The 57671-nt window shown below is 62.6% G+C and carries 36 protein-coding genes and 1 pseudogene (1 of these 37 running past the window's edge); 15 read left to right on the top strand and 22 right to left on the bottom strand.

Annotated features, from left to right (window positions below):
* Nucleotides 1-472: the end of a 5-demethoxyubiquinol-8 5-hydroxylase UbiM gene (gene ubiM / locus RBB39_RS09620; protein ID WP_071211158.1), read on the top strand. Its footprint begins 791 nt before the window's first position; only the last 472 of its 1263 coding nucleotides appear in the window; its start codon lies off the left edge, out of view; the stop codon is at nucleotides 470-472.
* A gap of 66 nt (nucleotides 473-538) precedes the next feature.
* Here ubiM and aspS read toward each other — a convergent pair whose 3' ends face one another.
* On the bottom strand, nucleotides 539-2317 hold the full coding sequence (gene aspS / locus RBB39_RS09615) for an aspartate--tRNA ligase (RefSeq protein ID WP_045994968.1): 1779 nt from the start codon (nucleotides 2315-2317) through the stop codon (nucleotides 539-541).
* A gap of 45 nt (nucleotides 2318-2362) precedes the next feature.
* Entirely contained in the window at nucleotides 2363-2635 is a 273-nt protein-coding gene (locus tag RBB39_RS09610; RefSeq protein WP_045994967.1) for an FmdB family zinc ribbon protein, read from the bottom strand.
* A 239-nt stretch (nucleotides 2636-2874) separates the two neighbouring features.
* On the opposite strand from RBB39_RS09610, the gene RBB39_RS09605 reads away from it, so the two are divergent.
* The 3 genes from RBB39_RS09605 (at nucleotide 2875) to RBB39_RS09595 (ending at nucleotide 6100) form a co-directional block, all read left to right on the top strand.
* Nucleotides 2875-3819, top strand: coding sequence for a D-2-hydroxyacid dehydrogenase (locus RBB39_RS09605; RefSeq protein ID WP_045994966.1), 945 nt, complete (start codon nucleotides 2875-2877; stop codon nucleotides 3817-3819).
* Nucleotides 3820-4218: 399 nt separating this feature from the next.
* On the top strand, nucleotides 4219-5130 hold the full coding sequence (locus tag RBB39_RS09600; RefSeq protein WP_045994965.1) for a ribokinase: 912 nt from the start codon (nucleotides 4219-4221) through the stop codon (nucleotides 5128-5130).
* Nucleotides 5131-5158: 28 nt separating this feature from the next.
* On the top strand, nucleotides 5159-6100 hold the full coding sequence (locus tag RBB39_RS09595) for a nucleoside hydrolase (RefSeq protein WP_045994964.1): 942 nt from the start codon (nucleotides 5159-5161) through the stop codon (nucleotides 6098-6100).
* Between the two features lie 144 nt (nucleotides 6101-6244).
* On the opposite strand, the gene yccX is transcribed toward RBB39_RS09595, so the two are convergent.
* On the bottom strand, nucleotides 6245-6526 hold the full coding sequence (gene yccX / locus RBB39_RS09590; RefSeq protein ID WP_197037157.1) for an acylphosphatase: 282 nt from the start codon (nucleotides 6524-6526) through the stop codon (nucleotides 6245-6247).
* Between the two features lie 231 nt (nucleotides 6527-6757).
* Nucleotides 6758-7654 (bottom strand): annotated as a pseudogene (locus RBB39_RS09585) (YihY/virulence factor BrkB family protein); the annotation flags it as partial.
* A gap of 245 nt (nucleotides 7655-7899) precedes the next feature.
* On the opposite strand from RBB39_RS09585, the gene RBB39_RS09580 reads away from it, so the two are divergent.
* Nucleotides 7900-8991, top strand: coding sequence for a bifunctional nicotinamide-nucleotide adenylyltransferase/Nudix hydroxylase (locus RBB39_RS09580; RefSeq protein ID WP_045994963.1), 1092 nt, complete (start codon nucleotides 7900-7902; stop codon nucleotides 8989-8991).
* 94 nt (nucleotides 8992-9085) lie between these two features.
* On the opposite strand, the gene RBB39_RS09575 is transcribed toward RBB39_RS09580, so the two are convergent.
* On the bottom strand, nucleotides 9086-21400 hold the full coding sequence (locus RBB39_RS09575) for an Ig-like domain-containing protein (RefSeq protein WP_306169054.1): 12315 nt from the start codon (nucleotides 21398-21400) through the stop codon (nucleotides 9086-9088).
* A gap of 231 nt (nucleotides 21401-21631) precedes the next feature.
* Between RBB39_RS09575 and RBB39_RS09570 the strand changes: the two genes are divergently transcribed.
* A complete protein-coding gene (locus RBB39_RS09570; RefSeq protein WP_185696455.1) occupies nucleotides 21632-22444 on the top strand; it encodes a hypothetical protein in 813 nt (270 codons plus the stop codon).
* 777 nt (nucleotides 22445-23221) lie between these two features.
* Here RBB39_RS09570 and RBB39_RS09565 read toward each other — a convergent pair.
* The 10 genes from RBB39_RS09565 to RBB39_RS09520 all read right to left on the bottom strand — a co-directional run bounded on the left by RBB39_RS09565 (nucleotide 23222) and on the right by RBB39_RS09520 (nucleotide 37387).
* Nucleotides 23222-25345 carry a site-2 protease family protein gene (locus RBB39_RS09565; RefSeq protein WP_124804726.1) on the bottom strand — a complete coding sequence of 708 codons (2124 nt, stop codon included), beginning with the start codon at nucleotides 25343-25345 and terminating at the stop codon, nucleotides 23222-23224.
* 15 nt (nucleotides 25346-25360) lie between these two features.
* A complete protein-coding gene (locus RBB39_RS09560; RefSeq protein WP_052704566.1) occupies nucleotides 25361-26770 on the bottom strand; it encodes an efflux RND transporter periplasmic adaptor subunit in 1410 nt (469 codons plus the stop codon).
* On the bottom strand, nucleotides 26767-27573 hold the full coding sequence (locus RBB39_RS09555) for an efflux RND transporter periplasmic adaptor subunit (RefSeq protein ID WP_045995191.1): 807 nt from the start codon (nucleotides 27571-27573) through the stop codon (nucleotides 26767-26769). Before RBB39_RS09555 ends, RBB39_RS09560 begins: the two co-directional genes overlap by 4 nt.
* An 11-nt stretch (nucleotides 27574-27584) precedes the next feature.
* Nucleotides 27585-29144 (bottom strand): TolC family protein, encoded by a 1560-nt coding sequence (locus RBB39_RS09550; RefSeq protein ID WP_083970689.1) that lies wholly within the window; start codon nucleotides 29142-29144, stop codon nucleotides 27585-27587.
* Between the two features lie 730 nt (nucleotides 29145-29874).
* Nucleotides 29875-30792 (bottom strand): LysR substrate-binding domain-containing protein, encoded by a 918-nt coding sequence (locus tag RBB39_RS09545; protein ID WP_108133590.1) that lies wholly within the window; start codon nucleotides 30790-30792, stop codon nucleotides 29875-29877.
* Nucleotides 30793-31051: 259 nt separating this feature from the next.
* Nucleotides 31052-32485 (bottom strand): cardiolipin synthase, encoded by a 1434-nt coding sequence (gene cls, locus RBB39_RS09540; RefSeq protein ID WP_045992513.1) that lies wholly within the window; start codon nucleotides 32483-32485, stop codon nucleotides 31052-31054.
* Nucleotides 32486-32799: 314 nt separating this feature from the next.
* Complete coding sequence (locus RBB39_RS09535) at nucleotides 32800-34305, bottom strand: fumarate hydratase (RefSeq protein WP_045991456.1); 1506 nt, start codon at nucleotides 34303-34305, stop codon at nucleotides 32800-32802.
* Nucleotides 34306-34662: 357 nt separating this feature from the next.
* Complete coding sequence (gene uvrB / locus RBB39_RS09530) at nucleotides 34663-36693, bottom strand: excinuclease ABC subunit UvrB (RefSeq protein ID WP_045991457.1); 2031 nt, start codon at nucleotides 36691-36693, stop codon at nucleotides 34663-34665.
* Between the two features lie 77 nt (nucleotides 36694-36770).
* On the bottom strand, nucleotides 36771-37190 hold the full coding sequence (locus RBB39_RS09525; protein ID WP_045991618.1) for an OsmC family protein: 420 nt from the start codon (nucleotides 37188-37190) through the stop codon (nucleotides 36771-36773).
* Nucleotides 37190-37387 carry a hypothetical protein gene (locus tag RBB39_RS09520; protein WP_045991458.1) on the bottom strand — a complete coding sequence of 66 codons (198 nt, stop codon included), beginning with the start codon at nucleotides 37385-37387 and terminating at the stop codon, nucleotides 37190-37192. Before RBB39_RS09520 ends, RBB39_RS09525 begins: the two co-directional genes overlap by 1 nt.
* Nucleotides 37388-37577: 190 nt before the next feature.
* Between RBB39_RS09520 and RBB39_RS09515 the strand changes: the two genes are divergently transcribed.
* Nucleotides 37578-38606: a folate-binding protein YgfZ gene (locus RBB39_RS09515; RefSeq protein ID WP_083970211.1), complete on the top strand. Its 1029-nt coding sequence runs from the start codon at nucleotides 37578-37580 to the stop codon at nucleotides 38604-38606.
* Nucleotides 38607-38660: 54 nt separating this feature from the next.
* Here the strand turns inward: RBB39_RS09515 and RBB39_RS09510 are convergent, their stop codons facing one another.
* On the bottom strand, nucleotides 38661-39440 hold the full coding sequence (locus RBB39_RS09510) for a TatD family hydrolase (RefSeq protein ID WP_124804725.1): 780 nt from the start codon (nucleotides 39438-39440) through the stop codon (nucleotides 38661-38663).
* A 76-nt stretch (nucleotides 39441-39516) separates the two neighbouring features.
* Nucleotides 39517-41106, bottom strand: coding sequence for a peptide chain release factor 3 (locus RBB39_RS09505; RefSeq protein WP_045991460.1), 1590 nt, complete (start codon nucleotides 41104-41106; stop codon nucleotides 39517-39519).
* Between the two features lie 311 nt (nucleotides 41107-41417).
* Here RBB39_RS09505 and RBB39_RS09500 point away from each other — a divergent pair, with 311 nt between their 5' ends.
* Nucleotides 41418-42971, top strand: a complete 1554-nt coding sequence (locus tag RBB39_RS09500; protein ID WP_052704238.1) for an alkaline phosphatase — start codon at nucleotides 41418-41420, stop codon at nucleotides 42969-42971.
* Nucleotides 42972-43116: 145 nt separating this feature from the next.
* Here RBB39_RS09500 and RBB39_RS09495 read toward each other — a convergent pair whose 3' ends face one another.
* Both RBB39_RS09495 and RBB39_RS09490 read right to left on the bottom strand, forming a co-directional pair.
* The gene (locus RBB39_RS09495) at nucleotides 43117-46269 is read right to left on the bottom strand and encodes an efflux RND transporter permease subunit (RefSeq protein WP_260425376.1); all 3153 of its coding nucleotides are present in this window, start codon (nucleotides 46267-46269) and stop codon (nucleotides 43117-43119) included.
* The gene (locus RBB39_RS09490; protein WP_045991462.1) at nucleotides 46266-47549 is read right to left on the bottom strand and encodes an efflux RND transporter periplasmic adaptor subunit; all 1284 of its coding nucleotides are present in this window, start codon (nucleotides 47547-47549) and stop codon (nucleotides 46266-46268) included. Before RBB39_RS09490 ends, RBB39_RS09495 begins: the two co-directional genes overlap by 4 nt.
* 316 nt (nucleotides 47550-47865) lie before the next feature.
* Between RBB39_RS09490 and RBB39_RS09485 the strand changes: the two genes are divergently transcribed.
* Entirely contained in the window at nucleotides 47866-49125 is a 1260-nt protein-coding gene (locus tag RBB39_RS09485) for an ATP-binding protein (RefSeq protein ID WP_045991463.1), read from the top strand.
* A gap of 21 nt (nucleotides 49126-49146) precedes the next feature.
* The gene (locus RBB39_RS09480) at nucleotides 49147-49686 is read left to right on the top strand and encodes a response regulator transcription factor (protein ID WP_045991464.1); all 540 of its coding nucleotides are present in this window, start codon (nucleotides 49147-49149) and stop codon (nucleotides 49684-49686) included.
* 345 nt (nucleotides 49687-50031) lie between these two features.
* Here RBB39_RS09480 and RBB39_RS09475 read toward each other — a convergent pair whose 3' ends face one another.
* Nucleotides 50032-50799, bottom strand: coding sequence for a 3-hydroxybutyrate dehydrogenase (locus tag RBB39_RS09475; protein WP_371931868.1), 768 nt, complete (start codon nucleotides 50797-50799; stop codon nucleotides 50032-50034).
* A 658-nt stretch (nucleotides 50800-51457) separates the two neighbouring features.
* Here RBB39_RS09475 and RBB39_RS09470 point away from each other — a divergent pair.
* Entirely contained in the window at nucleotides 51458-51913 is a 456-nt protein-coding gene (locus RBB39_RS09470) for a hypothetical protein (RefSeq protein WP_124804723.1), read from the top strand.
* Nucleotides 51910-53151, top strand: coding sequence for a TRAP transporter large permease subunit (locus RBB39_RS09465; protein ID WP_083970212.1), 1242 nt, complete (start codon nucleotides 51910-51912; stop codon nucleotides 53149-53151). The genes RBB39_RS09470 and RBB39_RS09465 overlap by 4 nt, the downstream gene beginning before the upstream one ends.
* A gap of 141 nt (nucleotides 53152-53292) precedes the next feature.
* Here RBB39_RS09465 and hybE read toward each other — a convergent pair whose 3' ends face one another.
* Nucleotides 53293-53712, bottom strand: coding sequence for a [NiFe]-hydrogenase assembly chaperone HybE (gene hybE / locus RBB39_RS09460; protein WP_045991466.1), 420 nt, complete (start codon nucleotides 53710-53712; stop codon nucleotides 53293-53295).
* A gap of 121 nt (nucleotides 53713-53833) precedes the next feature.
* Here hybE and RBB39_RS09455 point away from each other — a divergent pair, with 121 nt between their 5' ends.
* From RBB39_RS09455 to RBB39_RS09445, 3 genes are all read left to right on the top strand, one after another.
* Complete coding sequence (locus RBB39_RS09455) at nucleotides 53834-54664, top strand: inositol monophosphatase family protein (protein WP_045991467.1); 831 nt, start codon at nucleotides 53834-53836, stop codon at nucleotides 54662-54664.
* A 187-nt stretch (nucleotides 54665-54851) separates the two neighbouring features.
* The gene (locus tag RBB39_RS09450; protein ID WP_045991468.1) at nucleotides 54852-55115 is read left to right on the top strand and encodes a GrxA family glutaredoxin; all 264 of its coding nucleotides are present in this window, start codon (nucleotides 54852-54854) and stop codon (nucleotides 55113-55115) included.
* A gap of 237 nt (nucleotides 55116-55352) precedes the next feature.
* A complete protein-coding gene (locus RBB39_RS09445) occupies nucleotides 55353-56111 on the top strand; it encodes a DUF1338 family protein (RefSeq protein WP_045991469.1) in 759 nt (252 codons plus the stop codon).
* Between the two features lie 14 nt (nucleotides 56112-56125).
* Here the strand turns inward: RBB39_RS09445 and RBB39_RS09440 are convergent, their stop codons facing one another.
* Nucleotides 56126-57418: an MFS transporter gene (locus RBB39_RS09440; protein WP_045991470.1), complete on the bottom strand. Its 1293-nt coding sequence runs from the start codon at nucleotides 57416-57418 to the stop codon at nucleotides 56126-56128.
* Nucleotides 57419-57671 lie beyond the last annotated feature (253 nt).

Raw genomic sequence — 57671 nt, 5'->3', positions numbered from 1 at the left:
GGTAAGCGCCTACGCAGAGCGCTTCGTGGCCGAACGCTTTGCCCTGGTCGGTGACGCCGCGGTGGGCATGCATCCGGTGACGGCACACGGCTTCAACTTTGGCGCCCAGAGTCAGCACCGCCTGGCCCGCCGGCTGATCCGCGCCCACCAACTCGGACAGGACATCGCCGACCCGCAACTGCTGAAGCGCTACGAGCGCGAGCATCGGCTGGCCACCTGGCCGCTGTATCAAGCCACCCAGGCCATCGTCGGCCTCTATACCGATGACGGAGTGCCGGCACGAATGGTCCGTCACCTGGGGCTGCGCCTGGGTGACCGACTGGCACCGGCGCGTAGAATGATCGGACAGCACCTGACCGAGCCTCATGGTGGCTCACCGCTCACGCCTCTATCGCCTCTCACCACCCTTCCGTCGCTGGCCCGTCGCGCGGCGTCTTCCTTGCCGTCACCACTGTCCAGGCTGCTGGGCTGATTTCCCATCAACGAAAAACCCCCGCCGATGGGCGGGGGTTTGTCGGTACAGCGCGATAGCCTAGCGTTATTCGCCGGCTTCGGGCTTGGCCTTCTGACGCAGGCGGATACTCAGATCCTTGAGCTGGTCGTTGCTGACCTCGCCAGGGGCGTCGGTCATCAGACAGGCTGCACTCTGGGTCTTGGGGAAGGCGATGACCTCACGGATGGTACGAGCGCCGGTCATCAGCATGACCAGGCGATCGAGACCGAAGGCCAGACCACCGTGGGGCGGCGCACCGTAGTGCAGCGCGTCCAGCAGGAAGCCGAACTTCTCGCGGGCTTCTTCTTCGCCGATACCCAGGATCTCGAATACCACGCTCTGCATGGCCTGATCGTGGATACGGATCGAGCCGCCACCCAGCTCCGTCCCGTTGAGCACCATGTCATAGGCACGCGACAGGGCCTCGGCCGGGTTGGCCTTGAGCTCCTCGGGGCTGCACGCCGGCGAGGTGAAGGGGTGATGCAGCGGGCTCAGACGACCGTTGTCGTCGGCCTCGAACATCGGGAAGTCGACGACCCACAGCGGCGCCCAGGGCTGGGTGTAGAGATCGAGATCCTCACCCAGCTTGACCCGCAGAGCCCCCAGCGCCTCGTTGACGATGCGCGCCTTGTCGGCACCAAAGAAGATGATGTCACCGTCTTCGGCACCCACACGATCCAGCAGGGTCTCGATCACGCCTTCCATGAACTTGACGATCGGCGACTGCAGGCCCTCGATGCCCTTGGCACGCTCGTTGACCTTGATCCAGGCAAGGCCCCGCGCGCCGTAGATACCGACGAACTTGGTGTACTCGTCGATTTCCTTGCGCGACAGCTTGGCGCCACCGCTCACCTTGAGCGCGGCGACACGGCCGTCATCAGCGTTGGCCGGACCGGAGAAGACCTTGAAGTCCACCTCCTTCATCAGGTCATCGACGTCGGTCAGCTCCAGCGGGATGCGCAGGTCCGGCTTGTCGGAGCCGAAACGGTGCATCGCCTCATGCCAGGTCATGCGCGGGAACTCGCCCAGATCCACGTCGAGCACGTCCTTGAACAGGCCCTGCACCATGGACTCGGTGATGCGCATGATGTCGGCCTCTTCGACGAAGGAGGCCTCGAGGTCGATCTGGGTAAATTCCGGCTGACGATCGGCACGCAGGTCCTCGTCACGGAAGCACTTGGCGATCTGGTAGTAGCGATCGAAGCCCGCCACCATCAGCAGCTGCTTGAACAGCTGAGGCGACTGCGGCAGCGCAAAGAAGCTGCCGGCGTGGGTCCGGCTCGGCACCAGATAGTCACGTGCACCTTCCGGGGTCGCCCGGGTCAGCACCGGCGTCTCGATATCGAGGAAGCCCTCGCCTTCGAGGAAGGCCCGCACGCTATGGGAGATACGAGAGCGCAGACGCAGCTTCTCGATCATCTCCGGGCGACGAAGGTCGATGTAGCGGTGCTTGAGGCGAATTTCCTCACCCACCTTGCCGTGCTCGTCGAGCTGGAACGGCGGCGTGGCGGCGGTGTTGAGCACCTCCACTTCCTTGGCCAGCACCTCGATCAGGCCGGTCGGCATGTTCGGGTTCTGGGTTCCCTCGGGACGCATGCGCACTCGGCCCTGGATGCGCAGCACGTACTCGCTGCGGGCGCGGTCGGCATTGGCGAAGGCCTCGGCGGTATCGGGGTCGACCACGACCTGGGCGATACCGTCACGATCGCGAAGGTCGAGGAAGATCACCCCACCGTGGTCACGGCGGCGGTGTACCCAGCCGCACAGGCTGACCGTCTGGTCCACCAGGGTTTCGTTGAGCTGGCCGCAATAATGGCTGCGCATGTTGGTTCCTGTCATGTTGCGTGAAGGTAAAGGCAATTCGTTGGATCAGGCAGCGGCGCCGTCACCGGAAGCGGAGCCACCACCGGAGGAGGCACCGCCTCCGCCACTGTCACCCGCCAGATTCTTCTTGGTGCCACCGGTCTTGAAGTCGGTCTCGTACCAGCCGCCACCCGCAAGACGGAAGCCAGCCGCCGAGACCAGGCGGTTCAGTTCGGGAGCTTCGCAGGCCGGGCAGTCGGTCAAGGGAGCGGCGCTCATGCGCTGTAGCTTCTCCAGCCGATGGCCACAGGCCTTGCACTGATATTCGTAGATGGGCATGGTTCTAGGTCTCCGTTCGCATTGTTCCTGCGGGGCGGGAAGCCGGCGTCTGATCTGCCTGACACACCCTCGATCACGCCGCTTCCGATCCCGACATGCGATATAGGGCCGGCCAACAGCAATTCCAAGCCCAAATCAAAGGGGCGCATTATAGCGTGCTGAGCGCCTCAAGGCCCAGCCCTGTGCACCGATCTTCGCCACCAGACTCACCACAACCACCAAACACAACAGGAGAAGCGATGAAAGCTGTATTACTGGACGCCGACAGCCTGGGTTCCGACATCGACCTTGCACCGCTGCGCGAGCAGCTCGAGAGCCTCGAGGTTCACCCCACCAGCACCCCCGCCGAGGCGCGTGAACGGCTGGCCGGCGCTGACGTCGCCATCGTCAACAAGGTGGTGCTGGATGCCGATACCCTGAACGCCCTGCCCTCCTTGCGGCATATCTGCGTACTGGCCACCGGCACCAACAATATCGACATGGAGGTGGCGAAAGAGCGTGGCATCCGCGTCGACAACGTCAACGCCTACGGAACCGCCAGTGTCGCCCAGCATACCCTGATGCTGATCCTCGCTCTGGCCACTCGCCTGCCCCAGTACCAGCGCGACGTGGCCGAAGGCCGTTGGGGAAAGAGCCCGTTCTTCTGTCTGATGGACCACCCGACCCTGCAACTCGAAGGCAAGCATCTGGTGCTGGTGGGACAGGGTGAACTGGGCTCCAAGGTGGCCGCCCTGGCCGAGGCATTCGGCATGCGGGTGAGCTTCAGCGCGCGTCCAGGCAACGAGGCCAATGACCGGCGCCCGGCACTGGCCGAGCTGCTGCCCGAGGCCGACGTGGTCAGCCTGCATTGCCCATTGACCGAACACAGTCGTCATCTGCTCAACGCCGACAACCTCAAGACCATCAAGAAAGGCGCCCTGCTGGTGAATTGCGCCAGGGGTGGTGTGATCGATGAAGAAGCCGCTCTGGCCGCCCTGCGCGAAGGGCAATTGGGAGGCCTTGCCGTCGATGTCCTTCCCGCGGAGCCGCCTCGTGATGGCCACGCCCTGATCGACGCAGTCAACGAGTCGCCGCGCCTGAACCTGCTGGTCACCCCGCACAGCGCCTGGATCACCCCTGAAGCGCGACAGAACATCGTCAAGCTGACCGTCGATAACCTGCGGAACGCTGCGCAAGAGAACTGACGCCGTCCATGGCGGGCACAGCAGACCGTGCCCGCCTGACACCAGGCCATTCTTGCCAACCTGCCCCTTGCCTGCCCCTTGGTGAGCTCTCTCCAGGCTTTCGCCCCGCTGATGCCGCGCTTATGCAACGTTATCGCCACGCTGATGCAACGTTATTGCGCCCCTGATCGGCATGTTCGGGCGAGTTTAGCGAACGCGACGCTTCCCAACGGCCTGTCCTCATCGCCCATGACTAACATATCGATGTAACTGGCACGTTCGGGTCTTGCTAAACCAAAATAACGGTATAATTGTTGGAAACAAGGTAACAGCCGTGTTGTCGATGGCGGTTCCACCCTTGCGTCGGCCCGGCATCACTCCGATACTTCGCGCTGAGCCCACCCCCTCATCGGACACCCCATGCTGTACAACTACGGGTCGATCAATCTCGACCATGTCTATCGCGTTCCCCATCTCGTTCGCCCGGGGGAAACCCTGGCGAGTCATGAGCACCGAGTCGGCCTTGGAGGCAAGGGAGCCAACCAGTCGCTCGCGCTGGCCAAGGCCGGTGGTCAGGTGGCTCACTGGGGAAGCCTGAATGCCCAGGATGGCTGGGCCCGCCAGCAGCTTGCCGATGCCGGGGTCGACGTCAATGGTATTGCCGAGGTGGCCGCCCCCTCCGGCCACGCCATCATCCAGGTCGACGACGGCGCAGAGAACGCCATCCTGCTGTTCCCCGGAGCCAACCACCACCACGCGGCCGACGACCTTTCCAGGCTGATGGAGGGCACTCAGGCCGGCGACTGGCTGCTGCTGCAGAATGAATGCAGCGCCCTGGCCGACGCCATCCGGCTCGGACATGAAAAGGGACTGAACATCGCCTTCAACCCGGCGCCGATGAGCGACGCCGTGCTAGACCTGCCACTCGACCGGTGCGATCTCCTTTTCGTCAATCGGGGCGAGGCCACCTGGCTGGCCGGTGTTGCAGAGGATACCGATGCCGACGCCTTGCTCACCGCCCTTTCCGAGCGCCTGCCCAGCACCCGACTGGTGCTGACGCTCGGAGGCGAAGGCGCCTGGCATCAGCACGGCGGACAACGCCAGTTCCAGGCGGCGAGTCGGGTCGAGGCGGTTGACACCACCGCCGCCGGGGACACCTTCATCGGCTACTACCTGGCCGCGATGCAGGAACAAAAGACCGTGGCGGATTGCCTGGCGCTGGCCTCCACCGCCGCCGCCCTCGGCGTTCAGCGCCAGGGCGCGGCTGCCAGCATTCCGACCCGCGACGAGGTCGACACAGCGCTGGCGAGCGGCCAGCACGCCATCCGTTGAGACCTTCAGGCCAATCACAGGAGCTTCCGTGAGCACCCCGATCATCTTCGATACCGACCCGGGCGTCGACGACGCCCAGGCCATCGCCATCGCCCTGCGCCATCCCGACATTGAGCTGCTCGGCATGACCACCACCTTCGGCAACGTCGACATCGAGACGGCGACCCACAATGCCCTGCTGCTCGGCGAGATCGCGGGCCAGCCAGTGCCAGTGGCCCAGGGCTCGGCCTGCCCCATGGTCAAACCTCGTCATCCGGCACCCAAGCATATCCATGGCGACAACGGCCTGGGCAATATCACCCTGCCCGAGGTCAAGGGACAGGCCGATGCTCGCAGCGCCGCCCAGTTTATCGTCGACACCGTGCGCCAGCGTCCGGGCGAGGTCAGCCTGGTGGCGGTCGGCCCGCTGGGCAACCTTGCCGCAGCGCTGCAGCTGGACCCCGAGATCACCCGCCTGGTCAAGCAGGTGGTCATCATGGGCGGCTCCATTCGCGAAGGCGGCAACGTCACCCCGGTGGCAGAAGCCAACATCTTCAACGATGCCCACGCCGCGCAGCGCGTACTGACCGCCGACTGGCCGCTGACCCTGGTGGGGCTCGACGTGACCCATCGCTGCATCCTGACGCCGGAACACATGGCCCGCATCGAGGCAGGCCAGGGCGAGCTCGGCAAGATTCTGGCCGGCAGCTACGACTTCTATCGCGCCTTCTATCGTGAAGCCCTCGGCATCGACGGCTGCTGCCCCCATGACAGTGTGGCCCTGGCCTGGCTACTGCGCCCGGACCTGTTCGAGACCACCCGCGGCCACCTGGGTGTGGTTACCGAAGGGCCGGCCGAGGGGCAGACCATCCTCGCGCCCGAAGGCAGAGGCTTTATCGCCGACCGCTGGTCACAGACACCCGTGGTCAACGTCTGCATGGGGGTAGACGGCAAGGCCGTCAGCGACTGGATCGCGGACACCCTGGCCTGAACGACTCAAGCCAGCAAAAAGCCCCGGGCGGGCACGACGGATAATGTCGAGGGACAGTGTCGTGCCCGCCCGGGGCTCTTCTATCGCTGGATCCTTGAGGTCATGGCGCCAGCGGCGACGACCACGGGCGCTCTACACCGGGCTCTAGCCCGTCGTGAAATCCCTCGGCGGCTTATCCAGCGTTACCTCACGGGTGGTGACCTGGGTCACTTCGGCCTGCTCGGGCCCATATTCAAGCCAGTCGGCGACCCGTTCCACCGCGTCACGAGGTCCACACAGCAACACCTCGACACTGCCGTCCGGCAGGTTGCGCGCATACCCCGCAAGCCCCTCTGCCTCGGCTTGCTGCCTGGTGGCAAAGCGATAGCTCACGCCCTGTACTCGCCCTTCCACCAGGGCCTCCAGGCATAGGGTGTCATCGGACATCGTGGCTGCCTCCTGCTGCTCGTCCATTGGTTCCTCTCTGGCGACATCGGCCCCTTGAACCGTATCATCGACGCTGACCTCGTCATCTTCGTTGGCCTGACGGCTCTCCACCGTGCCAGCAGTCTCCGCTCCCCCTGCCTCCAGCTCCGCCTCATGCTGACGCTCGCGAGCCTCCTGCTCGAATTCCCGTTCTTCTTCGGCGCTCAACTGGGCACGCACGCTCTGCTGATCGAGCAGTTCCTGCTTGACCAGCACGGCGCTGTTGCGCGGGATGATGGGCTTGTGCCGGGCGAGTAGATGGACCTTGGTAAAGGCAGCACCAAACAGCAGGATCAGCGAGGAGTAGTAGACCCACAGCAACACCACCACCACCGACCCCGCCGCACCGTAGGTCGAGGCAGTCGCGTTGTAGGCCAGATAGAGCGCGATACCGGTACGCCCTATCGAGAACAGCAAGGCCGTGACAACCGCACCGACGATGACGTCGCGCCAGCGCAGCACCACGTCGGGCAACACCTTGAAGATGGTGGCAAAGAGCGCGGCGATCACGCCGATCGACACCAGCAGCTCCACCCCTCGTGTCAGCAGGCTGACGTAGGGCAGCACATCATCGGCGGCTTTCAGCGCCGCCCTGACGAACACCCCGAGCCCCACTGACACCAGCAGGATAAAGCCGATCGCCAGCACGATCGTCAGTGACAGCATGCGATTCTTGACGAAGATCCACAGGCTGTTGCTGCTGGGGCGTGCCGCGACGCCCCAGATGGTGTTCAGCGAAAACTGCATCTGGCCGAACACCGTAGTGGCACCAACCGCCAGGGCGGCAAAACCCAGCAGCGTCGGCAACAGCCCGGACTCCTGGATCCGCGACTGGGCGACGGCATGCTCGATGGCGGTGGCCGCTTCGGGGCCCATGGTGCCCTGCAACTGGGCGAAGATTTGCCCCTGTGCCGCCTCCTCGCCCAGCACCACACCGATCACCGTCACCGCGATGATTACCGTCGGCGCCAGCGAAAACAGGGTATAGAACGCCAGCGAGCCGGCGTAGCTGAAGGCGTTGCGCTCCAGCCACAACGCCACCGAGCGACGCAGCACTCCCCACCAGAAGGCGAAAAACTGAATGATCATGGCGTTCCCTCGTCATTATCGTTGCCCTCAGCATACCTAACACCGACGGTATACGCAGGAACATGCGCCAACGCGACGCCCTGATGCTGCCAGTTCATCACGACCGGATCGTCGTGACGGGGTGATCGAGCCTCCTTCATCTAGCCTCATTTATCCAGCTCGGGAGCCTGTCTGTTTGCACCGGTCTGTTTGCGCCTTCCAGTCGTCGCCACCATAATGGCGGCGACGTTTTCCAGGAGCCCTCCATGCCCACCGATCTGGCCACCTCTCCGCCGCAGACCGAGTTCGACTGCCTGGTGTTCATCGGACGCTTTCAGCCCCCGCACCTCGGCCATCTGGCGGTGATTCGGGCGGCCCTCAAGCAGGCCAGACAGGTCATCGTGCTGGTAGGCTCCGCGTGGCAGGCGCGCTCACTGCGCAACCCCTGGCGTTTCGACGAACGCCGCCAGATGCTGCGCAGCGCCTTCGACGAAGACGACAACGCTCGCCTCGAAATCGTGCCGCTGCTGGATGCGCTCTACAACGATGATGTCTGGGTGCACGACGTCCAGCGCAAGGTGCGCGATCTGGCCCACCCCGAGAGCGCACGGTTACCACGTATCGGGCTGATCGGCGCCAGCCGCGGTCAGTCGAGCTACTACCTGTCACTCTTCCCCCAGTGGGAGTCGGTGAGCGTACCGCTGGTCGAAGCGATCTCCGCCAGCCAGATTCGAGAACGGCTATTTCGCTCCGAGGGCTCGGCGGTAGAGTATCTCTCCACCAACGCAAGCCACGATCTTCCACCGGGCGTGGTGGAACATATCCGCCGCTTCATGAGCGGCAAGCCCTACCGCCAGCTCGGGGAAGAACAGCAACTGCTCGATCAGTACCGCTCGGCCTGGGCCCAGGCGCCCTACCCGCCGATCTTCGTCACCGTCTGTGCGGTTGTGGTGCAGTCGGGCCATGTGCTGCTGGTGCGGCGCACCTCGGCGCCCGGCAAGGGACTCTATGCCCTGCCCGGGGGCTTTATCAGCGCCCAGGAACGACTGATGGACGCCTGTCTGCGCGAGCTGCGCGAGCGCATTCGGCTGAAGGTGCCGGAGCCGGTGCTCAAGGGATCACTACGCGGTCAACGGCTATTCGACGAGCCGCACCGAAGCTGGCGTGGGCGAACCCTGGCCGAAGCCTTCTACTTTGCCCTGCGACCGGATCAGAACCTGCCGAGGCTGAAACCCGTCAAGGGTGGCGACCATGCGCGCTGGGTACCCCTGGCGGAACTCGAGCCGGAAAGCCTGTTCGAGGATCACTTCTTCATCATCCAGAACTTTCTCGGGCTGCCTGCCGATCGACGCTCCTGAGGCACGCGGCAAGATCCAACGGCGGTAACAACATGGCGGACAAGGGAAGCCCCCTGTCCGCCAAGTTTCCTGCCGGTGCCGACCCGGCTAACCGTCAATCGTGCTCGGTCAGCAGCGCCAGCGCCTCAAGCAGATTCGGGTCCAGGTCATTCGACCGGTGATGGGCCCTACTGAGCTGCTCGCTGAAGCCTGGCGCGGCCACAGGGGACGACGGCTCACTTTCACTCACCTCCAGCCGAACCTTGTCCAGGTCCAGCACCAGGCGATAGTGATGTGCTTCCCCTTCACCGCCTCGGCTATCGATATCCAGCGTCACCTTTTCCAGCGCCGCCGGCCGTTCGATCAGCAGCTGACCGATCGAGGGACGCTGGATCCAGTCCGGCAAGGCTCGTCCCCCGGGTAATGACACCTTGATGTCGCGTTGCCCTTCCGGCAGCGTGAGCCACGCCCGCTCGTTCTCGACCAGAGCCTCCAGCGTCGCTCGGCCATCGCTGCTTGCCCACGACGTCGCTCGCACCTCACCGGGATGAGCCAGCGATCTGGCTTCCTGCAGCATCGAGGAGCTCCAGGCGCTGGATTCTCTCGGCTGATCCTTGTTTACCACCTCCATTTCAGCGTCGGTCAGCGCCGAGATGCCGTGTACCGCCGCTCTTACTGCCCCATCGGTAGACAGATCGGCAAGGCCACCAAGGCCTCCGTACTGATTGACCACCTCATCGACCATGCCATCGGCATGCATCAAGGGCCCTTCAGCATCCGACTCGACATCCTGCGCCGGGACTTCGGGCGCACGGTCACCGATATACAAGCTATCGAGGGGCTCCACCGTCACCGAGACGGTCACGTAGGTTACACCGCCCTGCCCGTCCGACACCGCGACGACAAAGCTGTCGCTGCCGAAGAAGCCTGCTTCCGGCACATAGATGAAGGATCCATCCGGGTTCAGGGTAAACTGACCGTGTCGAGGACCGTCATCCAGCGCGAAGGTGAGATCATCCCCTTCAACGTCCGATGCCACCACCTGACCAGCGGCGGCTTCACCGCTGCCGGTGACGATAGGATCGGCACTGGCCACAGGGACGTCATTGACCGGCTCAACCGAGACGGTGACTACCACGGTAGTGGTGGCACCGCTGGCGTCGGTCACGGTCACGCTGAAGCTGATATCGCCACTGACGTCGGGGTCGGGCACAAAGGTGAAGGTGCCATCCTCATTGAGCGTGACGGTGCCGCCGTCCGGTTGATGGTCGAGACGGAAGGTCAGGTCGTCATTATCCACGTCGGTGGCGACGACGCGCCCCTCGACCGGGGTATCCTCGGTGGTGACGATGGGATCTACGCTGGCGACAGGGGCGTCATTGGCGCCGAGAACGCTGATCGTCAGCGTCGCGGTGGAAACACTGCCATCGCTGTCGGTGATGGTGTAGCTGAAGGTCTCGGTGAGCGTCTGCCCCGGTTTGAGCGCGTCCACCACCGGGTTGCTGTTGTCCAGCGTATAGGAATAGCTGCCGTCCGCGTTCAGCACCAGGCTACCGTAACGGCCCTCCACCGGCTCGCCAACGCCGCCCTCGGGCGATGACTGACCTGACCCGACCGCCGTGACCCCGCCATCCACCGCAACGCCATCGACACCATAGTGGTCATTGAGGAGGACATTACCGCTGCAGTCGCTTCCCGGCTCTGAGCCTTCCTCGCTCACCTCACCGCGGTCATTGCCGGTGCCAGGACCATCGTCGATGATGGCGATGGCCAGGGTGCCAATGTTGTCGGTGGTCTCTCCCTCCACGTCGGTGACGCCGATGGCGAAGCTGTCGTTGACCGCGCCGCCGGAGTGATCAGCCCTCGAGGCCAGATGGTAGGTATAGCTCACCTCTCCGGTGGCGGGGTCGTAGTAGCGCAGCACCAGGGTGCCGTGATCGCCGGTCACCTCGATGGGATGGCTACCACAGTCCTTGAGCTGATCCAGGCTGATGGTGCTTCCCCCCAGGGTCAGGCTGGACAGACTGTCGGCTGGTCCGAGGGTAAAGGTGCCACTGTGGCTCAGGCCCAAGCCCTCGTGGCTGCCTCCTGTCAGACCGGCCTCGTCAACCGACCCATCGGTGGTGGCGTCGCCTGCTGAATCGCCCCCTCCTGGCTCACCGCCTCCATCCCCCAGCCCACCGACAGTCACCTTGTCGTCCACCGCCGTGACCGAAATGCTCAGGCTCGCATCGGAGGTCGCGCCCCCATCGTCACTGACGGTATAGGTGACCAGTGGCACCTCGCCGTTGTAGTTCAGCGCCGGCACGAAACGGTAGCTGCCATTGGCGCTGATGGTCAGCTCGCCGACGCCTTCGATGACGGCGGTCTGCCCTGCCAGGAAGGTTCCCTCGATACCATCGACACTGAAGCCCGTAACACTGAGGCTATCGCCCTCGATATCGCTATCGTTGGCCAGCAGGCCGTCTTCGGCGGCGACCGTCAGAGGCGTGTCCTCGGCGATCGTGGCCTGGTCGTTCTTGGCGGACGGCGCGTCATTGACCGGGGTCACCGAGACATCGACCTCCACCGTGACCGTGGCACCGGAAGGGTCGGTCACGGTGACAGTGAAGCTGGTGTCGCCGTTGAAGTTGGCATCCGGGGTAAAGGTGAAGTTACCTTCCTCATCGAGGGTAACGGTGCCACCCTCTGGCTGCGCATCCAGACTGAAGGTGAGCTCATCGTCATCGACGTCGGTGGCGATGATCTTGCCATCCACCGGAGTATCCTCGCTGGCGGTCACCTTTTCCGCAGAAGCCTCCGGCGCGTCGTTGGCGCCACGAATGGTGATCGTCAAGGTGGCGGTGGCGAGATCGCCGTCGGCGTCGCGGATCTGATAGCGGAACTTCTCGGTTAATATCCCACCGACCTGGAGCTCGTCCACCTCGCCATTGGTGTTGTCCAACGTATAGCTATAGCTGCCATCGGCGTTGAGGATCAGGCTGCCGTAGCTCCCTTCCAGCGGGACGCCGGTGGCCCCATCGAGACTTCCGGCTTCAACACCAACCCCAACCACCGCCCCATTGGCATCCGCACCATCGGCACCCGGACGATCATTGGCCCAGACGCTGCCGGCGCCGGCAGCACCGTCCTCGTCGACGGTACCGCTGTCATCGGTCGCACTCGGACTATCATCGTCGATGTCGATCACCAGCGTCCCGGCGTTGGCGGTGACCTCACCCTCCACGTCGGTCACGCTGATCATGAAGTCGTCGCTCACCGGCTCGTTGGCGTGATCTGCGTTTGAGGTCAGCAGATAGCGGTAGCTGACCGTACCGGTGGCGCGATCGTAACCTTCGATGGTCAAGGTGCCGTAGCGGCCCTCGATCGCGATGGGTGACGACGCGCTGGCCTCGAGCTCGGCAAGGCTGATGCTGCGACTGCCCAGGGTAAAGCTCGCCAGGCTGTCCGCCGGCCCCAGGGTAAAGCTGCCGCTATGGCTCAGCCCGCTACCTTCATCGCTGCCCCCGGGCAGGCCGGCCTCGCTGACGGAGCCATCACTGATGTTACCTCCCTCGCCGCCATCGTTCCCGTCGCCCAGGCCGCCCAGGTTGACCTGGTCGTCCACCGGCGTGACCGTGATGTCCAGGGTGGCGGTGCTGGTCCCACCCTCGCCATCGCTGACGGTGTAGGTGATCGTTGGTACCTTGCCGTGGTAGTTGAGTGCCGGTTCGAATCGCCAGGCACCATCGGCCTCCACCGTCAGCTTGCCGACACCATCGATGGTGACGGTCTCACCGACATCGATGCTCTCGCTCATGCCGTCGACGCGAACGTCCACGACCACCAGGCTGTCGTGATCGGTCTCGATGTCACTGTCGTTGTCGAGCAGACCAGGCAGACTGTCGTCGCTCGACGAGTCAAGCGGCGTGTCCTCGGGGGTACTGGCGGTCTCGCCGGTCACCTTCGGTAAATCATTGACCGCTTCCACCTTGACCGTGACCTCGACAGTGGTGGTACCGCCATTGCCATCGGAAACCGTGACCTTGAAGGTGATATCGCCATTGACGTTGTCATCGGGGGTGAAGGTGAAAGTGCCATCGTCGTTGAGCGTGACCTTGCCCCCGTCGGGCTGCGCGACCAGATCGAAGCTGAGGTCATCTCCTTCAACGTCACTGGCCTCGATGGTACCGCTGACCGGGGTATCCTCCTGGGTCGTCAATGCATCGACGCTGGCCGTCGGCGCGTCGTTGGCCCCCTCGATGGTGATGGTCAGAGTCGCGATGGAAGTACTGCCGTCGGCGTCGGTGATCTGATAGCTGAATATCTCGGTCAGCGAACCACCCGATTTGAGGCTATCGACCTCCGTATTGGTGTTGTCCAGGGTGTAGGTATAGCTGCCGTCGGCGGCCAGGGTCAGACTGCCGTATTTGCCGACAACCTCGCTACCGACACCGTCTGAGCTGACGCTGGAGCCCGGGCCCGTCGCCGTCACCGTGACGTCTCCATCGGCACCCTCGCGGTCATTGGTCAATACACTACCGGTGCCGGCATCGCCGTCCTCGGCGACGCTGACCTTGTCCTTGGCGGCGATCGGCGCGTCATCGAGAATCTCGATCATCAAGGCCTTGGGGCAATCCCGGGTCGAATTTTCAAGTTGGTCTGTCATGACCACGTCGACGCTATCGAACACTCGCTCTCCACCATGCTCAGCCGCTTCTGTCAGCACGAACCGATAGAGCACGGTGTTTTCCCGCACGTCGGTGCCGTCGCCTTGCTGGTAGCCGATAATCTCGAAATAGCCGTGATCGGTCTCGATGCGTACCGACGGATTGTCGGCGGACAACGCCGCCAACTCGCTCGGGGTGAAACTCGTGTCGCCGATGGTCAGGGTTTTGAGCTGCTGCGTCACCCGGTCCACCACCGAGAATGATCCCTCGTAGATCACCTCAGCCGAGTCTCCAGGGTCTGTGCCGGTGGCGCCATCCGTGTTGAGTTGAGCTTCGTCTACCTCGCCCCCTTCCGTGCCAACCACCGCCGTCGTGCCGTAGATGCGGATGGTCAGGGTGGCGGTGGCCGTATCTCCGTCAGGATCGGTGATCTGGTAGGTAAAGGTGTCTGAAACGTGTCGCCCGGCAGCCAGCCACTTGACCGTGTCCGAGTCGAAATCGGGTACATAGCGGTAGCTGCCGTCGGCGTTCAAGACAAGAGTGCCGTATTCACCCTGAAGCCCCTGTCCGATATGGGACGCCGACGGCCCGTCTGATCCTGCCCCCACTGCAGTGACCGTGCCACCGTCACCGCCCAAGAAATCGGCGTCACCGTCCATGGCATCGGGATCGTCGCCTCCGTCGCCGGTCAAGACGTTTCCATCGGCGATACTGCTGGGTTGATTCGGCTTGTTGATCGTGTCGTCGACGTCGTTCACGGCCTTCGGTGCATCATCGAGTATGGCAATCGACAGGGTACCGGCATCCGCAGTGACGTCACCGTCGACGTCGGTGACGGCGATCGCAAAATCGTCACTGACAGGCCCCTGGCTATGGTCGGCGTGTGCCTTGAGGGTATAGATATAGCTGACCGTGCCACTGGCCCTGTCGTAGCCATTGATCAAAAGCTCGCCGTGGCCACCCTGGATCCTGATCGGCGTACCGGCACTGTTGACCAGCTGGTCAAGCGTCAAGGTGGTTCCGCCAAGGCTGATACTGGCGAGGCTGTCCGCCGGTCCCAGGGTGAAGCTGCCGGTATGGGAGACGCCACTACCGAGGGTACCGGTCCCCCCCGCCAGACCGGACTCGCTGACCTGTCCATCGTTGGCACCATCACCGTCACCACTACCATCGCCCAGGCCACCGACGGTGACCTTGTCGTCGACCGCCTCGACGCTGAGCTGGAGCGTTCCGGTGGTAGTTCCGCCGGCACCATCGCTGACGCTGTAGCTGATCTTGGGCACGTCACCGTGGTAGTTCAGCTCCGGCTCGAAGCGGTAGGACCCATCGGCGTTCAAGGTGAATTTGCCGACGCCCTCGATGGCGACCGTCTCGCCCGGCTCGAAGGTTCCCGTCACGCCCTCGATGGTAAAGCCGCTGACGCTGAGACTGTCACCATCCACATCGCTGTCGTTGGCCAGTACCCCACTGTCCTTGTTCACCACAAGGGGGGTGTCTTCACTCGTGCTGTTGGTGTCCGGGGTGGCCACAGGAGTATCGTTGACCGGCGTCACCGTCACCGTAACTTCCACCGTGGTGGTACCGCCGTGACCGTCGTCTACCGTAACGCTGAAGCTGACATCACCGTTGACGTTGGCGTCGGGAGTAAAGGTGAAGGTTCCGTTTTCATTGAGCGTGACCGTTCCCCCGTCGGGCTGGGCCACCAGATCGAAGGACAGCGAATCCCCATCCACGTCGCTGGCCGTGATCTGGCCGTCGACCGGCGTGTCTTCAGGCGTGGATATCGCATCCACGCTGGCCACAGGGGCATCGTTCGCGCCCATGATGGTGATGGTCAGGGTCGCTATACTGGTATCACCATCGGCATCGATGATCTGATAGGTAAAGACCTCGGTCAGGTTCGCCCCCACCGCCAGCGCGTTGACCTCAGTGTTTGTGCTATCGAGTTTGTAGAGGTAGTTGCCGTTGGCATCGAGGATCAGGCTACCGTAGGAGCCGTCAACGCTGCTGCCGACACCGCCGCTCGGCGAATCCTTGCCGCTACCGACCGCATTGACCAACCCTTTGCTGGGGGCGCCATCGGCTCCTGCCAGGTCATTGCCGATGACCGAGCCGCTGATGTTGCCACCGTCCTCCACGGCCTGGCCGGTATCGGCCTTGGCTACCGGTGCATCGTCGATGACGGCGATGGTCAGAGTGCCCGCATTGGCGGTGACATCTCCCTCGACGTCGGTCACCCCAATGACGAAGCTTTCGTGGACCTTACCATCGCCATGGCTGGCATTGGTGGTCAGCGTGAAGGTGTAGCTGACGATACCGGTCTTCTGGTCGTAGCCGGTAATGGTCAGCAGACCATGGGTGCCGTTGATCTTGATCGGGGTGGTGGCGCTGGCTTCCAGTTGCGCCCGAGTAATCGATGTAGTGCCAATGGACAGGCTTGCCAGACTATCGGCGGGCCCCAGCGTGAAGCTGCCGCTGTGGGATATCCCGCCGCCCGCCACATCCGAGCCACCGGTCAGGCCCGACTCCTTGACAGAGCCGTCGGTCATGGCGTTGCCGTCACTGCCATCGTTGCCATCGCCAAGCCCGCCCAGGCTGACCTCATCATCCACCGGCTTTACCTTGATGACCAGTACGCCACTGGTGGTCCCGCCATTACCGTCACTGACGCTGTAGGTGACCTTCGGCACGCTGCCGTTGTAGTTGGTCGCCGGCACGAAAGTATAGGAACCGTCGGCGTTCAGGGTCAGGGTCCCCACCCCGGCAATGGTGGCGGTTTCGCCCGCCTTGAAGCTGCCCGTCACGCCCTCGACACTGAAACCGCTGACGCTCAGGCTATCGCCTTCCACATCAGTATCGTTGGCCAGTACGCCCTTGTCCTCGGCGACCTCGAGTGTCGTGTCTTCGTTGGTCTCGGCCTTGTCATCCACCACCGTCGGGGCGTCATTGACCGGCGTCACCGTGACGCTGACCTCGACGGTGACGGTGCCTCCGTTGCCGTCGGAGACGGTTACGCTGAAGGTAATGTCACCATTGACGTTGGCGTCGGGGGTGAAGGTGAAACTGCCATCCTCACTCAGGCTGACGGTACCACCTTCCGGCTGGGCGACCAGATCAAAGGACAGGTTATCGCCATCCACGTCCTCGGCCACGATGCTGCCGTCCACCGGCGTATCTTCCGATGTGGTCAAGGCGTCGACCGACGCGGTCGGTGCATCGTTGGCCCCCTTGATGGTGATGGTCAGGGTGGCGGTGCTGGTATCGCCGTCGGCGTCGATGATCTGGTAGCTGTAGGTTTCGGTCAGGGTCTCGCCCTGCTGCAGTGCATTGACCATGGCGTTGGTGTTGTCCAGCGCATAGACATAGCTGCCATCGGCGTTGAGCGTCAGGGTGCCGAAGCTGCCCACAAGGGCGCTGCCGACGCTTCCCCCATCGGTGGATTCGGCAACACCCACCTTCGACACCTTGCTGCCATCGGCGCCTTGCCGGTCGTTGCTCAGTACGTTGCCTGTGGAGGCCGCGCCGTCCTCGGTCACCGAACCGGTATCGGCGGTGGCCGACGGCGCATCATCGGTGATGCGGATCGACAGGGTGCCGATACCCTTGGTGATATCTCCCTCGACATCGGTCACATCGATGGCAAAGCTGTCCTTCACCGCACCACTTGAGTGGTCGGCGGCGGAAGTCAGGGTGTAGCGATAGCTCAGCGTCCCGGTCTGGCGATCATAGCCCTTGATCGTCAGGGTCCCGTGGCTGCCGGTCACCTTGATCGGCGTCGTGGCACTGGCCTCGAGCTGGGCCAGCGTTATGGTTGAACCACCCAGGGTAAAGCTCGCCAGGCTGTCCGCCGGACCCAGCGTAAAGGTGCCGTCGTGGGTCAGTCCTGTGCCGTCGGCATCGACCAACCCTGACTCCTTGACCTCTCCGTCGACGCCGTCCCCGCCATCACCGAGCCCGCCCACCGACACGCTATCGTCGACCGAATCGACCGTGATGCTGAGGGTGGCGGTGTCGCTGACGTGCCCGTCGCTGAGCACATAGGTCACCTTGGGTACGCTGCCATGGTAGTTGAGCGCGGGATCGAAGCGGTAGGAACCATCGGCGTTCAAGGTCAGGGTCCCCACCCCGGCAATGGTGGCGGTTTCCCCCGCCGTGAAAGTGCCCGTCAGCCCCTCGACGCTGAAGCTTGCCACCGACAAGGCATCGCCATCGATATCGCTGTCATTGCTCAGCACGCCCTCGTCCTTGCCAACGATCAAGGGTGTGTCCTCCGCTGTGCTGGCGCTGTCGTCTGACGCGACCGGCACATCATTGACCGCACTGATCTTGACCGTCACCTCCACCTGGGTCTTGCCGCCGTGGCCGTCATCCACCGTGACGCTGAAGGTGATGTCGCCGTTGACGTTGGCGTCCGGCACGAAGGTGAAGGCGCCGGTGTCCTCGTCGAGGGTGACGGTTCCCCCCTCGGGCTGAGCATCAAGGGTAAAGCTCAAGGAGTCACCATCAGGGTCCTCGCCGACGATGGTGCCCGTGGTCTCGCCGTCCTCTGCACACTTGGCGGTGATATCCTCCGCTGTCGGGGCGTCGTTGGCGCCCTTGATGGTGATGGTCAGGGTCGCCGTGCTGGTATCACCGTCAGCGTCGGTGATCTGATAGGTAAAGGTCTCGGTGAGGGTTTGCCCCTTCTGCAGGCCGTTGACCGTAGCGTTGGCGTTGTCCAGGGTGTAGAGGTACTTGCCACTGGCGTCCATCACCAGGCTACCGTAGTCACCGGCAATGCTGCTGCCCACACGCCCCGAAGGCGCAGCCTCGCCCTTGCCGACCGCGCTGAGTGCACCGCTGTCGGCGGCCCCATCGGCCCCCAGGGTGTCATTGGAAACGACATTGCCCGTCAGCGAACTGCCGCCGCTGGCGTCCTCGTCGACGCTGCCCTGGTCTGCCTTGGCGGTCGATACGTCATCGACCACCAGGATGGCCAGCGTGCCTGCGTTGTAGGTCTCGTCGCCATCGCTGTCGGTGGTGCCGATGGTAAAGCTGTCCAGGACCGGATCCGACCCATGATCGGCGACCGACGACAGGACGTAGCGGTAGGACACGACCCCGGTATCGCTGTCATAGCCGTTAATCGACAGCTCACCGTAGCTACCCGTGATAGTGATCGCGGTGGTGCCACTGGCCTCCAGCTGTGCCCGGGTTATCATCGTGACACCGATGGTCAGGCTGTCGAGGCTCGAGGCGGGCCCCAGGGTAAAGGAGCCCGTGTGCACACTACCACTGCCGCCGGCGGCAGAGCCCCCGGTCAAGGCCGATTCGTTGACGCTGCCATCGCTGCCGTCGCTGCCATCCCCGAGGCCGCCAAGTGACACGCTGTCTTCCACCGAGGCAACCGTAATGGTCAGGGACCCGCTGGAGGTCCCGCCCTTGCCGTCGCTGACGGTGTAGGTGATCTCCGGGACACTGCCGTGGTAGTTGGGCGCCGGGGTAAAGCTGTAGGAGCCATCTGCGTTGAGCGTTAGCGTCCCCTTGCCGGGGATGCTGGCTGCCTCACCCGCGGTGAAGCTGCCGGTGACGCCGGCCACGCTGAAACCGGAGATGACCAGACTATCCCCTTCGACATCGCTGTCATTGGCCAGAAGTCCTTCGCTCTTGTCGACACTCAGCGTCTCGTCTTCCTTGGCATCGCCCTTGTCGTTGGTGACCACAGGGGCATCATTGACGGCGGTCACCGTAATCGTAAGCGTCGAACTGGCGTAGCCTCCGGGTCCCTTCAGGCTGTAGCTGATGATCGGCAGTGCACCGAAAAAGTTCGCCACAGGATCGAACCGGTAGGAGCCATCCTTGGCCAGCGTCAGCTTGCCGGTGACATTGCCGTCACTGTCCTTGACGGTATTGGCCTGCCCCAGTACCAGGGCGGTATCGGCCACGCCGTCACCGTCGGTGTCGATGGCCGCCGAGGCGATTTCGGTGGCCCCCGCCAGGGTATCGTTGGACAACAAGCCCTTATCCTTGGTGACCACCAGCGCCACGTCCTCATTGGTCTTCCCGGCGTCTTCCACCGCCGTCGGCGGACCGATGCTGTCGCGATAGTCCAGGTCGAAGCCGGGGGGTGAGGCGTCGCTACCATCTGCTGCGATATCGTTGTCGCTGTCAGAGAGCGCAAAGTTGCCGTCAACAAGGTTCTCATCATTGGCATCAAAGCCATCGTTGGCGTCCGATCCCTCGAAGATGTCGAGGAGCCCGTCGCCGTCGGTATCGGTGCTGTCACTGACCGACGTTGCGCCATCGTCGCGCTCGGCGATATCCAGCTTGCCGTCGTCGTCGGAGTCACTGTCGAGATAGTCTACGGTGTTGTCGCCATCGGTATCGACCGGCGTCAGCCCCTTGCTGGCCGTAGCGGTGATATTGCTGGTGTCCTTGTCGTAGGCGTCATCGAGTCCGTCCTTGTCGACATCGGTGCCAGTGGGCTTTATATAATCCTGGGTCGTCTGCGCCTCGACATTGTCGGTGATGCCATCATTGTCACTGTCGATATCCAGGTGATCGGCGATATTGTCACGGTCAGTGTCCTTCGCCAATCCGCCGATACCAATCCTGACACATGACCCTACATTGGCAACCACATTGTAGTCAGGATGCCACCCCATGCTCAGGGTCACCGTTTTTACATCGACGACCCTTACCGACCACGACTCTCCGTACAGATTCCCCAGCCCTTTCACGCTGAATGTGAGCGAGTTAAGATAAATTCCCTGGGCGACATTCAAGACATTGTCGGGATCGTAGACCACGATATAGGCACCGGGGCTCGATACGGTAAGCTGATCATACCTATCAAATTGCCTGCTATTGGGCACGTTCTTGCTGTCGATAACGAAGTCCACAAAGGCATCTGTCGCCAGACTGACCGTTGCCACATTATTCTCAGAATATTCAAAGTTCACCGCTCCGGATTCTTGACCATAGGTGAGGCTACCCTCGGTGGTATTTGAGGTCACCTCAACCTTTGTTCCGTTAAAGTCAAGATCCGGTATCTTGTCGTTGGCGATATCGGTCGTGTCGAATTTCTCTTCTACAGAGGTATCTTTTCCTTCGGTAACGTCAATAACTCCGTCGTTATCCTGATCGATATCAACCGTATCGATGATACCATCGCCGTCACGATCCAAGACAGCATTTTCGCGATAGTCAAAATCGACAACAAGTGGCTTTGCTCCGTCGCCATCCGCCGGCAGATCGTCGTCGGAATCAGCCAACGTAAAACCGTTCTCCGTGACATTTTCATCGTTTGCATCGTAGCCATCGTTGGCATTCGTTCCCTCGAAGATATCCAGCAGGCCATCATGATCGGTGTCGGTAGCATCCGTAATGGAAGAGGCCCCATCATCGCGCTCGGCAATATCCAACTTGCCGTCGTTGTCGGAGTCACGATCGATATAGTCGGCCGTGCTGTCCCTATCGGTATCGACCGGCGTCAGCCCCTTGCTGGCCGTAGCGGAGGTATTGCTGGTGTCCTTGTCGTAGGCGTCATCGAGTCCGTCCTTGTCGACATCGGTGCCAGAAGGTTCTATGTAATCCTGGGTCGTCTGCGCCTCGACGTTATCGGTGATGCCATCGTTGTCGCTGTCGATATCCTTGTCATCGCAGATACCATCACCATCGGTATCCCTTGAAATATATTGAAACGCCACACGATCCATGGCGTAGTCGCCGTTTCCTGCGCCCCCGTCCTGATCGACCTTCATCACGATGCCATAGTTGCCGGCCTTGCTCAGATCAAACACACCGCTAAACGTCTTGAAAATACCACTTCCTGGAAGATCGCCGATAAGACCGTACGCCAGCGTCTTGAAGACCTTTCCCGCATCAAAATCCCAGATAAATACATTATAGCGATCCGAACCACTTGAAAACGTTTTTGATAGATCGAAGCTATATCGATAATCACCTTCAGACAACTCATTGCCAAATTTGTAGACAAAGACCTCTTCATAATTCGCTGCATTTACCAGGCTATGATTCCCACCGTTTTCACCAGGACTAATCTCATCAAAAAGCCCTCCCGTCAGAGAAGAATTTTTAGAACTATGAGACCAGCTAGGTTTGCTGCCATTGTCAGTAGTATAGGGTGGCGTGCTGTAATACCAACCGGAAGTATCTCCACCGGCAAACCCGCCATTTCCCACCATATTTGGTCGACTGTAGTCATACTCATTTTCGTCGATAATACCATCATTATCATCATCGATATCGACGCTGTTATCGATGCCATCACCATCCGGGTCGAGACGAGCGCTATCACGATAGTCAAAGTCAGCTACGCTCGGCACAGCGTCCGATCCATCCGCGCTGACGTCGTTGTCACTATCGAGAAGGGTAAAGTTCCCGTCCTTGATCAGCTCGTCGTTGGCGTCATAGCCATCATTGGCATCCGCTCCCTCGAAGATGTCGAGCAGACCGTCGCCATCGGTATCGGTTTCACTTGTGATGGACCAGGCCCCGGCGTCGCGCTCGGCGATATCCTGCTTGCCGTCGTCGTCGGAATCGCTGTCGAGATAGTCTGTCGTGCTGTCGCCATCGGTATCGACCGGCGCCAGGCCCTTGCTGGCCGTAGCGGAGGCATTGGCGGTGGCAGCATCGTAGGCGTCATCAAGGCCATCCTTGTCCTTGTCGATGCCGCTGGGCGCCACATACCCCTTGGAGGACTGGGCCTCGATGTTGTCGGTGATACCATCGTTGTCGCTATCCAGGTCAGCAGAATCAGCGACGCCGTCTCCGTCACTGTCGATCCTGCCGAAGAATGCGACTTCTGTCACCGCAATCCCTGAACCGCCTCCCGCCCTACCTTTAATATTGAAAAACTGAATACTAGCCACGCCGTGGATATCTTTTGGTATATCCATATGAAGTGGCCAACCTGCCGCCCCTTCGGGGACAGAGTTAATAGCAGCATATCGAGTGGTTGAATAGATCAAGTCACCGGAAGAATTATAAAACCTGATCTCACCTATCGACCCAATGGACTGGGCATCATTCAAAACACTTCCCGCGTTGTTCCACAGGTCGATCCCATAAATACGATCGATGGGTGTGTCAAAGTTGAACGTAAAATCGCTGATTTGCTCTACAGTGGACGAGATAAAGTAAGTTTTTGTGTTACCGTCGGCCAGACGATCCAGTCCAGCCGAAGAAGCCCCGCCGCTCGTCACGCTATTGCAGGTTATTTGCTGTGATCCACCTTCCACTGAATCGAGAATACCGTCCCCGTCATCATCGATGTCGTCGACATCCAGGACGCCATCTCCATCGATGTCGGAGCCCCCGGCAGCACGCTCCCGCCCGCCCTTCTGGGCTTCCACGTGCTGCAGGGCGCTCATCAATACATCATGGCCTGCATCATGATCCGCGGAGCCCGCATCTGTCGTTGCAACCGCGGCGTCAGCCGCTTGCTTGACGTTGTCGACGGTGGCGGTACTGGCAGCATCCAGCAACACCCGGGCTTCGAGTTCGCGAATCAGTAAGTCGTCCTTGATCATGTCGGATCTCCCTCTTTGAATTCGGGCTGACCGTCACCTGGACGTGTCAGGTTTCAATGACTGCGACGCCTATGACCCCCACTCACGCACCAGCACCTGGGCCACACGACGTGCCATGCTGGCTGCCAGGCTAGACGGTTGCCCCTCCAGGTGAAGCTCCCCGCGAAGCTCGGTGAGCGGCGACGATTGGTCCTGGTCAGAGACTGCCAACAGTTCGAATAGCGCACGTTCCGGCACGGAGCGTTGGTCATCGGGCCGTGCCGCGATAGGCCCGCCGTGGTCTGACGCCAACATCCACTGATCGACGTAGCGGGAAGCGGCGGCGGCGATTCGCTCGACGTGCATGGGGGTCTGCGGCCAGAGACGCTCGTCATCGACAAAAAAACAAGGCTGACCGAGCGCCAGCAATCCCAGATCATCGCTGCTGACGTAGCCACGGGCGGATAGCCGATCCGTACTGGCTACCAACGCCAGACGAAGGTCTGTGCCGACCCAGCGGCCCGAATGCAGGTAGTCGGCAAGCTCAACCACCGTGCCGTCCATGGGGGCGATGACGTCGAGCCGACGACGTTGATCGGTGAGTCCAGCAAGCTGCTGGCGTTGCATGTCCCGTTCGCTCTCCAGTACCAGACTCTGGGACAGGTCCGTGTTGTCGGCACTTCGTCGGTCCAGGCGCCTATCCACCAGATTCAGATGTTCCTGCACCGTTCTTTCCCGCTGTTGCAACGCTGGCACTTCGAGCCTGACCAGTACCTGCCCCCGCTCGACGACATCGCCGACGCGGACCAGCACCTGCTCGACCCTGGCGGCGCGATGGGCAAACACCGGAACCTGTTGACTGGCGCCGAACACCACCGGCACCGTGATTCGATGAGGCAGAGGCAAGGCAACGAAGGCAGCGATGCCGGCGGCCACCGCCAGGGTCATCAGCACCCGCCGGCCAGCCTCCCTGCGTCTTTTCCACCAGACCATCAGCTCACGCAGTATCGGCATGACAATGAACCATAGAATTTCCACGCTGAAGAGAAAGACGCCCAGCACCTTGAAAAAGAGGTGGTAGACCACCAGGGCAATCCCGAGAAACAGAAAGAAGCGATACACCCATACCGCCAGGGCATAGCCGATCAATACCCGGCGCTTGGCACGACTCAGCGCTTCCGGCGGCGTATCGCCAAAACCGAAAAGCCCTTCCCTCAACCACCAGCGCCCCATGGCAAAGCCCCGCTCCTGCAGGTTGACAATGCCGAGCAGGTCACTGAACAGGTAGTAGCCGTCGAAGCGCATCAGGGGATTGAGGTTCACCGCCAGGCTCAGCACCCAACCGGTGGTGGCAAGCGCAAAGGCCACGAAACGCAGAGCGCCATCCGGTAGAAAAACCCAGGCCAGAGTGGCATAGACAGCGATGACCAGTTCCACCGCCACCCCGGCCAGATCGATCAGCACACGTTTGCGCCGCCGGGGCAGCCGCCAGGCATCGGTGGTGTCGGTAAACAGCACCGGCATCATCACGATCAGCGCCACCCCCATGCTCGACACACGAACCCCAAAGCGGGTCGCACAGAAGCCGTGGCCAAGCTCATGCAGCGTCTTCACCAGCACCAGACTCAGGGAAAACGCGACCACGCCGGAAACGCTGAACATCGCCGGCAAGGTGGTGAAGAAGCTCTCCCACTGGCGAGAAACAAGGTAGAGGCCAATGACACCCAGGATCGCCGTAAAGAGCCAAAAGCCCCGATGAAAGAAGATGGCGACTAGCGGTAGGCAGCGCTTCAATCCACGCCCTGGATACACCAGGGGGATACGCACGAACAGGTAGTGATGAAGCAGCCACTTCCACCAGGATGGCCGGCTGGCCTCACGATATCGCCGAGCCTTGTCGAAGCTGCGGCCTTCGCTGGCCTCGAGCAGGTCGTTGTGATCCAGAAATTGCTGGATCTGGCGAATATCCTCTTCGCTGATGTCGACGTGTCCGCGAGCATCAAGACGTCGTCTCAAAGCCTCCACCGTCCCCGCCGACCAGCAGGCGAGGATATCGACGACCCTGGCATCAATCTCGAAAAACCGTCCGGCCAGTGGGTCATGAATCTTCCAGCGAGCGGCCTTGCCTGGTTCTGCCCCACCTTCGATCAGCTCGAGCTCCTGACGAAGCGACCCAAGCAGCTCCTGCTCTGCTGAATCGGACGTGTCCTGCATTGCCCTGGCCACGGCCTAGACGCCTGTCAACTGTCTGAAGGTGACGATCGGGCGCCGGAATAGATAGTAGAACAGTGATACCGGCTCACCATGGATTCGCGCCGTGCCTCTGAGACCCAGCCGCGGCATGTCTTCTCTCGGCGTTTCCGGTATCGCCATCACCTTGAAATTGGCGATACCGCTGGCGTTCTTTTCGGCCTTGTAGGCGGCCCGTGCCACGACCGCCGACACCGGTTCGAGGGGTGCTGCATCAAGAAACACATCCACCGAGGCTCCACGTTCGAGGGTGACGGCGTCGGCGGCCGCCACTTCTAGCCGGAAAGCAATATCCGCCGGGTCCGCTACCTGCATCACGGCTTCACCCACCCGCACGGGACGCCCTACCCAATCCTGCGGGTCGCCATAGAGGGCGACCCCGCTGCGCTCGGCGCGAACTACCGCCTTGTCGAGCAGGTCATGGGCATAATCTCGCTCGGCTTCGGCAACTCTCAGCTCGCTGCGAGCGATGGCGAGCTCGCGCTTGGCCTCACTGCTTGCGATGGCAGCCTGCTGTAGCCTCAACGCCTTGGACTGGGCCACCTGAACCTTGCGCTGGGCAACTTCGAAGTCATTGCGTAGTTCCACGTCCACCAGCTGGACCAGCGGATCACCCAGCGCCACCCGGGCGCCGGGAGCGACCAGGATGCGGTCGACGACGCCCGCCATCGGTGCCGCCACGACAAACGGCTCACTGGCGACCACCTCAGCGGGCGCCCTCGACGTCAGCGGTACCTGCACCAGCGCCAAGGCTGCCCCCAGGCCCAGCACCGTAGCCAGCGCCAGTCCGCGCGCCCCCCGTGCTCGCCCAAGAGACACACGGCGTCGACCTCGGATCGCGCTGGCGCCGTGACCGTAGGCCTGGGCAAGACGACTGGCCAGGGCCAGGTGCGGTGTTTCCCAGGCACGCTCGCGAGTCAGTAACCAACCGGCGCCGATGGGCCGGTCGCCATGGCTTAGCGGTATCCACAGCCCATGGCGCATGGCGGGTATGCCTTCGTCCTCCAGGACGTTGGCAAGATCCAGCAAGCGCGGTTGCGTCTCGTCCCGGTGTTCACGCCAGTCACTGCCCACCAGATGCTGGTAGGCAAGCACCTGAGCACTGTCATGAGGCACCCGCGCGAGTCCTCCCACCGCCTTGACTCGCCAGCGATTTCTGCCCGACAGGCAAAACACCAGTGACTGGCGAGCCTGGAGCAGGCTCTGCCCCTCATTGGCCAGGTGGCACCACAGCTGGTCGAGGCTGTCACAGTGGCGCAAGGCGCCTTCGATACGAATCAGCCGCTCGCCACCTGGCCCCACCTCCGAGCCACTCGCTCTGGCCTGTTCCTCCGCCACCGGGTGTTGCGCCTCGGTAGTAGACTGGCGCTCAATCGCCACACTCGTCATGAGGAGGTCACTCCACAGCGCCTGCCCTCACCGTCCCCGCTGGAGAGCCAGGTCGCGGTGCCGCTCATCCCGGGAAGAACCCGTGCCGGTGCATTGTCCACTCGGCTGATCACCTTGACGGTCTGGCTGACGGGATCGACGGCAGCCGAGATGCGCGACACTTCTGCGTCAAGCCTGTCGCCGGTCTCGTCCACCTCGAAGCCGAAGGCGCTACCCCGGGTCATCCAACTCAACCAGCAGGAAGGCACCACCATATGCAATTCCAGTGCGCCGTCACTCACCACCTGGATCAGGGGAGCGTTGGCTTCCGGCGTCTCGTTGGGGCGTACCATGGGCTCAACCACTCGCCCGGCAAAAGGCGCCTTGATCTGACAATCCTTGCGTTGCTCCTGGATGGCGGCCACCCGGGCCCGCTGCTCACGCAGCTTGAAACGTGCAATGTCGGCATCCGCCTGTCCGGTGGCGCCCATCTGCAACAGTTCGTTCTGCATGGCGGCGTTGCGGGATTCCGCTGCGGCCTTAGCCTCCGTCGCACGCAACTCGGCGTCGAGTCCGGCGCAGTCGAAGCCGACCAGTACCTCATCGACATCGAAGTGGTCGCCTTCCTTGAACGGCACCTCAAGCACTCTGGCCGATAGACGACTCGACAGTATCGCCTCGTGCTCGGCCCTCAGGATGCCTCTGGCCTCGCCCATGTCGCTGGCCTGGGCAGCCCCCGACAGCAGCACTGCCAGCACGAGTCCCGGCCAGAGCGTGCGAGTCCGCTGGCCACACTGCCCCGCCCCCAGGCTTCTGCTGTTCATCCCGTGCGCCCTCATGGCGATGCCACCACGTCAATGGCCAAGGCATCGCCACGCTGCGCCCACAGAGCACGCAGATCATCGGCAAGCTCCAGGACGCTTTCGTTGCTGCTCATGCCGGCATCCACGGCGTCGATGCCGGTGGCCGTATAGACATTGGCGTAAGCCCCCTGGAGGTCCGACAGCGCCTGATCCATCCGCACCTCGGCCAGCAGGGTATTCATCTGTTCGCGAATCAGGGTCTGCTCGCTGACGTGCCTGGCACGATAGCCAGCTTCCACCTGATGCTCGATCGCTCGCTGCACCTCAAGGAATCGCTTGGCCGTGCCGAGTTCTCCACGCCGCAGTTCATAGCGTGCTCGGGTCACCGATACCTGAGTCGCCACCGCCATGGTCAATGCCAGGCTCCGTGCATCGAGCAGATCGCTCTGGGCGTCGATACGATCCTGACGGGCCGGCAGACTGAACACCTTCAGCAGGTTCCAGCTGGCGCGAGCGCCATAGCTGACCCAGTCACTGTTGTAGAGAAAGTCGTCGTCGCTATAGTTGGCTCCGACAAAGAGCTTGAGACTCGGCAAGGTTTCCAGAATCGCTGTGGTGCCCTCGCGCTCGTTGTTGCGCAATTGGTAGGCGACTTCACGCAGCTCCGGGCGATTCATCACCGCCAGCTTCAACATGGTGTCGTAGGAAAGGTCGATCCCTTTCCAGGCCAGGTCACGCGGCGGCAACACCAGTTGGTAGGGTTGCTCGGGCGGAAGGTTCATCAGCGCTGCCAACTGCTGCTTGGACACCCGCAGTTCCCGCGTCAGTGACTCGAGGTCGCGGCGTATGGTCAGCAGTTCACGTTCATAGCTAAGCGCAGGAAGCGGCGCCGTCAAAGCACTGCGCTGCTGCCGGTGGGCCTGATCCAGCGCCCTTCGTGTGCTCTCTTCGAGCTCTCGAGTCTTGGCCAACAGACGTTCTGCGCTGACTGCTCGCCAGTAGGCGGCGCGTACATCCTCGATGATGCGCTGGATGACCTTTCGCTTGCTTTCCTCGGCCAGCATGACGCTGTCGGCCCTCTGCTGAGCCCGCACATAGGACAGGCCAAAATCGAGCACGTCCCAGCTCATGGTAAGATCGGTCGCCAACTGGTTGCGTTCGCTGGAGGACGAAGGTTCCAGCGACTCCTGACCACTCAACAGAGAAATACTGGAGCTGCCCGGTTCATTGTCGCGTCCCGTATAGTTGAGGTTACCGACCACCTTGGGCAGCAAATCGTAGTGCGCCAGATCGAGCTCCTTGGTGCGCAAGGCCTGCTCCATCACTTCCACCCGATAGTCCAGGTTGTACTTGATGGCGCGGGCCATTGCCGAATAGAGATCGATTGGGGCAATAACGGGTTCCTGACTGGCCGTTACCCTCGCCAACAGGTCGTCGGCGCGTTGTTCATTGGCCTGTTGCGACATCGGTTGAGGGGTGACAGCGCAGCCGGACAGCACCAGCGCCGTTGCGACGCCGACCCAGGTCTTTCCATATTGCTTTCCGAAGCACGAGGCCCTCTGGCCTGCCACTCCACACTTTTTATCGACCATCCCTGTGCCCCCTGCCGAAATTACCTCAGCCTTCAAGAGTGACGCGTCTTGCCTGCTGGTTGCGCACCTGCCTACCGGCCGCCACCGACAGGCGCCCAACATTGCAACAGCGCACAAACGTCGAGAAAGCGAGCGTATAACTTATGTTACTTCGTGTAATCAACTATCCAGAGAGCTGGACAATGGGTCAATATGAAAACTCGAAGAGCGCAAAGGTTGGCCCAGTTTCTTGACCTTGATCACAGTCACGACCGACAACTTTCGATAATGCACAGAGTGTCACCTCGAGCGAGAAAGGCTCTCCTTTGTTACACCTTTCATGCTTCTTTTCATTGGCGTGGTACGGATATACACGCAGCAGGTAGCGCGAGAAGGACATGACCGAGCTGCATGCCATCGGATGCGAAACCCTCGCTTAACGGGACAAGCGCCACCAGCCAGCATCGTGAATTTCCAAGCCATCTAGAGCGAAATCGTCGGTACGCGACAGCCAGGATCAGTCAGGAATGCATGGTGAAAACGTCAGGACACGAATGTTGGGATCAACCAGGAATACAAAGCGGGATCAAAGACAGGAAATGGGAATAGACACGGGGGTCTTCGCAACCACTGAGCGACATGGGACCTCCATGCCGGGTCCAGTAGCTGGGTGTGGTGTCTGTCGTCGTACAAGGAGGGGATAGCGCCTGACGGGCACAGGTCCGCAGGCACTTGTCAGAGGTAAAGGCGATCAGGCCTCGAGGAAGTCTCGCGGCAGCTTCATCATCTGGCGCCACAGTTTTTCGACGCCGGGCTTGTGCACCAGTGAACAGCGATACAGGCGGATCTCCAGGGGGACGTCCCATTGCTCGCCACCGGCACGCACCACCGCCCCGCTCTTCAGCTCCTGTCTGAGGCAGAAATCGGGTATCCAGGCCATGCCCACGCCCTGCATGACCATGGCCTTGAGCCCCTCGGCCATGGCGGTCTCGTAGACGGTACGCAAGCGCATGCGCAACGGGTCATTCTTCAACAGCATGCGCACGCTACGCCCGAGAAAGGCACCCTGGGTGTAGGCCAGGTACGGCAGGGAGTCGTCACCGTCCAGAGGGAAGCGCGGCGCCCCCTGCTCATCCGGCAGGCTCACCGGTATCATCTTGACCCGCCCGATGGAAAAGGAGGGAAAGACTTCCCCGTCAAGCTGCATGCTGGCGTAGGGGTCGTAGTAGGCCAGCATCAGGTCGCAGTTGCCTTCGCGCAGCACATGGATGGCCTCCCCCACGTTCATCGCCACCAGCCGCGTCGGCAACTCCCCGAGCCCCTTCTGCAGCCGCGAGATCCATTGAGGGAAGAAGCTTAGCGCCAGCGAATGGGCCGCCACCACGTCCAGCGCCTCGTTGGCCATGGCCAGGCCGCGCAGATGGCCGAGGGACTCGTTGAGCTGCTCGACGATATTGCGGGCGGTCACCAGAAACAGCTGCCCCTGAGGGGTCAGGTCGATGGGCGTGGTCGAGCGATCCACCAGGGTGACGCCCACCGCCTGTTCGAGGGAGCGTATACGACGACTGAAGGCCGGCTGGGTGACGTGGCGCTGGCGTGCGGAGGCCGAGAAGCTGCGGGTGTTGGACAGCGCAACGAAGTCCTCGAGCCATTTCGTTTCTAGATTCACCAGCACTCCTTGTCAAGACACCAACCACACGGGACGCCATCGCCGGGAACGCGACCGAAGGGGCCACATGCGACCGCCCGATAAAACGGCTAAATGTACCGGAAAGCGCCCACCTTCCCAAGGGAATACTGACGCTTTATTGCTCCGCCACGCTGCGTGCCACTGTGCCGGACATTGACCAGCCTCCAGCAGAGCCTTGTTCTTTTTGCCTCGGGGGATGGCAAGGCAGCGGCGGCGCCTGCATAGGCGACTGCACAGACTACTGCACAGGCGCCAGCAGGTAGGCGGCCCGGGACACCAGCTTGCGCCACAGCGGACGCGAGCGCAGCTCGTCGAGGCTGACCTCGCGGCAGTTGGCGAAGTCCTGTTCCAGCATGGCCTCCACCTCCAGGGCGAACGCCTGATGTGGCACCAGAGCGGTGATCTCGAAGTTCAATCGGAAGGAGCGGTTGTCCAGATTGACGGTACCGACACTGGCGGCGCTGTCATCGATCAGCATGACCTTCTGATGGAGAAACCCCGGCTGATAGCGATAGACCTTGACCCCGGCGCGGATCATGTCCGGCAGGAAGGCGAAGGCCGACAGGAACACCAGCAGATGGTCGGGACGTTCCGGCATCATGATGCGCACATCCACCCCGCGCATGGCGGCCAGGCGCAGTGCATCCTGGACGCCTTCATCGGGAACGAAGTAGGGACTGGTCACCCACAGACGCTGATGGGCGCTGTGGATCAGGTGCTGGACCAGCAGGCTCGCGGTCTCCTGGGGATCCGCCGGGCCCGAGGGGACGATCACCACATGGCGCCCGTTGCCTTCATCGACCGTGGGCTGATCCACCTGGGGCGCCCAGGAAAGACTCAGCATAGTGCCGGTGGCCCAGTGCCAGTCCTCCCAGAAGGCCTCCTGCAGCCCCAGCACACTGGGCCCGACCAGCTTCAGATGGGTATCGCGCCAGGGTCCGTGGCGAGGATCCTGTCCCAGATACTCCACCCCCACGTTGAAACCACCGAGCCAGCCTTCGCGACCGTCCACTACCAGGATCTTGCGATGATTGCGGAAATTGAGCTGAAAACGGTGACGCCATCCGCGCGAGGAGTGAAAGGCGCTGACGTGGATGCCCGCCTCGCGCAGCTCGCCCAGATAGCCGTCGCCAAGCTGCCGGCTACCGATCTCGTCGTACAGGAAGTAGACCCGCACCTGACGCCGTGCCGCCCGCACCAGATGTTCCTGCAGCCGACGACCAAGTTCATCATTACGCACGATGAAGAACTGAATGAGGATATAAGAGCGAGCCGCATCGATACCGGCAAACAGGCTGTCGAAGGTCTGATCGCCATCGACCAGCAGCTCCGTCGAGTTGGCGCGGGTCAGCGGCATCATGGCAAGCTTTTCGACCGCCTTGACGTCAGCGTCGGTGGCCCCCACCAGATAGGAATCGAAGCGATCTCGATAGCGCAACAACACGCGCCGCAGCAGCGTATCGCGCTGGCCGCGCGCCGACACATAGCCGTAGAAGCGTGGTCGGCCGAAGACCCAGTAGGCCGGCAACGCCAGATACGGCATGGCGACCAGCGAAATGATCCAGGCGATCGCCCCCTGAGAGGTTCGACTCGACATCAGCGCGAGCACGGCGGAGATGGCCCCGCCCAGGTGAATCAGAAAGATGGCCAGGCCAAGCAGCCATGAGGTCATCGAAGGTCTCCATCCGTGTGATACCGCACCACATCGAGCGCTGAGCGTCGGGGCGCACTTGCTAGGGCTTGTCTGAAAAGTGCCTGCGCTCGGTAATACGGCGTTAAAAATCGGATCAAAATGCTCATTTACACCCCGTAAACTGCGCTTTCTCACCGATTTTTGCCTTGTCTAACCTTCGCTCGTCGACTTTTCGGACAGCGCCTAGCGTTATTGCGGACTTCAGCATACCCGTAACGCAGGCGGCCCCGCCAGATGACGGGGCCGCCTATCGTGTCTCGCCGTGCACCGGGGCGAGACATGGCATGGGGAGATCAGACGCTCTCGGCGATGATTTCCTTCCACTTGGCCGGACCGGTCTGGTGCACCGATGAACCCTGGCTGTCCACCGCCACGGTCACCGGCATGTCCTCCACCTCGAACTCGTAGATGGCTTCCATGCCCAGGTCCTCGAAACCGACAACCCTGGAGGCCTTGATCGCCTGGGACACAAGGTAGGCCGCACCACCCACCGCCATCAGGTACACCGCCTGGTTGTCACGGATGGCCTCGATCGCGATCTGACCACGCTCGGCCTTGCCGACCATGCCCAACAGTCCGGTCTGCTCGAGCATGGTGCGGGTGAACTTGTCCATGCGCGTGGCGGTGGTCGGTCCAGCCGGCCCCACTACTTCGTCACCGACCGGATCGACCGGCCCCACGTAGTAGATGAAGCGCCCTTTCAGATCCACCGGCAGCGACTCGCCCTTGGCCAGCATGTCGACCATGCGCTTGTGCGCCGCGTCGCGCCCGGTCAACAGCTTGCCGTTGAGCAACAGGGTATCGCCCGGCTGCCAGGTCTTCACCTCTTCCGGGGTGACCTCATCGAGATTGACGCGCTTGACGTTGCCACCGGCTTCACGGGTGATCTCCGGCCAATCCTCGAGCTTGGGCGCCTTGAGCGCCGCCGGGCCACTGCCGTCCAGGGTAAAGTGGGCATGCCGGGTCGCCGCGCAGTTGGGGATGATCGCCACCGGCTTGTTGGCGGCGTGGGTCGGGTAATCCTTGACCTTGATGTCGAGCACCGTGGTCAGGCCACCCAGCCCCTGGGCACCGATGCCGCTGCGGTTGACCTTGTCGAACAGCTCCAGGCGCAGCTCCTCGGCGCGGTTGGCAGCGCCCCTGGCCTGGAGGTCCTGGATGTCGATCGGATCGAGCAGGGCTTCCTTGGCCAGTTCCATGGCCTTCTCGGCGGTTCCGCCGATGCCGATGCCGAGCATGCCGGGCGGACACCAGCCAGCGCCCATCTTCGGCAGCTGTTCCATGACCCAGTCGACCACCGAGTCGGAGGGATTGAGCATGGCGAACTTGGACTTGGCCTCGCTGCCGCCGCCCTTGGCCGCCACGTGAACCTCGACGGTGTCGCCAGGCACCAGCTTGTGGTGGATCACCGCCGGAGTGTTGTCCTTTGTGTTCTGACGCTTGCCGTCGGGGTCGGCCAGCACCGAGGCGCGCAGCACATTGTCCGGGAAGTTGTAGGCCCGGCGCACCCCTTCGTTGATCATGTCATCGAGGCTCATGTCGGCCTCGAAGCGCACGTTCATGCCCACATGGACGAAGACCGTGACGATGCCGGTATCCTGGCAGATGGGACGATGGCCGGTGGCACACATCCGCGAATTGATCAGGATCTGGGCGATGGCATCCTTCGCCGCCGGATTCTCCTCCCGCTCGTAGGCGGCCGCCATGGCGTCGATAAAGTCCTTGGGGTGGTAGTAGGAGATGTACTGCAGGGCATCGGCGACACTCGTGATGAGGTCGTCCTGGCGGATCACGGTCATGGCAGACTCCTTGGCTGGGTCGATACGCCCGCTCTCTTGGCGTCCCGTAGGCGACATGGCGGGCTTGCGAGGGCCCGTAGTGTAGCGCATTACGCCACGGCTCGGCAGCCGTCTGTGCCGGTTCGTTTAACGCGCTACTGACCCGGCGTTTGCTTGCCGGCTGGCGGAGATCCCACCTCACTCTGGAGAACGAGCCTGCGCTGCGCCCATTGAACAAGATGCGCCAGCCAGGGCAGCCAGGCGGAACATCAGGTCAATCGGGCAAGATAACGGTATAAAATTCTAATAAAGGCACCAGGAGCGTGGTCACGGCAGGACGGACTGCCAGGTTCGCCCGCCCCGCTTTCGCTGCCTCCTTTATACCGCCCCGAGCGCCAGCTGACGCTCTCTGAGCCCATGCAGGCGATCGCGCAGGCGCGCCGCTTCTTCGAACTCCAGATTGGCGGCAGCCTCGCTCATGGCGTCCTCGAGCCGTGTCATCTCCTTGCGCAGCTCTTCCGGCGACAGGCTGGCGGGATCGTAGACCGCTTCCGGTTCGGCCACCTTGCGCTCGCCCTTGCGTCCACGAGTCTTGCGGCTTCCCGGTGCCTGGGCAGCTTCGAGGATATCCGCCACCGAGCGGGTCACCGTCTGCGGCGTGATGCCGTGTTCCTCGTTGTGTGCCGTCTGCTTGGCGCGGCGCCGCTCGGTCTCGTCGATGGTCTTGCGCATCGAGTCGGTGATGCGGTCGCCGTAGAGGATCGCCTTGCCGTTGGCGTTACGCGCGGCCCGCCCCACCGTCTGAATCAGCGAACGTTCGGCGCGCAGGAAGCCTTCCTTGTCGGCGTCGAGGATCGCCACCAGCGACACCTCGGGGATATCCAGGCCCTCGCGCAGCAGGTTGATACCGACCAGCACGTCGAACTTGCCCAGGCGCAGGTCGCGGATGATCTCGACCCGCTCCACCGTGTCGATATCCGAGTGCAGGTAGCGCACCTTGACGTCGTGTTCGTCGAGATACTCGGTCAAGTCTTCCGCCATCCGCTTGGTCAGGGTGGTGACCAGCACCCGCTCGCCCACGGCGGTGCGCAAACGGATCTCCGACAGCAGGTCGTCCACCTGGGTCGAGGCCGGACGCACCTCGATCTCGGGATCCAGCAGGCCGGTGGGACGTACCACTTGCTCCACCACCTGGCCGGCGTGCTCGGCCTCGTAGGGACCCGGCGTGGCCGAGACGAAGATGGTCTGGGGTGAAATCCGCTCCCACTCCTCGAACTTCATCGGACGGTTGTCCAGGGCCGACGGCAGGCGGAAACCGTACTCGACCAGGGTCTCCTTGCGCGAGCGGTCGCCGCGGTACATGCCGCCCACCTGGGGCACACTGACGTGGGACTCGTCGATGAACAGCAGCGCATCGGCGGGCAGGTAGTCGAAGAAGGTGGGGGGCGGCTCGCCGGGGTTGCGTCCGGACAGGTAGCGCGAGTAGTTCTCGATGCCGTTGCAGTAGCCCAGCTCCATCATCATTTCGATGTCGTAGAGGGTACGCTGCTCCAGGCGCTGGGCCTCGACCAGGCGATCTTCCTTGCGCAGGAAGGTCAGTCGTTCGGCCAGCTCCTCCTTGATCCGATCCACCGCCGCCAGAATGGTCTCCCGCGGGGTCACGTAGTGGCTCTTGGGGTAGATGGTCATGCGGGGCACCTTGCCACGTACCTCGCCGGTCAGCGGATCGAACAGGCTGATGGTGTCGATCTCGTCGTCGAACAGCTCCACCCTGACCGCCTCGTCCTCGGCGTCGGCCGGAAAGATATCGATGACGTCGCCACGTACCCGATAGGTACCGCGCTTGAAGTCCATGTCGTTGCGGGTGTACTGCAGTTCCGCCAGACGACGCAGAAAGCCGCGCTGATCGATCAGCTCGCCGCGGGTGAAGTGCAGGCGCATCTTCAGATACTGGTCCGGATCACCCAGACCGTAGATCGCCGACACCGACACCACGATCAGCGCATCGCGACGCTCCAGCAGGGCCTTGGTCGCCGACAGTCGCATCTGCTCGATATGGTCATTGATCGAGGCGTCCTTCTCGATGAAGGTGTCCGACGAGGGCACATAGGCCTCGGGCTGGTAGTAGTCGTAGTAGGATACGAAGTACTCCACGGCGTTGTCCGGGAAGAACGCCTTGAACTCCCCGTACAACTGGGCCGCCAGGGTCTTGTTCGGCGCCATGACGATGGTCGGCCGCTGCAGCCGCTCGACGATGTTGGCCATGGTGAAGGTCTTGCCCGAACCGGTCACCCCGAGCAGGGTCTGGTGGGCCAGACCCGAATCGAGCCCCCCGACCAGGCTTTCGATAGCGCTCGGCTGGTCACCGGCAGGCTGGAACTTCGACGACAGACGAAAGGACTTGCTCATCATGACTCCTGCTGGGGGACACCACCCAGATCGGGGCGGCTGACGCCGACTTCAAGTCTCGCGCACGCTCGCCGACGTCAGGTTTGGGCCGTTGGCGCCAGCGTTCGCGTGGTGATTTCCACCGTGGAAGTGGTCATCAAGCGGTGGATCGGGCACTTGTGGCTGATCTCCTCCAGCCGTGCCAGCCGCTCGGGATCCTCGATGCCGTGGAAGGTCATCGCCACATCGAGCCGATAGACGCCCTTGCGCTCGTCGCGCTCGTCTCTGGTGACCGTGACGCTGACGCCTTCCAGCGGCCACTCCTTGCGCTGCGCGTACATGCGCGAGGTGATCGCCTTGCACGCCCCCAGCGACAGATCGAAGTAGTCGTGGGGGTCCGGCGCCAGGCCATCGCCACCGAAGGCGGTGGGCACATCGACCAGCAGGTCGTCGAAGCTTTCGATGCTGACCCGCTGGCGCAGCTTGCCATCCTTCTCGGTAGTAATCTCGATACTCATCATTTCACCTCGATGCCGAGCTTGAGTCGCTTGATCGCCTCGATCAGGGCCTCGCGACGCGCGCGCCCTTCCACCTCGGCGCCATGGCGGCCGACCTCCACGCTGTCGACGCCGTCAAGCATCATCAAGGCGGTGGTGATCTGATTGACCTGGTCGGCGTTGTCGACGCCCTGGAAGGTCAGGGATTGCTGGGACATGAGGCGCGCCTCCTTGGCGGGTAAAGCGGAAGGACCGAAGATCGTAACGCAAGCTTGAAACTGGTGGAAAAGCTTAGCACGACACCCCGTGCGGGTTCTTCTGCCCGTACCTTGCAAAAGGGGCGTCTCACCCTCACATTGCTGACAGGCGCAAACTTCACCTTTTTCGATACGCGCGACAGGATTGCTCATGACGGATTGGATCACCGCCCACGGCGGCCGCTTGACCGGCTCGGACCAGGTCGACTTCGACACCCCCGACGCGGCCCGCCTCGCCCTGGACAGCACCGTGGCCACCCCGCTGGTCCATCTCGGCGCGCTGGACGTGGTCGGCCCCGACGCTGAGCGCTTTCTGCAGGGCCAGACCAGTGCCCAGCTCGCCCACGCCAATGGCCACTTCGCCCCGCTGACCTGCTTCTGCACCCCCAAGGGCCGCATGCTGGCCAACGGCCAGCTGATGAAGGTCGACGACGAACGCTTCAGGATCGTGCTGCATCGCAGTCTGGTGGCTCCGCTGGCCCAGCACCTGGGCAAGTTCGCCGCCTTCTACAAGGCCGAGCTGACGGCTCGGGATGACCTGGCGCTGATCGGCCTGATCGGCCAGGAAGCACCCGCCCTGACCGAGGTCGACTGCGACCTGACACCGCCCGATCCCTGGCGCCAGGCGAGCCACGGCGACACCCTGGTGCTCGGCCAGCCTGGCCCTCGCCCCCGCTACCTGATCATGCTGCCAGAAGACCAGGCAGAGGCCTTGTTCTCGCGCCTGATCGAGCAGTGTCAGCCGGTGGGCAACCAGGTATGGCGGTTGGCGGATATCCAGGCGGGGCTGTGTTTCATCGATGCCGATCAGCAGGATGCCTACCTGCCCCAGATGCTCAACTGGGAGGCGCTGGCAGGCATCAGTTTCAAGAAAGGCTGCTACACCGGGCAGGAAGTGGTGGCCCGCGCCCACTTCCGCGGCCAGGTCAAGAAGCGCCTGTATCGCGCCCAGCTAGAGGGGACTCGACTGCCACCGCTGGGCAGCGAGGTGAATGACGAAAGCGGCAAGCGCCAGGGCGAGGTGGTGGCAAGCGCCCTCGATGCCTATGGGCAGGCCGAGGTACTGGCGGTGCTGAATACCCGCGCCGATGAGGCCGCCCTCAGCTGCGAGGATCAACGTCTGAAGCTGCTGCACCTGCCCTACGCCATCGATCGCCTCGACCCAGAGAGTCTGGTCTGACACCGATGACGCCTGGGTAATTCGATCCGGGCGATATTCCTGCCGGCGCCCTTGTCAGGACGGCGGCAGGCCGAACAGCCGGCGGGCGTTGTCACTGGAGTGCAGCGCCACGGTTTGCGGTGCCTGACCTCTGATCTCGGCCACGTGGCGACACACCTCGGCCACCAGGGCAGGTTCATTGCGCTCGCCCTGGTGGCCGGACAACGGCATGTCAGGGCTATCCGTCTCCAGCACGTAGGCGTCATCGGGCAGCGACGCCACCGCCCGGCGCACCCTCCTGGCCCGGGGATAGGTCACCGCCCCACCGAGCCCCAGCGTAAACCCCAGATCGACAAAGCGCCTCGCCTGCTCCGGAGAGCCGGCGAAGGCATGGATGAGGCCCCCTGCGGGAAGCCCGAACTGGGCCAGACGCTTGGCGACGTCGTCGTTGGCACGCACACAGTGAATGACCACCGGCAGGCGCAGATCCCGCGCCAGCCTGAGCTGGGCATCGAACAAGTGCCATTGGCGATCGAGGGTGTCGCCAAAACGCGCATCGATCCCGCACTCCCCCAGGGCGACGCAGCGAGGGTGGGCCTCCAGCGCCTGGCCCAGCGCGCTGACGTCGTCATCCTCGCCATCCAGCCGATGATGCTCCAGAAACACCGGATGCAGACCGAGACAGGCGTGCAACCCCGTCTGCTCGGCCAGCTCCAGGGTGCCCTGCCAGGCGTCACGGTGGGTACCCGCGACCACCAGCTGTTCGACGCCCGCCCGCCTGGCCCTGGACAGGACCGCGTCGCGATCGGCGTCGAAGTCGGCAAAGTCGAGGTGGCAGTGGGCGTCGATCAGCATCAGAGCTCCTCTTTCCACGGAGGCGCCGTAAAAACGTCGCGTGCGATTCGAGCGCAGCAGTTTTTCCGGTGTCTCCTCAGTGCTCGCGGGTCTCCCTGAACCGTATATCCGGCCAGCGCTCCTGGGTCATCTGCAGATTGACCCGGGTCGGGGCGATATAGGTCAGGTAGCCACCGCCGTCGATGGCCAGGTTGGTGCTGGCCTTGCGCTTGAACTCCTCGAGCATCTTCGGATCGTCGCAGTAGATCCAGCGGGCGGTATTGACGTTCACCCCTTCATACATGCAGTCGACCTTGTACTCTTCCTTGAGGCGATGGGCGACCACATCGAACTGCAGGGTACCGACGGCGCCAAGGATCAGGTCGTTGTTGTCCAACGGCATGAATACCTGGGTGGCGCCCTCCTCCGACAGCTGCTGCAGGCCCTTCTGCAAGGCCTTCATCTTCAGCGGGTCCTTGAGCCTGACCCGCTTGAACAGCTCCGGGGCGAAGTGGGGAATGCCGGTGAATCGCATGTCCTCGCCCTGGGTGAAGGTGTCACCGATCTGGATGGTGCCATGGTTGTGCAGGCCGATGATGTCACCGGGCCAGGCTTCTTCCACGTGGGCACGATCGGAGGCCATGAAGGTCAGGGCGTCGGCGATCTTGACGTCCTTGTTGATGCGCACATGGCGCATCTTCATGTTCTTCTGGTACTTGCCCGAGCACACCCGCAGGAAGGCGATGCGGTCACGGTGATTGGGATCCATGTTGGCCTGGATCTTGAATACGAAGCCGGTGAAGCGCTCGTCCTCGGCCGGCACCTCGCGCACGTCGGTTTCCCGCGCCTGGGGCGGCGGCGCATACTCGACGAAGCCATCGAGCATCTCGCGCACGCCGAAGTTGCCCATGGCGGTACCGAAGTACACCGGCGTCAGCTCGCCACGGCGATAGGCCTCGAGGTCGAAGCTGTGGGAGGCACCGCGCACCAGCTCGACCTCCATGCGCAGCTCCTCGGCCAGATCCTCGCCGAGCACCTCGTCCACCTCGGGGCTATCGAGGCCTTCGATGCGCTTGTCTTCCGGAATCCGGTTGCCCTGCCCCTGGGTGTACAGGTGGATGACGTCATTGTAGAGGTGGTAGACGCCCTTGAACTGACGCCCCATGCCGATCGGCCAGGTCATCGGCGCACACTTGATATTGAGCACCGTCTCGACCTCATCCATCACCTCGATGGGGTCGCGGATGTCGCGGTCCATCTTGTTGACGAAGGTGAGGATCGGCGTGGTGCGCAGGCGGCAGACCTCCATCAGCTTGATGGTGCGGTCCTCGACGCCCTTGGCGCCGTCGATCACCATCAGCGCTGAGTCCACCGCGGTCAGGGTGCGGTAGGTATCCTCGGAGAAGTCCTCGTGGCCCGGCGTATCGAGCAGGTTGACCATGCGACCGCCGTAGGGGAACTGCATCACCGAGGTGGTCACGGAGATACCGCGCTCCTGCTCCATCTTCATCCAGTCCGAGGTGGCGTGGCGATCGTCACGCTTGCTCTTTACCGAACCGGCCAGCTGGATGGCGTTTCCGAACAACAGCATCTTTTCGGTGATGGTGGTCTTGCCCGCGTCCGGGTGGCTGATGATGGCAAAGGTGCGCCGAAGCCCGGTTTCCTGGGCCTGCTTGGGGTTGGACATGGAGACGGTTGCCTGCTTGCTCGTAAAAAAGTGGGGCACGGGGACAAGGCCCCCATGCGCAAGGGCGCCATGATACCGCGACAGGGGCCCTGGCTGCATCTGACTATACTGGCACCATCATCCTCTCTATCGAGCCCCCTCGCGTTTCGTTGCGGCTCTGCGGTTGATTGCGCTTCGCATTAATGCAATAGATCCGCGATCAAGCTGTCATCGACGGCCGCAATGCTAGGTGACTGGCCGCGACCGCCCCCCCGTGAAGGGCGACGTGCCACCCCGCCAAGACCACCGGACGCAACGACAAGGAGAGCCCCATGCAACCCACCCGACGCCAGTTTCTCGGACTCGGCCTCAAGGCCGGTGCCGGCCTCGGCCTGATCACCGCCGCCCCCGGCATCGTGCTGGCCGAATCCCGTCGGCCCGTGATCACCTCCGGGGTAATGAGCGGCGACGTCGGCACCGACCGCGCCATCATCTGGTCGCGTGCCGACCGCCCCTCGCGGATGCTGCTGGACATCGCCGACAACGCTGCCTTCAACAACGCCCGTACCCTGCAGGGACCCACCGCCCTGCCGGCCAGCGGGCTGACCGCCAAGCTCGACGTCACTGGCCTTGCCGACCTGCCGGAGGTGTTCTACCGCGTGCGCTTCGCCGCCCTCGGCGACGACCGCGCCGTCAGCGAGCCGGTCATCGGCCGGCTGGTCATGCCGGGAGGTTCACGCCGTTCGATACGTTTCGTGTGGTCGGGCGATACCGTCGGCCAGGGCTGGGGCATCGACGAATCCCGCGGCGGCATGCGCATCTACGACACCATGCTCAAGCAGTCGCCGGACTTCTTCCTGCACTCCGGCGACACCATCTACGCCGATGGCCCGCTCGAAGAAAGCGTGAACCTGGAGGACGGCAGCGTCTGGCGCAACCGCATGACCGAAGCAAAGAGCAAGGTGGCCGAGACCCTGAACGAGTATCGCGGCCAGTACCTCTACAACCTTCTGGACGACAACCTCAAGCGTTTCAACGCCGAGGTGCCGATGTACGCCCAGTGGGACGACCACGAGACCGTCAACAACTGGTACCCCGGCGAGATCCTCGATGATCCGCGCTACACCGAGAAGAACGTCTCGCTGCTGGCGGCGCGTGCCCGCCGCGCCTTCCTCGAGTCGATGCCGATCCGTCAGCGCCCCGAGGCCCCGGAGATGATTCGCCGTCGTTTCACCTACGGCCCCGAACTCGAGGTGTTCATGCTCGACATGCGTACCTATCGCGCGGCCAACAGCACCAATACCCAGGGCGCAGACGACCCGGCCTCAAGCCTGATGGGGGCTCGCCAGGTGGACGACTTGATCGCGGCGCTGAAGGCCTCGACGGCCACCTGGAAGATCATCGCCTCCGACATGCCGGTGGGCCTGGTAGTCGCCGACGGCGAGCACTTCGAAGCGGTGGCCAATGGCGAGGGTGGCGCCCCTTCCGGGCGCGAGCACGAGATCGCCAGACTGCTCAAGGCGATCCACGACAACGCCATCGCCAACGTGGTGTGGCTGACCGCCGATGTCCACTACACGGCCGCCCATCACTATGCGCCGGAACGTGCCAGTTTCCAGCAGTTCACGCCCTTCTGGGAATTCGTCAGCGGCCCGCTGCACGCCGGCACCTTCGGCCCCAATACCCTGGACGCCACCTTTGGCCCGGAAGTGGTGTTCCAGAAGGCCCCCGCCGATGGTCGAGCCAACCTGCCGCCCAGCGAAGGCTTTCAGTTCTTCGGCCAGGTGGACCTGGATGGCGACAGCCTGGCGCTCACCGTCACCCTCAAGGACACCGAGGGCAACAGCCTGCACCAGCAGGTATTGACGCCCCAGCAGGCCAGCTAGTCAGGCGATGCCGCCTGTCGCTGCCAAGACCCGACAGCGCCGCCGTCAAAGCGGCGCTTGTCCTTTGCCCCTGAGGCCACGGGCCCAATGGAGCGCACGACAGGCCCACCATGCGCAGGTCCGACCGCGCCCCCCCTATAGCGGCCTAGCCCTCAGACGTGGTGTGACGTGATGTCCGTGAGGCCAACGCGGCCTTGAGGTGTTCCAGGTAGCTCAGCAGTACCGGGATCACCGCCAGCACCAGCAGGGTCGAGACACCGAGGCCGAAGGCGATGGTCACCGCCATGGGGATCAGGAACTGGGCCTGCAGCGAGGTCTCGAACAGCAGTGGCGTCAGTCCACCGATGGTCGTCAGGGATGTCAGGAACATGGCCCTGACCCGCTGCACCACCGCCTCGTTGAGAGCCGCGTCGATATCCCGCCCGGCGTCACGCTCGTGACGATAGAAGGTCACCAGGATGATCGCATTGTTGACCACGATCCCGGACAGCCCGAACAGCCCGAACATCGACAGGATGGTGAGATCCAGCCCCATCACCCAATGGCCCAGCAAAGCCCCCACCAGCGCCAGCGGAATGGTCGCCATCACGATCAGCGGCAGGCTCCAGGAGGCAAATACCCAGGCCAGCACCACATACATCAGGCCCAGCCCGATGATCAGGCCGGTACGCATGTCGGCGAAGGTATCGCGCTGGTCCGCCGCCTGGCCCTCGAAGGTGTAGCTCAGGTGGTAGCGCTCGGTCAGCGCCGGCAGCACCTCGGCTTGCAGCGCCTCGACCACCGTGGCGGTGTTGGTCACCTCGGTGTCGAGATCGGCACTCACCTCCACGGCCAGACGGCCATCGGCGTGACGCAGCGCCTCGAAGCCCTGGCGGTGATCCAGCGCCATCACCTGGTCCAATGGCACCAGGCGGCCATCGTCCACTCGCACCATCAGCCGCGGCAGGGTCGCCAGGTGCTCACGCTGGTCCTGCGGCAGCAGCACCCGCACCTCGATCTCGTCGGCACCGTCCTGATAGGTCTGCACCAGCACGCCATCGAAGGCTGCCCGCAACTGGCGCCCGAGTTCCCGGGTGGTCAGGCCCAGCGCCTGACCATAGGCGTTGACCGAGTAGATCAGTTGTTCGCGCCCCCAGGGCATGTCGTCCTCGGGCTCCAGCACCCCGGGCAACTGTCCGAGGCTGCGGGTCAGTGATTCCGCCGCCCGCTTCAGCGACTCGGCGGACTCGCCGACCAGGCGCACGTTGACGTCACGCCCCGGTGGCCCGCCGCTGCGCTCGACGATGGACAGGGTGTCGAGTCCCGGGACCTCGGACAGACGCTCTCGCCAGGCACGGATAAACGGCAGATTGCGCACCGAGCGCCGGTCGGACGGCACCAGCTCGACCATGATCGAGCCGACATTGTCACCGGTCCGTCCGCTGGCGTCGGCGGACAGGGTGCCACCCACGCGCACCACGGCGCTGCGCACCAGATCCCCGCCGAGGGCCTGTTCGGTGTCGTCGAGGGCCTTTTGCATGGTGGCCAGATAGTCCTCGACCCTATCTCGAGAGGTGCCGGTGACGAAGCTCAGGTTGGCGTAGAGGATGTTCGGCTCCGGCGTGGGGAAGAAATTGAACGCCAGACGCCCGCCCGCCAGGAGTCCCACCGTCACCAGCACCAGCGCCAGCGCCGCGCTCAAGGTCAGCGCCCGATGGCGCAGGGTGCTGGCGGAGAAGCGTCGGAAGGGCCCCTGGCGAAAACGATCGAAGCCGCTGTCGAAGGCACCTCGCAGACGCCCCAGCGGCCCCGGGCGGCGCTCGCCGCCGGCGCGAGGTGAGAAGGCGTTGCGCAGGTGGGCCGGCAGCACCACGAAGCACTCCAGCAAGGAGGCTACCAGCACGCAGATCATCACCACCGGAATGTCGCGCAGGATGTTGCCGATGATTCCCCCCACCATCAACAGCGGCATGAAGGCCGCCACGGTGGTCAGCGACGACGCCACCACCGGCCACAGCATCCTGCGGGCCGCACCCGCCGAGGCCAGGCGTGCCGCCTCGCCTGCTCGAAAGTGAGCATCGGCGTCCTCGCCGACGACGATGGCGTCATCGACGATCACCCCTAACGCCATGATCAGGGCAAACAGCGAGATCATGTTGACCGAGCCGCCGATGCCCCAGAACACCGCCAGGGCACCGAGAAAGGCGGTGGGAATACCGATGGCCACCCACAGCGCCACCCGCGCCGGAAGAAACAGATACAACAGCGCCAGTACCAGCACCAGGCCGCCCAGGCCATTGTTGATCAGCAGACCGATGCGATCGGCGATCAGCTGCCAGGTCTCGTCGTGGACCTCCAGCGTGATGCTCTCCGGCAGCTCCGCGCGGGTTTGCTCCAGCCAGCCATTGAGCACCTCGGCGGCGGCCAGTGAGTTGCCGCTCTCCGAGCGCTGCAGCATCAGCTCCACCGCCGGCTGTCCATGGTGGAGCACCTCCACCTGTCGCGGACGGTTCTCCTGGCGGATCACCGCGATGTCACCGAGCGCCAGACGCACCCGCTGGCCCCCGCGCACCGCTATATCGGCGAACTCCTCGGCGCTGCGGCGCTGTTCCACCGCGCGCAGCTCGCGCTCGCCATCCTGACTGCCAAGCAGCCCCGCGGGCAGGTCCAGCGACAGTCCCTCGATGCGCTCGGCGATCTCCGGCAGGCTCAGGTCCAGCTCGCCAAGCCGCTCCACCGGCACCTCCACGCTGATCTGCTGCTCCGGCAGCCCGACCAGCTCGACCCGATCGATCCCGGCCGACAACAGCTCGTCCTCGAAGCGACGGGCCAGCCGACGCAGCGCCTCGCGATCGACGTCACCGGACAGTATCAGGCGGGCCACCGGCTCGAAGTTCTGGGCCCGCGAAACGCGCGGCTCCTCGGCGTCCCCGGGCAGATTGGTGAAGCCATCGACCTGCTCGCGCACATCATCCAGCGCCAGCACCGGGTCGGTACCCTCGTAGAACTCCAGGGTAATGCTCGACACCCCCTGGGCCGAAGTCGAGGTCATCCGCTTCAGGCCATCGAGATTGCGCAGGCGCTGCTCCAGCGGGATGGTGATGCCCTGCTCCACGTCTTCCGCCGAGGCGCCGCTGTAGACGGTCTGCACCGAGACGATGTCCAGCGCAAAATCGGGGAAGAACTGAATGTTCATCCGCGACAGGCCCAGGGCGCCGCCGATCAGCATCACCAGCATTACCAGGTTGGCCGCGACCCGGTGGCGGACAAAGAAGCCGATCGGGCCTCTGGGGGCATTCGGTTGGGTATCTTCGCTCACGGGCCGGTCTCCGCCCGAACATCGTCGCCCGCGGACGGTGAGCTCACAGACTCACCAGACCTCTGGCCAGCCAGGTCCACCACTCTCAATCCTTCGATGGCGTTGGGCAGATGGGTGGTGGCCAGGCGCTGGCCGTCGGCCAGACCCTCACCGCTGACGATCACCCAGGAGCCCCCGTCAGGCCCGCTGGTCTCGCCGTGACGCCTGACCTCAATCGGCCGCAGGCGCCCCTGCTCGATGACGTAGATCCGATCGGCACCGTACAGGGCGCTGAAGGGTATCGCCGCACTGTCGGCCACCTCGGGACGGGCCAGCGACAGCGATACCAGCGAACCAGGCCGCAGACGGGCCGGTGAGGACACCACCTCGAGGATGGCCTCGGTGCCGGCGGGGTCCCCCTGGCCCGACAGTGCCCTCAGCCGATAGCGCCCGCCCTCGTCGTCGACGGCCTCAGGGCGAGCGCCATCGGCCAGGCTCGACACCAGTTCGGACTGCACGCCCCTGGGCACCCGGGCACGTACCTCGAGACCATCGAGCGGGATCAGATCGAGCAGGGCGTCACCCTCGCGCACCCGGTCGCCCGGCGCGACTTCCACCGCGGTGACGATACCGGCAAAAGGCGCTTCGGCCCGGGCCCTTCGCGCATCGCGACGGGCTTCGGCCAGCGACGCCTCGGCCTGGCGCCGCTGGGCCTCGAGACTGGTCAGCCTGGCGGGGTGCCCGTCGAGTTCGCCCTGGCGACTGACCAGCGTCACCTGGGCTCGGGCGATTTCGTTCTCGTCGGCGTCAAGCTCGGCCCGGGAGGCCAGATTACGCCGCACCAGCGAGCGCATACGCTCGAGCTGACTGCGGGCGTTGTCGAGCAGCGACTGTTCCCGAGCCAGCGCCTGTCGATCGCTCTCGAAGCGAATCTTTTCCGCCTCGATCTCGGCCTCCAGCCGTGCCACCTCCGCCTCGGCCCGCGTCACCACCGGCACCACGTCTTCCTCGGCCAGGGCTACCAGCAGGTCGCCCTCTTCGACCCGGTCACCATCACGTACCGGGCGCTGCCCGACGTGGCCATCCAGCGACGCCACCAGCCTCAGGCGATCCGGCGCCAGCACCTCGCCGTAGAGCGCCAGGGTCGGTGCGTGGCGGCCCAGCGACAGCGTCATGGCGGCGACCGGCCACTCGCGTTCTTCCACCGTTACCGGAGGCGGCGCCGGCCGCGTCACCTTCAACAGCCAGAACCCACCCACGCCAATCGCCAGAACCACGATCGGTAGCAGTCGCTTCAGCATTCCATCCATTCCCTTGTTCAGACCGCGCCCTTTGCAGTTGAAGCGCTGTGTCAACGCATGCCGATAAAGCCACTTGGTAGTGTGCTCAAGCCGACAGTCACGTCGAAGACACCACCTGGCGTCTTCGCTGCACAGGCTCCTGCCACTGTTGCCCAGCCGAGGGCACGACGCAATCGCTCGCCGCCAACGACTTTATCCCTGGTGCGCATGACCCCAGGCCGAACCCGCCGATTCGGGCGCCAGGCCTGTTGCGCGCACGCCACGACGGGCGGCCCTGCGATGCGCTATCATGCCGCCACTCATCGAGGGAGAGATCATGCCTGCCGCCCTTCCATTGCCACTGTCGACGCCCAACCGCAATCTGATCCGCCTGACCTTTGTACGCGGCATCACCTGGACCGGCTTCCTGGTCGCCATCATCGTCGGCATCGAGCTCCTGGACTTCGCCCTCGACGTTCCTGCGGTGATCGCGGTGATCGTCGCCATGGGCCTGATCAATATCGCCACCTGGTGGCGCCTGGGCCGGCCCAGGGATGTCAGCCATCACGAGTACCTGATTCACCTGCTGCTGGACGTGGCCGGGCTGACCCTGCTGTTCTACTTTACCGGCGGTGCGACCAACCCCTTCATCACCTACTATCTGGTGCCGGTGACCATCGCCGCCGCCACCCTGCCCTGGCGTCACGCCTGGATCCTGGCACTCACCGCCATGGCCGCCTACAGCGCCCTGATGGTGGTCTACCATCCGGTGCCACAGCTGGGCTCCCATTATGCCTCCAGCGTCAACCTTCACGTGCTCGGCATGTGGCTCAACTTCTTCCTGTCGGCAGGCCTGGTAACCTTCTTCATCTACAAGATGGCCCACGCCCTGCGCCATCGCGACCAGACCCTGGCTCGGACTCGCGAGGCGGCGCTGCGCTCGGAACAGGTGCTGGCGGTGGCGACCCAGGCCGCCGGCACCGCCCACGAACTCGGCACGCCGCTGTCGACCATGGCGGTAGTGCTGTCCGAACTCAAGAACGAACACCACGACGACCCCAGGCTGGTGGAAGATATCGACCTCTTGCGCCAGCAGGTTGACACCTGCAAGGCGCGCCTGCGCAACCTGGTCGAAAGCGCCGACCTCCGGCGCAAGGACGAGCCAGAGACCCGCGACGCCCAGAGCTGGCTCGACGGCGTGATCGACCGCTGGCTGGTGCTGCGCCCGGACGTTACCCATCGCCTTGAGGTCGCACGCAGACGCGGCCAGCCATCGATCGCGGTGGATACCACCCTGGACCAGGCGCTGACCAACCTGCTGAACAACGCCGCCGACGCCCAGCCAGACGATATCGAGATCCAGCTCGACTGGACCGCCGACAAGGTGATCATCGATATCCGCGATCATGGACCAGGTATCCCCATGTCGATCGCCGACCAGCTCGGCGAGACCTTCGTGTCGACCAAGAGCAAGGGACTGGGGATCGGTCTGTTCCTGACCCACGCCACCATCAATCGCTTCGGTGGGGGCGTCAGTCTGTATAATCATCACGACGGCGGCACCCTGACCGAGGTCACCCTGCCCCGCGTCGGCTGAGTCTCCATTCACGAGGACATCATGCAAGACACCGCACACCGGCTACTGATCATCGATGACGATGAGGTCTTTTGCCACGTACTCGAACGTGCCATGCAGCGCCGCGGCCACGAGGTCGAGGTGGCCCATGACGCCACCCAGGCGCTGGAACTGGCGCGTCGCCACCAGCCTGAGGTCGCCACCCTGGACCTCAAGCTCGACCAGGACTCGGGGTTGAAGCTGTTGCCCGAACTGCTGGAGGTGGTTCCCGACTGCCGCATCGTGGTGCTGACCGGCTACTCCAGCATCGCCACAGCGGTGGAGGCGATCAAGCTCGGGGCGGTCAACTACCTGTGCAAGCCAGTGGACGCTGACGAGGTACTCAGCGCCCTGGAACAGCGTGAGGGCAATCCCGAGACCGAGGTGGCAGACAACCCGCCGTCGATCAACCGCCTGACCTGGGAGCATATCCAGAAGGTGCTGCAGGAACACGACGGCAACATCTCGGCCACCGCCAGGGCGCTCGGCATGCACCGTCGCACCCTGCAGCGAAAGTTGCAGAAGCGCCCTGTCCGGCGTTGATGAAACCTTCGTACGCCGCTGGTGATAGCTCTCGAGACAGTAGCCCCGCGCTAAAGCAGACGCCCGATACAGCGGACACCCGATACAAAAGAGACGCAGCCCAAGGGCTGCGTCTCTTGTTTGAGCTCAGCACGCTAGTGCATGCCCGACGTCGGGTGTCTCTCCGTCCTTCTCTACCGTCCTTCTCTCTACCGGCCTTCCCTACCGTCCTTCATTGCGCCAGGCGCCTCTAGATCAGAGGTCTTTGCGCCCGTGCATTTTACGCCCAGACTCTCAACACGAAGGGCCAAGCGCCAGGGGGTCTGCAACAGAGGCTCTGCAACGGAGGCTCTGCAACAGCGTGCTCTACTGGGCGGTCCAGCCCAGATCGATATTCCAGCTGGCGCCGGTGACTGCACCGGCCGCATCCGAGGCAAGATACCCGACCAGGCTCGCCACCTCGGAGGGGTCGATCAAGCGCTTCACGGCGGCATTCTTGAGCATGATCTGCTCGATCACCTCCTGCTCCTCCATCCCATGGAGTCTGGCCTGGTCGGCGATCTGATTGTCCACCAGTGGCGTCTTGACGTAGGCCGGACACAGGGCGTTGGCGGTGATGCCCTGGGCGCCGCCTTCCAGCGCAGCCGTCTTGGTCAGCCCGATCATGCCATGCTTGGCGCTGATGTAGGCGGCCTTGCCGGGCGAGGCCACCTGGGCATGGACCGAGGCGATATTGACGATGCGCCCCCAACCATTCTCGCGCATCGACGGCCAGGCCGCCTGGGTCAGCAGGAAGGGCGCGGTCAGCATCAGATCGATGATCTGACGCCATTTTTCCTGGGGGAACTCCTCGATGGGAGCGACGTGCTGGATGCCGGCGTTGTTGACCAGAATATCCAGCCGCCCGAAACGCCTCAGGGCTTCATCGACGGCGCCGCAACAGGCCTCGGCCTGGGTCAGATCGGCCTCGTGGAAGACCGCACCCTCGGCCTCGGCCACCTCCCGTCCGGCCGGGTTGAAGTCGACCGCCAGGACTTGATGCCCCTGAGCACGCAGATGGGCGACGACCGCCGCACCGATGCCGCTGCTGGTGCCGGTCACCAGGGCAACTCTGGGAGTGGAATGATCGCTCACTATTGCTCTCCTCTGGGTCTGCAACACATCACCCGTCGAACGGGTGGCGTCTTTCTGATGGTGATTCCTGCCAACGCCTACATCAGCATCCCAGCATATGCTAGTGCTGCATTGCAGCGCCAGCCGGACAAAGGTCTCGATCGCTCACTCGGGGGCCGTCATCACCTTGTCCATCAGCCGCTGTGCCAAGCGACAGGATTCCTGGCCACAGGCAGACGACAGTACATCGTCTGCAGACCGGCCTGAAACTCAATATGTATATTTAGCTGAGCACAACATATATGCAGCCGTGCGCTGCTATTGATCCACATCATATCAAAGCATAAGTATTTGTTGACCTGACAACATCGGGATAACACGATCCCCCCACGACCCTTGTCGCACGCAGGAGATACCTCTTTTATTTCCACGGCAGGGAAGTTGTCTTTCAAGAGTATAAAATTTGCCCGTAAATCATAAACAGGGAGCGGGATATGGACAGAATGTATTTACGCCACACCCCTTCCATTAAATATTCTGACCCTACCGACAACACAAACCTTTTATCAAACAACACTTTCCAACGCTGTCCAAGGAAATCATCAATTCCATCCAACCAGACGAGAACACATTCGCCATGTTGATAGCGATGCAAAAAATAGATCAGGAAATCGATAGAATGACTGGATACCTGATTCTTATTGCAATGATCAGCCTATTCCTGCTGATCGCTTTTGGAGCAGTTTACCGACTTTTCCTCAATACAATCAACTATCCATTTGGACTCGTTGATTTGCTCACAATCTGCATCGTGCTTCCAGGAGCAACAATGGCTCATCGACGGGGGTGCTATTTCGCCCTTACATACATCGCGAACACGCTCCCCGATAGTGCAAGGAACAAGATCATGATTCTCGCTCAATTAGCGACAATGAAGATCATGATCATACTAACCTACCTTTTCCATGAAAATCTCCTGCTTGCAAACATAGAACACATATTTTATGAGGAAAATCTTCGCGCCTTGGGCCAGACAATGCTACCTATCATGTTTATGATGATGAGCTACACCTCCTTGATTGCATTTTCACGAGCATGGTTTACGACACCACCAACTGAGGCGATCACTCAATGACCCCCTTGAGTCTGGTGTTTGCTGTCCTGGCAGAACTTCTAGTACTTGGAGTTCCCGTCATCTTCGTGATAGGGGTAGTGGGCGTTGGTCTAATCGAGACGCAAGACCTGACTTATGGACTAGTCACTTTTCAGTTCTTGCACAATATGCAGAGTCTGCAGTTGGAAGCCATCCCTTTACTCATCGTAACCGGAGATCTCATCACTCATGGAAGAGTCAGTGCCAGCTTGAAGAGTCTCACCTTTGGCGTCTTCGGCATCGTGAAAGACGCTACCCCTCTGTCGCAGACGGTTTCAGACACGGCATCCGAACCAGACACTGCAAGTAGTCATGGGCCTGTCACGCAATTGTTATCAGGCACGTCAAACAACCTTGGCCACGCACCGCAATACCGAACCAATAGAGCTATCCCGACAATTGTGAGTGCATTTACAGCGCTATCGGTTCTTGCTGCCGTTTTTATATCAGTCTCTTACATGCTAGCCAGTGACGTGTATCCAAAGCTGGTTCCAGCAATACTCGTGCTATCCGCTATTCTGACCATCATCTGTACATATCAGAACACTCATTCACGCTCATACCATGATGGAAACCTCCGTTCGCCCTCTTTTCTGTTTTCAGTATTTTCTGCCATATGGGATCTAGCGATACCCTTGATTGTGATTGGTGGGGTAAGCTCCTACATATTCCGTTTTTCGGAAGCAGCGATGCTGGCTGTCATCCATGCTTTACTCGGAGCATTATTTATCCATAGAACCTTAGCGCTACGCGACATACGCAGAATCTTGATTCAATCATCAATAACCTCATCTGTGATAATAGTAACAATTGGATTTTCCGGATTACTCAACGCGAGTCTTCAGCACTCTGGAATTTCGGACCGCATTATCGAAACAGCGCTTTCCCTTGACAGCACCACCTACTCCACACTACTTATCGTTGCTACTGCGGTGGTGGTGACAGCCTGTTTGACAAGAGCCGTCGCTGCACTGATCATCTTGACACCGCTAGTCTATCCCTTGACCGACCAGCTTGGTATAGACGAATTCCAGCTTGGTTTTTTCATGATTTCCCTGACCAGTATCGGGGCCCTCTTTGCACAGCTCTTGGTCGAACTCTACAAGCGTCCAACAAGCGAACAAGGCACACCATCGCGATGTCACAGCCTTGCATCAGGCTATCTCCTCATAGTCTCTATTTCAATATTTATTGTAGTAAGCTGTACATTGAGCCAATAAATAAAAATATATCAATCAACCATTACCAGGAATTCACTGATAAAAACGATATAAAGTCACGACCAAGACAGCACTTTTATCAATAATGTAACAAAGCCACCCACAGCCATGCCCCCGGACAGTGACTGCTATCATGTCGACTCACTCGGGGGCCGTCATCACCTTGTCCATCAGCCGCTGTGCCAGGCGACAGGCCTCGCCCATGTCGTCGACATCGCCAAGGTCGTTCAACAGCAGGCAGCGCCACAATATGTCCCCGGCCATGATTTCCGGCTCCAGCTCGAATTCCCCCCTTGGCAGCTCCAGCACCTGAGGCCCGGCCGTGCCCGTATCGCACGCCTCGGCGGATTCCCGCACCAGCGCCAGCGACAGGTCGCAGGGCGTCAGCCAGGCGCCAACCAGCCATCCAGGACGGCCAGGACAGGGCGCAAAACACAAGGCATCCACCGCAAGCCGGGGGTGAAACTCCGGGCGCGCCTTGAACGCCTGCAGGTGACGATCACTGAATTCCCTGGCAAGACGTTCCAGCCGCCGGTACTGCTCCATCGATAACGCCGACATCACACCTTCCTGTCACTGTTGAACCCTTGATTCCCCGTTACTGTCCTCGACACCCACAGGCACGCGCCGAACGGGAATGTTAGACTTCAGCCAAAATCCCTCCCCCTGCAAGGAGTCGCCCATGACCCTCGAGGAACGTCTGGAAGCCACCATCGACATCGCCACGGCGGCTGGCAAGATGATCCGCGATGCCCGCGAAGGTGACGACCTCAAGCATCACTTCAAGGAAGGCCAGGAGCTGGTCACCGATACCGACGTGGCGGTGGACACCATGATCACCGAACGCCTGGAATCGGCCTTCCCCGGCGAGGACCGCCTCAGCGAGGAGCTGGCCCCCGACAAGGATGCCGTGGAAGAAGATGGCGCCCTGTGGGTGGTCGATCCCATCGATGGTACCGTCAATTTTGCCCACGGACTCTTCCATGTGGCGGTGTCCATCGCCTACGTCAAGGATGGGGTCACCCAATTGGGCGTGGTCCATGCCCCCTTCCTCGGCGAGACCTTCACCGCAATACGCGACAAGGGCGCCTGGCGCAATGGACAGTCGATCAGCGCAAGCCAGAGCGAGTCCCTCGAGCAGAGCCTGGTCGGTACCGGCTTTCCGTACCGGCGTGATAGCCGTCTGCCCCTGATGCGACGCCTTGGCGCGGTGCTTCACCACTGTCGCGATGTGCGTCGCAACGGCGCCGCCGCCCTGGATCTGTGCGATGTCGCCTGTGGTCGCCTGGACGCCTACTACGAAACCGTCTCTCCCTGGGATTTCGCCGCAGGCTGGCTGATCGCCCGAGAGGCCGGCGCCCGCACCGGGCACCTGTATCCCTGCCCGGAGGGCCTGCCCGAGGACCTTTACGGCGAGAACCTGCTGGTCAGCGCCCCGGCGATCTTCGACGAACTCGGAGAGCTGCTGCGCCAGGCCGACGCAGGGGAATTGCGCGATATCGGTATCGGTTGAGCGTCGACTTTTCGCCATGCCGATAGCCGTGTTCGATCGAACGGCATTCAGCAACGCTATTGGCCTTCCGCGACGCAATCCGTCACAATGCGCGCCATCCACTTACTCATTGACCGTCCCGCCGCATGGCGTCGGACAGGTCGCTGATTCAACACTACCCACTGCATCAACGATGCGAGGAGCTTTCATGATTGTTGTCATCTTCGGTCGCCCCGGCTGCCCCTTCTGCGTACGCGCCAAGGAGCTCGCCAACTCTCTGAGCGACGCCGGTCGCATCGAGGGCTACCGCTACGTGGACATTCACGAAGAAGGCATCACCAAGGCCGATATGGAAAAGACCATCGGCAAGCCGGTCACCACCGTGCCGCAGATCTTCGTCGACCAGACCCACGTGGGCGGCTTCACCGAATTCGACCAGTACGTTCGCGACAATGAGCTGATGCCTGCCTGAACCGACGGCACAGCCGGTAACAAGACGGGAAGCCCACATGGGCTTCCCGTTTTTTTGCTGAAGACCCCACGAAACGTGCGCCTGGTCATGCCACCTGCCCTGCCCATCCTGGCCAACAGAGCTTGCCCTCACCCGTCTGGCCGCCGAAACCGTTGAACGTTCGCCCGTCGTTGAAAGATCGTCCCTCCTTCCTGCCTATACTCACAGAACAGGCTTCCTGGCAGGCAAGGATCGGCAATGACAGAGCAGCAGCGCTTCGTTCAGCAATTGTGGCTGGACTACGTCCATCAGCACCCTGACATCGGTGCGCTGCGCCTGTGGCCGGTGGATGCGCCGGTCGAGTGCTTCACGCTGGTCACCGTGAGCCAGTCCCCCTGGAGCCTGGCCTCCCTGTTGCCGGCTCTTGAACAGCACGGCTACCGCCCTCTATATCGTTACGCCCTGCCCGACCGAGGCCTGCTCGCCTGCCTGTTCGCCGGCCGTGAAGAAGGGCCGAGACTGAACATCGTCGAGCTGCAGACCACCCGTCTGTCGCGCCAGCCTCGCGATACTCTGCTGAAGCTGGTCGCCACCGGCAACGCAGAACGAACCCCATTGCTTGGCGCCAACCGCCCCTGGTCGATGCCTGACTGGGACAGCTACCAGCAGCTTCATCGCGCCCATCCACTGGCCGGCTGGCTGGCGGTCATGGGCCCCCGGGTGCATCACGTCGCCTTCGATTGCCGCAGACTCGACAGAAGCCTGGTCGAGCTGGACCAGGCACTCCAGCAACATGGCCTGCACGCCGGACAGAACGAGGATCTGGCGCTCCCCCTGTCGGCGATGGTCGAACACCGCTTCTACCCGACCTGTTCTCGGCGTCTGGCGTTCGCCCTGGGAGATGAACATCGGGTGCAGCTCGGCGGCCTGCTGCTCTTGGAAAAACAGGCCAGTGCGGGCCAGCAACGCACCGCCGACGTGATGCTGCCACCCCACAGCCGCTGCGAAATCACCTGACGCCGGGCGTGGCGTCAGCCGACGGCGTCGGCTGTGTGCTCTTCTTCACCCTCCAGGTCCAGCTCAAGCTGCTGGGGCTCGTAGCGGGGATCGATCTCGGCGAAGTGCGGAGTCTCCATCACCGGCTGAGCGACGAAGGGCTCCTGCTCGACCGACTTGCCCCGCTCACCGTGGAGCCTGACCATCACGAACATGGCCAGGGCAAAGGCCGCCATGCCGAGAAACAGCCATAGCCCGTCGGGACCCGCCGCCTGCATCACCAGCGAGGCACTGAAAGGCCCGATGACCGAGCCGATGCCGTACCAGATCATCAGCTTGGCATTGGCAGCGACCACCTCCTCGGGTTCGAGCCAGTCATTGGTATGGGCCAGACTGAGCGAATACAGGGTGTGCAGCATGGCAGTGTGGCCGCAGGCGATCGCCAGCAGCAGCCAGAAGCTGGCACCGGCCGCCGCCGAGATCAGAGCACCGGTGACGGTCATTACGATCGCCATCCACAGAATGACGCGACGCCGGTCGAGTCGATCCGAAACCCGTCCCAGCCCCCACTGGGCGACCAGCGCCACCAGGGTGGTAACCGCCATGAACTTGGCGGTCTGGGCAGTGGTCAGGCCGATCTCCTGACCGTAGTACGGAGTCATGGCGAAGAACGCCTGCACCATCAGGCCGCCGGTAAAGGCACCGACCAGGCCCACCGGCGCCCGCCGATACAGGGTCGACAGACGAATCTTGCGCGGCGTCACGTCGTGGTGACGACTGGGCCCCTGGATACGATGAATCGACAACGGGACCAGCGACAGCGCAAACAGCATCCCCACCACCGAGAACAGTACCGGGCCGCCCGGGTCGGCCAGATTGAGCATCCACTGGCCGCCGGCCAGCGAGGTGGTCGAAATCACCATGTACCAGCCCAGAACGCGACCGCGATTATCGTTGCTGGACTCCCCCGACACCCAGGACTCCATGACCATCAACAGGCCCGCCGTGGCACCACCCCCGATCAGCCGCCAGACCAGCCAGGCCCAGGGATTGATCCACAGTCCATGAAGCATGGCGGTAACCGCCAGCGACGCCGCACAGGCGGCGAACACGCGAATATGGCCGACGCTGCGAATGCGCTTCTCGAGCCAGTAGCTTCCGGCCACGAACCCCAGCGAGAAGCTCGACATCAGAAGCCCCGCCATCTGGGAGGGGAAGCCCTCCAGCGACATGCGGACCCCGAGCAGGGTCATGATCAGACCGTGACCCAGCAGGAAGCTGATCTCACACAGGAACAGAACCGGGAGAGTGGCAGGGAGTGCGCGCAACACAGACCTCCGTGGCGATGGCGAATGGCCGGCCGAGAGCCCGTCTCGACCAGTGACCTGGGCGCCGCATTGTACCTGCCAGGGCTCGAGTCTCCATCCCTCCCACGAGGTTCATCCACAGATTCTGTGGATAAAGCTGTGCATCAAGGCGTTTGAACCGTCCAAAAGCCCGATCACTGCGGCACCGGACTCAAGATGGTCATAAATTCGGCAACCGCGACAGGGTCTCGCAAACGCCAGCGGCCCGGCGTAA

The organism is Halomonas sp. MMSF_3323, from assembly GCF_030733595.1.
GTDB classification, from domain to species: Bacteria; Pseudomonadota; Gammaproteobacteria; order Pseudomonadales; family Halomonadaceae; genus Halomonas; species Halomonas litopenaei.
This window is presented reverse-complemented; position numbering and strand designations above follow the sequence as displayed.

Excerpts from the sequence above, each read along its gene's own strand:
- RBB39_RS09610 (WP_045994967.1), bottom strand. The coding sequence starts at position 2,635 with ATGCCCATCTACGAATATCAGTGCAAGGCCTGTGGCCATCGGCTGGAG.
- yccX (WP_197037157.1), bottom strand. The coding sequence starts at position 6,526 with ATGTCCGATGACACCCTATGCCTGGAGGCCCTGGTGGAAGGGCGAGTA.
- uvrB (WP_045991457.1), bottom strand. The coding sequence starts at position 36,693 with ATGAGCAAGTCCTTTCGTCTGTCGTCGAAGTTCCAGCCTGCCGGTGAC.
- RBB39_RS09445 (WP_045991469.1), top strand. The coding sequence starts at position 55,353 with ATGACAGAGCAGCAGCGCTTCGTTCAGCAATTGTGGCTGGACTACGTC.
- RBB39_RS09600 (WP_045994965.1), top strand. The coding sequence starts at position 4,219 with ATGCTGTACAACTACGGGTCGATCAATCTCGACCATGTCTATCGCGTT.
- RBB39_RS09500 (WP_052704238.1), top strand. The coding sequence starts at position 41,418 with ATGCAACCCACCCGACGCCAGTTTCTCGGACTCGGCCTCAAGGCCGGT.
- RBB39_RS09485 (WP_045991463.1), top strand. The coding sequence starts at position 47,866 with ATGCCTGCCGCCCTTCCATTGCCACTGTCGACGCCCAACCGCAATCTG.
- RBB39_RS09555 (WP_045995191.1), bottom strand. The coding sequence starts at position 27,573 with ATGAACAGCAGAAGCCTGGGGGCGGGGCAGTGTGGCCAGCGGACTCGC.
- RBB39_RS09510 (WP_124804725.1), bottom strand. The coding sequence starts at position 39,440 with ATGCTGATCGACGCCCACTGCCACCTCGACTTTGCCGACTTCGACGCC.
- RBB39_RS09535 (WP_045991456.1), bottom strand. The coding sequence starts at position 34,305 with ATGACCGTGATCCGCCAGGACGACCTCATCACGAGTGTCGCCGATGCC.
- RBB39_RS09520 (WP_045991458.1), bottom strand. The coding sequence starts at position 37,387 with ATGTCCCAGCAATCCCTGACCTTCCAGGGCGTCGACAACGCCGACCAG.
- RBB39_RS09470 (WP_124804723.1), top strand. The coding sequence starts at position 51,458 with ATGACTGGATACCTGATTCTTATTGCAATGATCAGCCTATTCCTGCTG.
- cls (WP_045992513.1), bottom strand. The coding sequence starts at position 32,485 with ATGACCTCATGGCTGCTTGGCCTGGCCATCTTTCTGATTCACCTGGGC.
- RBB39_RS09465 (WP_083970212.1), top strand. The coding sequence starts at position 51,910 with ATGACCCCCTTGAGTCTGGTGTTTGCTGTCCTGGCAGAACTTCTAGTA.
- RBB39_RS09505 (WP_045991460.1), bottom strand. The coding sequence starts at position 41,106 with ATGTCCAACCCCAAGCAGGCCCAGGAAACCGGGCTTCGGCGCACCTTT.
- RBB39_RS09490 (WP_045991462.1), bottom strand. The coding sequence starts at position 47,549 with ATGCTGAAGCGACTGCTACCGATCGTGGTTCTGGCGATTGGCGTGGGT.
- RBB39_RS09525 (WP_045991618.1), bottom strand. The coding sequence starts at position 37,190 with ATGAGTATCGAGATTACTACCGAGAAGGATGGCAAGCTGCGCCAGCGG.
- RBB39_RS09450 (WP_045991468.1), top strand. The coding sequence starts at position 54,852 with ATGATTGTTGTCATCTTCGGTCGCCCCGGCTGCCCCTTCTGCGTACGC.
- RBB39_RS09605 (WP_045994966.1), top strand. The coding sequence starts at position 2,875 with ATGAAAGCTGTATTACTGGACGCCGACAGCCTGGGTTCCGACATCGAC.
- RBB39_RS09570 (WP_185696455.1), top strand. The coding sequence starts at position 21,632 with ATGATTCCCACCGTTTTCACCAGGACTAATCTCATCAAAAAGCCCTCC.
- RBB39_RS09515 (WP_083970211.1), top strand. The coding sequence starts at position 37,578 with ATGACGGATTGGATCACCGCCCACGGCGGCCGCTTGACCGGCTCGGAC.
- RBB39_RS09580 (WP_045994963.1), top strand. The coding sequence starts at position 7,900 with ATGCCCACCGATCTGGCCACCTCTCCGCCGCAGACCGAGTTCGACTGC.
- RBB39_RS09565 (WP_124804726.1), bottom strand. The coding sequence starts at position 25,345 with ATGCAGGACACGTCCGATTCAGCAGAGCAGGAGCTGCTTGGGTCGCTT.
- RBB39_RS09480 (WP_045991464.1), top strand. The coding sequence starts at position 49,147 with ATGCAAGACACCGCACACCGGCTACTGATCATCGATGACGATGAGGTC.
- hybE (WP_045991466.1), bottom strand. The coding sequence starts at position 53,712 with ATGTCGGCGTTATCGATGGAGCAGTACCGGCGGCTGGAACGTCTTGCC.
- aspS (WP_045994968.1), bottom strand. The coding sequence starts at position 2,317 with ATGCGCAGCCATTATTGCGGCCAGCTCAACGAAACCCTGGTGGACCAG.
- RBB39_RS09560 (WP_052704566.1), bottom strand. The coding sequence starts at position 26,770 with ATGACGAGTGTGGCGATTGAGCGCCAGTCTACTACCGAGGCGCAACAC.
- RBB39_RS09455 (WP_045991467.1), top strand. The coding sequence starts at position 53,834 with ATGACCCTCGAGGAACGTCTGGAAGCCACCATCGACATCGCCACGGCG.
- RBB39_RS09550 (WP_083970689.1), bottom strand. The coding sequence starts at position 29,144 with ATGGTCGATAAAAAGTGTGGAGTGGCAGGCCAGAGGGCCTCGTGCTTC.